The following is a 56178-nucleotide window of genomic DNA, read 5'->3' as shown; positions in this document are numbered from 1 at the left end:
GCCACCGGCTCACCGGAGCCCCCACCACGGCGCGTCGCGGCGCACTACTCTCGTGACCAGCAGACCGACCGACAGAAGTGAACGAGACCAGGAGGGTGCGGGATGACTCAGGGACGGCACACCGACGCCGCCTCCGCCGGCCCGCCGCTGTGGGAGCGCGAGTCCGAACTGGACGTGGCCGTGCGGGCCTTGGACGACCTGTGCGGCGACGTCGCGTCGTCGGGCAGCCTCGTCGTGTACAAGGGCGAGGCGGGCATCGGCAAGACCGCCCTGCTCGGCCGGGTGCACGAGGTCGCGGCGGGCCGCGCCACCGTGTGGTCCGCCCGCGGCGGCGAGACCGTCACCTCCGTCCCCTTCAACGTCGTACGCCAACTCCTCCAGCCCGCCCTGCTCGCCCTCTCCGACGAGGAGACCCGGGAGTACTTCGGCGACTGGTACGACATCGCGGGACCCGCCCTCGGCATATCCGAGCCCACCGGCAGGCAGGCCGACCCGCAGGGCGTGCGCGACGGGCTCGTCGCCGCCGTCTCCCGGCTGGCCCGCGTGCACTGGCCGTTGGTCATCCTCATCGACGACGCGCACTGGGCCGACCTGGAGACGCTGGAGTGGCTGGCCGCGTTCGCCGAGCGCCTCGACGACCTGCCGGTGCTCGTCGTCGTGGCGCAGCGCGACCCGGAGGACGACGAGGCCGCCGCCGTCTGCCTGGAGGCGGTGGCCGCCGCCGCCCGGCCCGGCACCGCCCGGCTGCGCGCCCTCACCCCCGACGCCACCGCGGGCCTCACCCGGGCCACGCTCGGCGGCCACGCCGACGACCCGTTCTGCCGCGAGGTCTGGGCGGTCACCGGCGGAAACCCGTACGAGACCGTCGAGTTGCTCGCCAAGGTGCAGGACAGCGGCCTGAACCCGGAGGAGGACTCGGCCGCCGAACTGCGCGCGCTGAACAAGTCGGCGCGCGGCCGCGGCCTCGTCGCCCGCCTCGAAGGGCTCGGCATCGAGGCGACCAAGTTCGCCTGGGCCGCCGCCATCCTCGGCACCCGGATCGACCCCGGGCTCGCCGCCCTGCTCGCCGGCCTCAACCCGGAGCAGGCCGGCCGCTGCGCCGAGCGGCTGCGCGCCGCCCGCATCCTGACCGACGGCGGGTACGGCGGCGAGACCGCCCTGGAGTTCGTCCACCCGCTGATCGCCTCCGCCGTCTACGACGCGATCCCGCCGGCCACCCGCACCGCCATGCACGGCCAGGCCGCCTGGGCCGTCACCGCCTCCGGGCACGGGCCGGCCGCCGCCTCCCGGCACCTGCTGGAGGTGCACCCCGACGACGACCCGGAGCTCGTCGAGCAGATGCGGGCCGCCGCCCGCGAGCACCTGGCCGTCGGCGCACCCGACGCCGCCCGCCGCTGCCTGGAGCGCGCCCTCCAGGAACCGCCGCTGCCCGAGATCCGCCCGCAGCTGCTCTACGAGCTGGGCTGCGCCGCCCTGCTCACCTCGCCCGCCACCACCATCAAGCACCTGGACGCCGCGCTCGACACGACGCCCGGACTCCTCGGCGACCTGCGCGTCGACGCGGTGTGCCGGCTCTCGCAGGCGCTGGTCCACAACGACCAGCTGGAGGAGGCGCTGCGCCTCATCGACACCGAGGCCGACCTCCTCGACCCGGGCCCGGCCCGGCTGCGCCTCCAGGCCGTCCACTTCATGTGGGAGGGCATCCACGCGGGCGAGGAGGACTCCCCGGGCCGCTCACGGAACCTGGCGATGATCGCGGACCAGCTCGGCGGCCGGGACAACCCGGAGCGGGTCCTGCTGATCCTGCGGGCGTTCGACGCGATGACCCGCGGGGAGAACGCGGAGGAGGTCGTCGAGCGCTGCGACCGCGCACTGGTCAACGGCCGTCTCGCCCCCGGCCTCGGCTGGCTCGACCCCGAATGGGGCTTCGAGGTACTCGCCATGCTCGGCAGCGCGTATCTCTTCGCCGACCGGCTCGACCGCGCCGAGAGCCTCTTCACCGGGGCCGTCCGCGAGTACGAGACGGCAGGCTGGAGCGGCGGCCACCTCGCGCTCGCCCACGCCTTCGTCGGCTACGTGCACCGCAGGCGCGGCCGGCTCACCGACGCCGAGGCGTTCCTGCGCGAGTCGCTGCGCCTCGCCGACCGCGTCGGACACGGGCTGCCGATGCACTGGGACGCGGCGTGCATGCTCATCGACACGCTGCTCGCCCGCGGCAGGGCCGACGAGGCGCAGGCGATCGCCGACCGCTACGCGTTCGGCCCGCCCTACCCCTCGACGATCGTGCTCCCCGACGCCCACTCGGTCCGCGGCCGCCTGCTCCTCGCGACCGGCCGCGTAGAGGAGGGGATCAACGAACTGGAGACCGCCGCCAAGGCCGCCACCGCCCGCGGCGGACACAACACGATCATGGCGCCGTGGGCCTGTGACCTGGCCCGCGCCCTCGCCCCCACCGACCCGCGCCGCGCCGCCGAACTCGTCTCGGAGGCCCGCGTCCAGGCCGAGCGCTTCGGCACGGACACGGCGATCGGCGAGGCCCTGCGCTGCGCGGCGGCGCTGGAGACCGGCCAGAAGCAGCTCACCCTGTACGCGAAGGCCGTCACCTACCTCGAAGCCTCGCCCTGCGCGTACGAGCACGCCCTCGCCCGCGTCGAGTACGGCATGGCGGCCCGTTCCCTGTCCGAGCTCAACCGCGGTCTCACGCTGGCCCGTGCGTGCGGCGCGGACGGTCTTGCGGCGCGGGCCCGCGAGGTCCTGGACACGGGGCGCGGCCTGCGTTAGCTTTCCGCCCGCGCCGGCTCCTCCTCGGCGAGTACGCGCTGTGCCACGGCGAACGCGGAGTTGGCGGCGGGCACGCCCACGTACACGGCGCACTGTTGCAGCACCGCGCCGATCTCGTCGGGGGTCAGGCCGTTGCGGCGGGCCGCGCGTACGTGCATGGCCAGTTCGTCGAGGTGCCCGTGGGCGACGAGCGCGGTGAGGGTCACCATGCTGCGCTCGCGCCGGGACAGCGTCGGGTCGGTCCAGATCTCGCCCCACGCGTAACGCGAGATGAAGTCCTGGAACCGGGCGGTGAAGGGCGTCTGCCGCCCCTGCGCGCGGTCCACGTGGGCGTCGCCGAGCACCTCACGCCGCACCTCCATGCCGCGCAGGGTGCCCTGTCCCAGGTGGGCCCGCAACAGCCCGACCACCGCCTCCGGCCGCTCCGCGACGGCCAGGTGCGAGGCCCCGGCCAGCTCGACGAGTTCGGCGCCCGGCACCGCGTCGGCGATCTCCCGCAGATGTGCGGGCGGCGTGGCGGGGTCCTCGCGTCCGGCGATCAGCAGGGTGGGGACGGAGATCTCGCCGAGCCGGTCGCGCAGGTCGAAGGCGGCGAGCGCGTCGCAGCACGCGGCGTACGCCCCCGGGTCGGCGTCCTGGTTGTCCCGCACCAGCCGCGGGACGGTGAAGCCGGGCGTGAACCAGCGGGTGGGAGCCGACTCGGCGACGCCGCCCGTCCCCTCCGCACGGACCAGCGCGGCCCGCTCCCGCCACGGTTCGGCGCCCCCGAAGTGCGCGGAGGAGCAGAGCACGGCGAGGCTGCTGAGCCGCTCCGGGTGGTGCACGGCGAGGTGCAGCCCCACCGCGCCGCCCAGCGACACGCCCGCGTAGGCGAACCGGTCGATGCCGAGCGAGTCGGCGAGGGCGAGGACCAGCGCGGCCAGCTCCGCCACGGTGGCCCCCGCGCCGATCAGCCCCGCCGCGGACCCGCCGTGTCCCGGCAGATCCCATCGCACGACGCGATGAGCGCTCGACAGCTCGGGAGCGACCTGGTCCCACAGGGCCAACGAGGTCCCGAGCGAGGGCCCGAGCAGCAGCGGGGGAGCGGAGGGAGACCCTTCGACGCGGTGATGAAGAAGGGCGGAGGGCGACGAGGGGGACGAGGAGGACGTCATGTGCGGGCTCCAGGGGCGGGGACGGGGGTGCGGTGTCGGGTGGATCAGGGGGAGAGGGGGCCCGGGCGGGGGGACCCGGGGGTTCAAAGAGCAGGCTCTCAGCGGCGGGCGAGGGCCCGGTCCGTCAGAGCCGCCGCCGCTCCCGTGTAGCGGGCCGGGTCCGTGAGGTCGGCCAGGTCCGTGGTCGTGAGCTCGGGGTCCTCGCGGAGCACGTCGGCCAGGGTGCGGCCCTCGGACAGCGCACGGCGCGTCGCCGAGGCGAGCAACTCCTTGGCCCGCCCGCGCCCGAGCACTCCGGCCAGCTCCGCCGACAGCCGCTCCGAGACGATCGCCCCGCCGGTCAGGCCCAGGTGCTCGCGCATCGCATCGGCACGCACCACCAGGCCGCCGGTCAGCTCGGCGGCGTCCCGCGCCGCGCCGCCGACCAGCCGCAGCAGCTCCCGCAGCGTGGACCACTCGGCGTGCCAGGCCCCGGCGGGCCGCTCGTCCTGCGCGGACATCGACCCGTACAGCGTCGCCGCGAGCCCGGGCGCCCGCCGGGCCGCCGCCGCGATCAGCGTGGCCCGTACCGGGTTGGCCTTGTGCGGCATGGCGGACGATCCGCCACCGGCGCCCTCCGCCACCTCGCCGATCTCGGTCCTGGAGAGCGTCAGCACATCCTCGGCGAGTTTGCCGAGCGCCCCCGCGGTGAACGCCGACGCGCCCGCCAGGTCAGCCACCGGTGTCCGCAGCACATGCCACGGCAACGCCGGTGCGCTGAGGCCGAGTTCACGGGCGTACGCCGTCACCAGCGCCGACGGGTCGGTTGCCCCGTACGCCTCGAAGGCGGCCAGCGTCCCGGCCGCGCCCCCCAGTTGGGCCGGCAGTGCCGCCCGGACGGTCCGCAGCCGGTCCCGCGCGTCGAGCACCAGGGAGCGCCAGCCGGCCGCCTTCAGGCCGAACGTCGTCGGCACGGCGTGCTGCGTGAGCGTGCGCCCCGGCATCACCGTGTCCCGGTGCGCGGCGGCGATCCGCGCCAACTCGCCCTCGACGCGGTCGAGTTCGGCCAGGGTCACGTCCAGCGTGCGCGCGGCCACCAGCATCAGCGCCGAGTCCAGTACGTCCTGACTGGTCGCGCCCCGGTGGACGTACGGCCCGTGCTCCGCGGGCACGGCCGCCGTCAGATCGGCGACCAGCGGGATCACCGGGTTGCCACCGGCGCGGGCCCGCCGCGCGAGGTCGCGTACGTCGAAGGAGGACGCGACCGCGGCCGCCGTCACGGCGTCGGCCGCGGCGGCGGGCGCGAGCCCGAGCGCGGCCTGCGCCCGTGTCAGGCCCGCCTCCGCGTCCAACAAGCCCTGCAGGAAGGCCTCTTCGGACGTGGTGTGCGCGCTGGGCGCGTCCTCGCTGCCGGGGTCGAACAGACTCACGTGAACTCCAGGAAGACCGTCTCGCCCTCGCCCTGAAGGCGGATGTCGAAACGGTACGTGCCGCCCGGCTCCTCCCGCGCGACCAGCGTGTCGCGCCGCGCGGGCTCCAGCCGCGAGAGGAGCGGGTCCGCGGCGAGGGCCGCGTCGTCGCCGGGCAGGTAGATCCGGGTGAAGAGGTGGACGAGCAGGCCGCGCGCGAACACGCAGAGGCTGAGGCAGGGCGCCCCGACGCCGCGCGCGCCGGGCCGCAGCGTGCGCACGTACCAGTGACCGTTGGCATCGGTCTGGACCCGGCCCCAGCCGGTGAACTCCACGCCGTTGCGGCCCAGGTAGCCGCCGCTCGCCGGATCGCGCCGGATCGAGCCGTCGACCCGCGACACCTTCCCCTCGGGGTCGGCGCCCCACACCTCCACGAACGCGTCCGGGACCGGGTTGCCCGCGCCGTCGTACACGTACCCCTGCACGGTGACGGTGTCCGGGTGCCCGACGGGCGCGATGTCACCGCCGCCGGGGAAGGGCAGCGCGTACCCGTAGAACGGTCCGACCGTGTGCGACGGGGTGGGCAGCACGCTCTCGGGGCTGTCCGTGTCGATCTTCGTCATGGCTGGTCAGCGCCCTTCTTCGATCCAGGTGGCGGACGGCCCGTCGAGCACGATGTCCCAGTGGTAGCCCATCGAGAACTCGGGCACGGACAGGCTGTGGTCGTACGTGGCGACCAGGCGCTGCCGGGCGGCGTCGTCGGTGACGGACTGGATGATCGGGTCGTACGGGAACAGCGGGTCGGCGGGGAAGTACATCTGCGTCACGAGCCGCTGGGTGAACGCCGAGCCGAACATCGAGAAGTGGATGTGCGCGGGGCGCCAGGCGTTGACGTGCTGGCCCCACGGGTAGGGGCCCGGCTGGATCGTGGTGAAGCGGTAGCGGCCCTCGGCGTCGGTCAACGTCCGCCCGACACCGGTGAAGTTGGGGTCGAGCGGGGCGTCGTGCTGTTCGCGCTGGTGGGCGTAGCGGCCCGCTGAGTTGGCCTGCCAGACCTCGATGAGCTGGCCGCGGACCGGGCGCCCGGCGCGGTCGAGGAGGCGGCCCGAGACGGTGATCCGTTCGCCGACGGGTTCGCCGACGTGCTGCTTGGTGAGGTCGTTGTCGAGCTCGGTGATGTCCCGCTCGCCGAAGGCGGGGGAGGCCAGCTCCACCAGCTCCGGGTCCTTCGACACGTCGATGTTGACCGGTGGCTGCCGGGGGTGGCGCAGGACGGACGAGCGGTAGGGCGCGTAATCGCGGCGCGGGTGGTGCTCGGCGGGCGCGCCGTCGGCGCGCCGCTTCTCGTACGCGGCGCGCGCGGCCGCCATCTCCGCGTCGATGTCGTGCTGGGTGAGAGTCATGGTCCTTCTACTGTTCCCTATCGTTCCAGGACGAGGGCGAGGCCCTGGCCCACGCCGATGCAGAGCGTGGCGACGCCGGTGCCGGAGCCCTTGCGGGCGAGTTGGTGCGCGACGGTGCCGGCGAGCCGGGCGCCGGACGCGCCGAGCGGGTGGCCGAGGGCGATGGCGCCGCCCCGCGGGTTGAGGACGGCCGGGGCGAACTCGGGCCATTCGGCGACGCAGCCGAGGACCTGGGCGGCGAACGCCTCGTTCAGCTCCAGAGTCGACAGATCGGCAAATCCCTTGCCCGCTTTGGCGAGGGCCCGGTTGACGGCCTCCACGGGCGCGAGCCCGAAGTAGTGCGGGTCGAGCGCGGAGACACCGGAGGCGGAGATCCGGGCGAGCGGCTCGCGCCCGGTGGCCTTCAGCCCCTCCTCGTCGACCAGGAGCAGCGCGGCGGCGCCGTCGTTGAGCGGCGAGGCGTTCCCCGCGGTCACCGTGCCGCCGTCGGTGCGGAACGACGGCTTGAGCTTCGCCATCGCCTCCAGGGACGCCGTGGGGCGCACGCTCTCGTCGGTGTCGACGACGAGCGGCTCGCCCTTGCGCCGCGGAAGGGTGACCGGCGCGATCTCCGCGTCGAACAGCCCGTCCTTCTGGGCGGCGGCGGCCTTGCGGTGACTGTCCAGGGCGTACGCGTCCTGCTGCTCGCGGGTGATGCCGTGCTTGTCGGCGATGAGTTCGGCGGACTCGCCGAGCGGCACCGTCCACTGCGGCTCCATCCTCGGGTTGACCATGCGCCAGCCCAGGGTGGTGGAGTACAGCTCGGTGTGCGCGGCGGGGAACGGCCTGTCGTTCTTGGGCAGCACATAGGGGGCGCGGGTCATGGACTCGACGCCACCGGCCACCGCCACGCAGGCGTCGCCGAGCGCGATGGCGCGGGCCGCCTGGACGACGGCTTCGAGGCCGGAGGCGCAGAGCCGGTTCACGGTCACGCCGGGCACGGAGGTCGGCAGGCCCGCGAGGAGACCGGCCATGCGGGCCACGTTGCGGTTCTCCTCGCCCGCGCCGTTGGCGTTGCCGAAGTAGATGTCGTCGACCCGCGCGGGGTCCAACTGCGGTGTGCGCGCCATGAGTTCGCGGATCGCGTGCGCGGCGAGGTCGTCCGGGCGGACGGCGGCGAGCGCGCCGCCGTAGCGGCCGACCGGGGTGCGCACGGCGTCGACGACGTAGACGTCCTTGACCCGGTTCATCGTCCTGCCTCCGGGATGCGGACCTTCGCGGCGGTCTTGGCGATCAGTTCCCCGACCTCGACGCCGGGCGCCAGCTCGACCAGTTCCAGGCCGTGTTCGCGCACGTCGAGCACCGCGAGGTCGGTGATGATCCGGTCGACGCAGCCCTTGCCGGTCAGCGGCAGGGTGCACTCCTCGACCAGTTTGGGCGAGCCGTCCTTCGCGGTGTGGGTCATGGTGACGAGGACGGTGCGGGCGCCGTGGACGAGGTCCATGGCACCGCCGATCCCCGTGATCATCTTGCCGGGCACCGCCCAGTTGGCGAGGTCGCCGCGGGCGGAGACCTGCATGGCGCCGAGGACGGCGACGTCGATGTGGCCGCCGCGGATCATCCCGAAGGAGAGCGCCGAGTCGAAGAACGCGGCGCCGGGCAGGACGGTCACCGTCTCCTTGCCCGCGTTGATCAGATCCGGGTCGACCGCCTCGTCCGCGGGGTACGGGCCGGTGCCCAGGATGCCGTTCTCGGACTCCAGGATCACCTCCACGTCACCGGGGAGGTAGTTGGGGATCAGCGTCGGCAGGCCGATGCCGAGGTTGACGTACTGGCCGTCGCGCAGTTCACGCGCCGCGCGCGCGGCCATCTCCTCGCGGGTCCAGGCCATCAGGAGCTCACCGTCCGCTTCTCGATCTGCTTGTGGGCGGCCTGCTCGGGGGTGAGGGCGATGACGCGCTGCACGAAGATCCCCGGCAGGTGCACCTGGTCCGGCTCGATCTCGCCGGGCTCGACCAGCTCCTCCACCTCGGCGACGGTGACCTTCCCGGCCGTCGCGGCGAGGGGGTTGAAGTTCCGGGAGGACTTGTTGAACACCAGGTTTCCGTGCCGGTCGCCCTTGGCGGCCCTGATCAGCGCGAAGTCGGTGCGGATGCCGCGCTCCAGGACGTACTCGACGCCGTCGAACTCGCGGACCTCCTTGGGCGGCGAGGCGAGCGCGACGCCGCCGGAGCCGTCGTAGCGCCACGGCAGTCCGCCGTCCGCGACCTGGGTGCCCACGCCGGCCGGGGTGTAGAACGCGGGGATCCCGGCACCGCCGGCCCGCAGCCGCTCGGCGAGCGTGCCCTGCGGGATCATCTCGACCTCGATCTCACCGGCCAGGTACTGCCGGGCGAACTCCTTGTTCGCCCCGATGTACGAGCCGGTGACCCGGGCGATGCGGCCCGCGGAGAGCAGGACCGCGAGGCCCGACTCCATGGCGCCGCAGTTGTTCGACACCACGGACAGCCCAGTGGTGCCCTGTGCGTACAGCGCCTCGATCAGTACGTTCGGCACGCCGCTGAGTCCGAAGCCGCCGACCGCGAGGGACGCGCCGTCCCCCACGTCGGCGACCGCCTGCGCGGCGGTGGCGACCACCTTGTCCATGTGTCCGGGACCCGTCTCTAGGAATTGCTCAGCGCACTGAGCATTTGTGGAGCGGGGCACACGTTGCCACCAGCCAACTAGCTCGTCAAGGGTCTAATATCGCTCAGTACACCCACGTACACAGACCGGAGGACCGTGATGGCCGCGGTGGACCTGACCACCCACCCCGGGCACCTCGCCCGGCGCCTCCAGCAGGCGCACCACCTGCTGTGGAACACGATGGTCTCCGAGGAGACCACGTCGCCGCAGTTCGCGGTCCTCAACACCCTCGTCGCCGAGCCGGGCCTCGACCAGCGCACGGTCGGCGAGCGCGTCGGCCTCGACCGGTCCACGATCGCCGAGGTGATCAGCCGCCTCACCCGGCGCGAGCTCGTCGACAAGACCCGTGACCCGGACGACGGCCGCCGCTGGCTGCTGCGGCTGACCCCGGAGGGCCTGCGCACGCACAAGAAGCTGACCGTGCGCACCGCGCGCATGAACCAGCTCTTCCTGGCCCCGCTGAGCGCCGACGAACAGAAGGTCTTCTTCGACCTGATCCAGCGGGTGGCCGACACGGCGGAGGGGCTGCGCAACCCCGCGGAACCGCCGGCGGCCCCGCGCCCCTGACCCGGGGCCTACTTCTTGGCGAACACCACCCACACCGGCCCCGGCGCGAACGGCAACGGCCGCCCGTCCGCCGTGAACGCGGTGCCGGCGCCGGCACCCGGCCGGTTCCACGCCGCCTCGTACGCCCGTCCGTCCCGCAGCACCACGGCCCGCCCCGAACCGACGGTGCGCGACAGCGGGGAGGTGTTGCCGAGCTTGTCGTGGAAGCGGGACGCCTGCACGTCGACGTACTGCACGACGACCGTCGCCGCCGCGAGCTGCGTCCCGCCCGCCGTCGCCGCCGCACGCCCGTCCATGCCCACCAGCCAACGCCGTTGCCCGGCGGACCAGTCGAAGGTGAACCGGGCCGAGGGGAAGCGCACCGTCCGCGCCGTCTCGGTCCGCCCGCCCGCGGGCACCCCCGCCGCGAACCGGAACCCGGCCGCTTCCCCCGCGCCCGTCCCCGGCCGCACCCCGCCCAGTCGCGCCGGCCGCAGGAACAGATTGTGCGGCGCGGGCTTCCGGCTGCCCCGGAAGTAGGCGCCGCCGCCCGCGTCCGCGGGCGTCGCGCGCAGCGGCGCCGCGTCGATCAGCGGCCGCAGCCTGCTCTGGGCGCCCGAGTACGCGAGCGTCGGCCGGTCGAACTGACGCAGCAGCTCCAGATCGGTCTCCCGGGCGCTGCGCACCGGCCCCACCACGTCCGGGAGCCGCGATCCGAAGACCGCCATCAGCCTGCTGAGCCCGCCCTCGACCTGCTCCGCGTAGACGATGTCCGCGTCCTCGATGCCGGTCTGCGGCCGGGCGGCACCCACATTGTCGATCTTCACCGCGAGCAGCGCGCCGGCGCGCGCGGAGTCCTTCCCGTCGGGCGGCACCCCCGCGGGCTTGCAGGCCGCGGCCGCCACCGCGAGCGCACCGGCGACGAACCCACGCCTGCCCATCCCGTTCGTGTCCACGGCCCCTGCATACCCGCCCGGCGGTCGTCTCAACTCCGGTGACCGCGCCGTCCAGGGCTCAGCGCAGGACGTCCGCGAGGTCGAACTTCATCGGCTCCTCCAGCTGTGCGTAGGTGCAGCTCCCGGCGGACCGGTCCGGGCGCCAGCGCCGGAACCGCGCGGTGTGCCGGAAGCGCGCCCCGTTCTCCATGTGGTCGTACGCCACCTCGGCGACCCGCTCCGGGCGCAGCGCCACCCACGACAGGTCCTTCTTCCCGGTCCAGCGGCTGGGCGCGCCCGGCATCCGGGACGCCTCGTGCGCCGCCCCGTCCGTCCACGCCGCCCACGGATGGTCCTCGGCCGAGTCCATGCGCAGCGGCTCCAGCTCGGCGATCAGCTCCGCCCGCCGCTTCATCGTGAACGCCGCGCAGACCCCGACGTGCTGGAGGGTGCCCGCGTCGTCGTACAGGCCGAGCAGCAGCGAGCCGACGACGGGGCCGCTCTTGTGCAGGCGGTACCCGGCGACCACGCAGTCCGCCGTCCGCTCGTGCTTGACCTTGATCATGGCGCGTTCGTCCTGCCGGTAGCGCAGATCGAGGGGTTTGGCCACGACGCCGTCCAGGCCCGCGCCCTCGTACTGCTCGAACCAGCGCCCCGCCAGCTCGGCGTCGGTCGTCGCGGGTGCCACGTGCACCGGTGCCGTGACGCCCGCGAGAGCCTCCTCAAGGCGCCGGCGGCGCTCGGTCAGCGGGGCGGCCAGCAGCGACTCGTCACCGAGGGCGAGTACGTCGAACGCCACGAACGACGCCGGCGTGCGCTCCGCCAGGGTCTGCACGCGCGAGGCGGCCGGATGGATCCGCTCGCTGAGCGCGTCGAAGTCGAGCCGCCCGTCCCGCGCGATGACGATTTCCCCGTCGAGCACACAGCGCCGCGGAAGCCGCTCGGCGAGCGCCGCCACCAGTTCGGGAAAGTACCTGGTCAGCGACTTGGTGGAGCGGCTGCCCAGCTCGACCTCCGCGCCGTCGCGAAAGACGATCGCCCGGAAACCGTCCCACTTCGCCTCGTAGTGCATCCCGGCGGGGAGCTTGGCGGCGGACTTGGCGAGCATCGGGCGGACCGGCGGCATCACGGGAAGATCCATGCTCCGATTCTGTCCCCGTAACTCACTCATCGCCCGGTATGCGCACTTCGTGCCTTCGGCCTAGCGTGAGCCCATGGGCAGCAAGGGCGCGGCAGTGGAACTGGAAGCGGGCGGCCGGACGGTGCGGCTGTCCAGCCCCGACAAGGTCTACTTCCCGGACGGCGGACCGTCGGGGTACACCAAGCTGGACGTCGCGCACTACTTCCTCTCCGTGGGCGAGGGCATCCTGCGCGCGCTGCGCGACCGCCCCACGACCCTGGAGCGGTACCCCGAGGGCATCACCGGCGAGTCCTTCTACCAGAAGAGGGCCCCCAAGAACCTGCCCGACTGGACCCCCACCGCCACCATCGAGTTCCCCTCGGGCCGCACCGCCGACGAGATGTGCCCCACCGAGGTCGGCGCCGTGCTCTGGGCCGCGCAGTACGGCACCCTCACCTTCCACCCGTGGCCGGTGCGGCGCGGCGACCTCGACCACCCCGACGAACTCCGGATCGACCTCGACCCGCAGCCCGGCACCGACTACGCCGACGCCGTCCGCGCCGCCCACGAACTGCGCGCCGTGCTCGACGAGTTCGGTGCGCTGCGCGGCTGGCCCAAGACCTCCGGCGGCCGGGGCCTGCACGTCTTCGTCCCCATCGAACCGCGCTGGACCTTCACGCAGGTGCGCCGCGCCGCCATCGCCTGCGGCCGCGAACTGGAGCGCCGCATGCCGCAGGCCGTCACCACCGCCTGGTGGAAGGAGGAGCGCGGCGAGCGCATCTTCGTCGACTACAACCAGACGGCCCGCGACCGCACCATCGCCTCCGCCTACTCGGTCCGCGCCCGCCCGGGCGCGCCCGTCTCCGCCCCGCTCACCTGGGACGAGCTCGACGACGCGGTACCCGGCGACTTCGACATCGTCACCATGCCGAAGCGGTACGCCGAACGCGGCGACGTCCACGCCGGCATGGACGACGAGCGCTACTCGCTCGACGCGCTCCTCGAACTCGCCGCCCAGGACGAGCGGGACCGCGGCCACGGCGACCTGCCCTACCCGCCCGAGTACCCGAAGATGCCGGGCGAGCCCAAGCGGGTGCAGCCGAGCCGGGCCAGGCACGAGACCTGACCCGGTCGCGGTCCGTGCGGCCGGCCCCGCGGCCGGTCCGGAGCGGTCAGTCGGTGAAGGCGGTCAGGACGCCGCCCAGCGACTCCCAGCCGCTGACGCTCGGGCCCCACACCTTCCCGTCCCACCACTTGTGGAACAGCGCCGAGTCGGTACCCCGGACGAACAGGTCCAGCCGGTTCCGCTCCCACGAGACCGCCGCCGGTGAACCGGTGCAGATGCCGCCGAGGGATTCCCAGCCCTTGACGCTCGGGCCCCAGGCGCTGCCGTCCCACCACTTGTGGTGCAGCGCCGAGTCCGTGCCGACCACGAACAGGTCGAGCCGGTCAGCCCCCCAGGAAACGGCGGCGGGCGTCCGCTCACAGATGCCGCCGAGCGATTCCCAGCCCTTCACGCTCGGCCCCCAGGAATTCCCGTCCCACCACTTGTGGTAAAGCGCGGAATCGGCGCCGACCACGAACAGATCAAGCCTGTTCTGCCCCCACGAAACGGCGACGGGTTCGCTCGTGCAGATACCGCCGAGGGATTCCCAGCCCTTGACGCTCGGGCCCCACGCGCTGCCGTCCCACCACTTGTGGTAAAGCGCGGAATCCGTCCCGACCACAAAGAGGTCGAGGCGGTTCGCGCCCCACGACACGGCCTTCGGCTTGGTCATGCAGATGCCGCCGAGCGATTCCCAGCCCTTGACGCTCGGCCCCCAGGAATTCCCGTCCCACCATTTGTGGTACGTGGCCGAATCCGTGCCGGTGACGAAGAGATCGAGCCGCTCGGGCCCCCAGGAGACGGCTTCGGGCGGGCTGGTACAGACGCCGCCGAGGGATTCCCAGCCCTTGACGCTCGGCCCCCAGGCGCTGCCGTTCCACCACTTGTGGAAGAGCGCCGAGTCCGTGCCGATCACGAAGGCGTCGAGCCGGTCGTTCGCCCACGCGAGGGTGGTCGGCGGGCTGGTGCAGATGCCGCCGAGCGACTCCCAGTTCTGCGCGCCCGGGCCCCACGCCGTGCCGTCCCACCACTTGTGGAACATGGCCGAGTCCGTGCCGATCCCGAACACGTCGAGCCGGTCCGACTCCCACGACGCCACGGGCCCGGACGCCGCCGAAGGCCCGTACATCGCGTGGACGGCGGCGATGTCGTCCGTGCTCAGACCGGAGCGCTGGCCGATGGCGGCGCCCTGCACGGTCGGCACGATGGTGTCCTGGCCGTTCTTGGAGAAGGCGTCCCGCGGATAGTGCATGATCGAGCCGTAGTCGTACGGGCCGACGTCGTCGCCGTCGCTGATGTGCTGGTCGAAGTTGTGCTCGAAGCCCTGCGTGATGTTGGCCCAGACGATCGTCACGAAGTGGTCCCGGTCCGCCCGGCTCTGCTCGTGCCAGAGCCCGACCGCGTGCCCGATCTCATGGACGCAGTTGCCCGTGGTGCAGCCGCCCGCGAGGGTGATGTTCTGCGCTCCGCCCTGCCGGCCCACGAACGACGAACAGCCGCCGCCGGAGACGAACCGCAGGTAGTCGGGGTACTGCCCGGCGTTGGCCGGGGTGCGCTGCACGAAGCGCATCCGGGTGCGGGAGTGCCAGTGCGCGATGGCGTCCGTGACCCGCTGCTGGCTGGGCAGGCCCGCGTCGACCTCGAACGGCACCACGGCGTTCGGCCATCGGACCCCCTGCCCCGTGACCACGACCGCGGACTGCGGAGGCTTTCCCTCCGACTCGACCCGGAACTCCGCGGTGCGGCGCTCCACCTCGGCGACCGTGCCGAGCACGATATCGCCCTCGAAGATCGCGATCCCGTCGATGTCCGCGTACTGGACCGGCCTGAGCTGGAAACTGACACCCTCGATGAGGCCGGTCCTCACCTCGCGCGAGGAACGGAATTCACCGTGGCCCTCACCAGCAACTCGTGACTCGGAAGCAGGCATGCTGTTTCTCCCCCCTGATTTTCAACTTCTGACTTTCGCCTTCCCGCCCTCCGGTAAAGGGCGCTATTTTGCGAAAGTACTCCGGAAAATACTGGGGCACCCGCCGACCAACAAGGGCTGGGCGAGCGTATGAGAAACGTAGATATCGCTGTTCGCCTCGCACCGGGGTCGAGGCCGCCCGAGGGCCCGGTGACCCTGCGCGTGCAGGTCGAGGAGGTCCGCGCGGCGGACGCGGCGGCCCGCGTCGTCTCCCGCGCCACCGAGCGCGGCATCGACCTCACGGCCGTACCGCGGGTGACCCTCGAAGTGCCGGCGCCCGATCCGCGGGCCCGTTACACCGTGCGCGTCCACGCCGACGTCGACGGCTCGGGCGTCGTGGAGCCCGAGGACTTCGTCTCCGTACGGAGCAACCCCGTGCTCACCCAGGGAGGACCGGACGCGGTGGCGGTCGAACTGAGGCCCGCCCGCTGAGCCACGAGGACTCGGCGGGCGGGCCACCACGACGTCGGACTGCCGACGTCTACAGCTCCTTGATCCGGATGTCCCGGTACGAGATGACGTCCGAGGTGCTGTGCACCTGGAGCCCGATGTAGCCGGAGGAGTAGCGCCGGCCGTCCGTGCCCGGGTCGTCCGACCGCGGCGGCTCGAAGACCTGGCCGCCGGTGTTGTCGAACTCGTTGATCAACACACCGTTGCGGTAGATCGAGAAGTGCTGGTCCACCACCTTGACCTCGTAATCGTTCCACGTGCCCTTCTGGGTGACGCCCGCGCCCGCGAGGCCGACCCGGTCGAAGCCGTAGAGCGAACCGGTCTTGTACATGTCGCCGTCAGGACGGTCGAGGACCTGCACCTCGTGCCCGTACTTGATGGCGACCCACTCCGGGTTCGGCTCCTCGGGGTTGCCATGCACCCACGGGAAGCGCACGAAGACACCGCCGTTGGCGTTGCCCGTGCCCGGGGCGTCGTCGCGCCACTGGAGCTTGAGCGAGTAGTTCGCGTACTTGCGCTGCGGGAACCAGAGCATGCCCATGCCCTCGACCGACGTGCTGCTGGTGATCGACCCGTCGGCGTTCAGGCCGAACCTGCCACCGCCGACCTGCTCCCACTTCGCGAACTGCTCCTGCGTGCCGTCCAGGATCTTCGTGTAGCCGTCGGTCTGGCCCGGCGTACCGATCGGGGACTGCTTCGCCGCCTTGTTCAGCTTGTTGTACTCGCGCTGGTCGACGACGCCTTCCTTCAGGAGCTTGTCGGTGACCGTCTTCACGTGCTTGACGAAGAGCGCGTGCGACGTCCACTCCTTCTCGTCCTCGATCAACTCGCCGATCCGGCACCGGTTGTCGGTCACCCGGTTCGGGATACCGGTGTCCGTCGTGCCCACGAACACCGTCGTACGCTCGTCGAACTCCGGGCAGTTGGGCGCCGGGACGCCGCCGCCCGAGGCGACCGCGAACACGAACAGCTGCGCCTGCGAGGCGTTCCCGGCCTTGTCGCTCGCCCGGTACGCCACCGAGTGCGCGCCCACCCGGTCCACCACCACGGGGGCGGTGTACGCGAGGTAGGGGCCACCGTCGAGCGAGTACTCGATTCTGTCGACACCGGAGCCGTCGTCCGTCGCCGTCACGGTGAGCTTCGCGTTGTTGAGGTACGCGCCGTCGGAGTTCTTGTCCCCGGCGACCGCCAGCGAGACCGTGGGCGCCGTCGTGTCCTGGGCGGGCGGTGCCACGACCGTGAAGTCGACGGACTTCTCCGCGGCGGCGTTGCCCGCCTTGTCGGCGGCCCGGTAGCGCACCTTGTGGGCGCCCGGGTCGTGGACCATCACCGGAGCGGTGTACGGCTGCCAGGCACCGTCGGCGCCGAGCGCGTACTCGATCGTGTTGACCCCGGAGCCGGTGTCCGAGGCGGAGACCGTCACCGTGGCCATACCGACGTATGCGCCGGTGGCGTCCTTGTCGCCGGTCACCGTCGCCGAGGTCTCCGGCGCCGTCGTGTCGTCGGTGGGCGGGGCGACCACCGTGAAGTCGAGGGACTTCTCGGCGGCGGCGTTGCCCGCCTTGTCGGTCGCCTTGTACTTCAGGGTGTGCGCGCCGACCTGGTCGACGACGACCGGGGCGATGTACGGGGTGTACGCGCCGCCGTCGAGGGCGTACTCGATCCTGTCGACGCCCGACCCCGCGTCGGTCGCGGCGACCGAGACGGAGGCGGAGCCGACGAAGGCCCCGTCGGCGTTGGTCTGCCCCTCGGCCTTCGCCGAGGTCTCCGGCGCGGCCGTGTCCTCACCGCCGCCGCCGTCCGTCACCACCAGGACGCCCTGCATGCTGAGGTGGCCGGGGATCGTGCAGTGGTAGCGGTAGCGACCGGGGGAGAGGGTGACCTCGGCGGTGTGCTTGCCGCCCATGTCGTCGTTGGGGTTGGCCAGGATGTTCAGCGGTACGTCGTTGTTGTACTCGGGGTCCGACACGTCGAACGTCAACGTGTGCGGCATCCCCATGGTGTTGCCGGTCGCCGTGCTGTTCTCGAAGACGATCGTCGCCTTGCCGGCGATGGCCGTCGTCGGCGCCGACGCGTACTTCGTGATGTCGTCGCCGGCCGTCCAGGTCAGCACCTGGTCGGCCGCCGCCCCGGGCGCCGGCGCCGCGGTCGCGGCGGGCAGCGCGCCGAGCCCGAGGAACATCAGCACGGCGGCGAGCAGCGCGGTCAGTACCCGGTGTCTGCGCAGGACGCGGAGGTGCGTGCGTGGTTGAGATCGCATGGGATCAGCCCTTCCCGACCAGCTGGTCGGCCGCCGGAGTCGCCTCGCCGCCGGTGTACGTGACCTTCCACAGCGCCGACTTGGAGTCGGAGGTGAAGAAGCCGCGCCCGTAGTCGAGGACGTACAGAGCACCGTCGGGACCGAACTTCCAGTCCATGAGGTTCTTGATGCCGTCGTTGCCGATCGGAATGATCTTCTTCAGCGACTCGGAGTGGACCGGGATCGATCCGTCGCCGTGCGTCCTGGGGTCTGTGAGGACCGCGTTGCGCGGCTGGTCCGAGTCGTAGAAGTCACCGACGAACCACTTGCCGTCCCAGTAGCTCGGCCACTTGTCGGCGTTGGGGATCGACGCGTCGTAGCGGTAGACGGGACCGTCCATCGCCGCCTGGCCGCCGCCCTTGAGCCACGGCAGCAGGTACGTCGCCTCCGACTGCTTGTAGGAGGGGACACCGTTGGCGTCGCGCGGGAAGTCCGGGGCGCCGCCCTGCGGCGAGTACCAGATGTTGTTGCCGGTCACCGGCGGCAGGTTGACGAGCCCGTCGTTGTTCGGCGACTCGTTCTTCGGGTGGTCGCAGTCGTACCAGCCCAGCGGCTTCGTCGGGTCCGGCAGGTTGCGGTCGCGGTAGGGCTGCTTGTTGCCCATGCAGTACGGCCAGCCGCGGTTGCTCGGCTTGGTGATGACCGCGAACTGGTCGTACTTGGCCGGGCCCCAGGTCGTCGACGGCTCACCGGCGTCCGGGCCGACCCAGCCCGCGTACAGGGTGTCGGTCTTCTTGTCGATCGAGATGCGCGCCGGGTTGCGCACGCCCATCACGTAGATCTCGCCCCGCGTCTTGCCGCCGCCCTCGGCGGTCTCCTTGCCGGTGAAGAGGTTGCCCTCCGGCAGGCTGTACGTGCCGTCGGCCTCCGGGTGGATGCGCAGGATCTTGCCGTTGAGGTTGTTGGTGTTGCCGGCGGTGCGGCGCGCGTCGGCGAACGAGACGCCCTTGTAGTTGGGCTGCGGGTTGTTGCCCGAGTAACCGTCGCTGAACTGCGAGGAGTTGTTGTCACCGGTCGCGATGTACAGGTTCCCCTTGGAGTCCCAGGCCATCCCGCCGCCCGCGTGGCAGCAACTGTGCACCTGGACGGGCCACTTGAGCAGTACCTTCTCGCTGCTCACGTCCAGCTTGTTCGTCGCCAGGTCGAGCGTGAAGCGCGAGACGCGCCGCTCGGCCAGCTGCTTGTCGCGGTCGAGTCCCGAGTGCGGGGTGTAGTGCAGGTACACGTACCCGTTCTGCTCGAACCTCGGGTCCAGCTCGATGCCGAGCAGCCCCTCCTCGACCTTGACCAGTTCGTCGCCGCCGCCCTTGTTGCCGAAGACGGTCAGCGCCCCTGCGAGCGTCACCTTCTTCGTCTTCGGGTCGTAGACGTGGACCTGACCGATGCCCTTGCCGACGTCGGGATCGTTCCAGTCGGTGATCACCGGCTGCGAGGAGTCGGCGCCGCCGCGGCCGATGTAGAACACGCGCCCGTCGGGCGCGGTGACGACCCCGTGCGGCTCGCCGATCTGGTCGTTCTGTCCCGCCTGGTTGGGCTGGGTGAGGCGCTCCGCCTTGTAGTTGGCGTCGATCGCGGCCTTGCAGTCGGCGCGGACGACCCGCGACGTCCACGACAGGGCCCCGCGCAGGTGGTCGCGGAAGTCCACCTCGTCGAAGGACGCGACGGTACCGCCCATGCCGGTGTAGAAGGACCGGCCGCCGTCGTAGTCGCGGCACCACGACACCGGGTGGTCCGCGCCGTTCGCGCTCCCGCCCGGCTTGTACGTGGTCTCGTTGACCCGGGCGACCGTGTGCACGTCGCCGGACGGGTTCTTCACCCAGTTCAGCCACTGGTCGGGCCGCTTCCACTGCACCGGAAGGTTCTTCGTCGCCGGGTTCTGCCGGTCGCCGACCTCGACGGTCGCGCGCTGCACGGCGGTGGGCGAGGAGGTCGCGGGCCGGGCCCCGATCAGGCCGGTGAACCAGTCCGAGTACGGCTCCGCGCGGGCCGCGTCATGGATGCCGACGAAGCCGCCGCCCGCCTCCATGTACGCCTCAAGGCCGGCCTCCTGGTCGGGTTCGAGGATGTCGCCCCCGCCGGTCAGGAACACGACGGAGTTGAAGCGCCCCAGCTTCGTGGCGTTGGTGAACACGGAGGCGTCGTCCGTCGCCGTGACCGAGAAGCGTTGCGCCGCGGGCCCGGACTGCCCGATCTTCTCGATCGCCTCGATGCCCGCGTTCACCGTGGGCGACTCGTCGCCGCCGGCCGCGGACCCGTAGAACACCAGGACCCGCACGTTGGCGCCGCCGGGCGGCGACTTCACGGACATCGTTGTCACGGACGGGTCGCGATCCGGGTACGCGCTGGCGGCGGGCCCGCTCAGCAGCCCGGCGGCCACCGTGCCCGCGACGACGCCGACCGCCAGCAGGCGGCCTCGTCTGCTTCTGCTCGCTCTGAACTCTCGTACGGGCAACGGCTTTCGATGCGGGAACCGCCGCATGTGTTCACCCACCCCTCATAGGACCCAGCAACAGCGCGGTGAAAACTAGACCTCTTTGCATGGTTCGCCAATAGGTATGACCGGGATTCCACAAACTTTGTCCTGAGTGTGGATAAACGAAGATCACCTGGCTACCGTGCTCAGCGCGACGTGAAAGCCCGTACGAAATGGGGGAGTTGGCCGTGACGACGGAACACGATGAACTGCGCGACGAACCGGGCCGGGCGAGCGAGCAGGACCGGCGCGCGCTGAGCAGGCGCATGCTGATCGGCGGTGCGGTGGCTGCGACGGCCGGGGTGACATCGTTGTCCATAGCCGCCTCCGCCCCGACGGCGGCCGGCGCCGACACCCCGCCCCGCACGGCCCCCGCGGGCGGCGAGGTCCGACACCTCACGATGTACGCGGAGAAGCTGGCGGACGGCTCGCTCGGCTACGGCTTCGAGAAGGGCAAGGCGTCGGTCCCCGGCCCCCTCATCGAACTCAACGAGGGCGACACGGCCCACATCGAGTTCCACAACCTGACCGATGCCGACGCGAGCCTGCACGTGCACGGCATGGACTACGAGATCTCCAGCGACGGTACGCGGATGAACCGCAGCCACGTCGAGCCCGGCGGGGTCCGCACCTACACCTGGCGCACCCACGCGCCCGGCCGCCGCAAGGACGGCACCTGGCGCGCGGGCAGCGCCGGCTACTGGCACTACCACGACCACGTCGTCGGCACGGACCACGGCACGGGCGGGATCAGGAAGGGCCTCTACGGCCCGGTGATCGTGCGCCGCAAGGGCGACCTCCTGCCCGACCCGGGCAAGACGTTCACGATCGTCTTCAACGACATGACGATCAACAACAAGGCCGCCCACGAAGCCCCCACCTTCGAGGCCACGGTGGGCGATCGGGTCGAGATCGTGATGATCACGCACGGCGAGTACTACCACACGTTCCACATGCACGGTCATCGCTGGGCGGACAACAGGACGGGCATGCTCACCGGCCCCGACGACCCGACCCAGGTCCTCGACAACAAGATCTGCGGCCCCGCGGACTCCTTCGGGTTCCAGATCATCGCCGGGGAGGGCGTCGGGGCCGGGGCGTGGATGTACCACTGCCATGTCCAGAGCCACTCGGACATGGGGATGGCGGGGCTCTTCCTGGTGAAGAAGGCGGACGGGACGATCCCGCCGTACGACGCGCCGCATCACGCCTAGAGCGACGGTTGCTCCGGCCGGGGCAGGGCCCAGGGGGCGCTGACGGTGCCGTCGGGCTCCCAGCCGTAGCGGCGCAGCCGTTCGGCCTCCTCGGCCCGCCCTGCCCGGCACAGCACGTCGGGCAGGTCGAGCCAGGCGCTGTCGCTGTCGGCCCGGGCCAGGTCGTGGATCCACTGCAGAGCACGCTCGTGGTCGCCGGCTTCCTGGAGCAGGTTCAGTACGGCGGCGCGAGGGCTCGGGAACGGGGAGCACTCCTCCTCCGCGGCGTCGGCGTGGGCCATGAGCCAGTCGAACGCCGCATCCTGCCCCTGGCCGTCCGTCAACAGTTCGGCGATGGCAGACAGTACCGATACATCGCCGCTCTCCGCGGCTTCTTGATACAGCGTCAGGGCGGCAGGGCCTTCGCCCCGCCGGTGCAGGAGGCGGGCCAGCAGCGCCCTGCCGGGCCGGTGTCCGGCATCCATGGCCCGCCGGTACCACCGCTCGGCCTCGGCCGCGTGCCCGTCCGCCTCGTACCGGCCGCCCAGGGTGGCCATCGCCTCGGCATCCCCCGCCTCGGCCGCGCGTACGGTCCACGCGGCCGCCTCCTCGTGGCGCCCGGCCATGACGCAGATGCGTGCGACGAGCGGCGCCGCCGCCGGCTCGGACTCGGTCCGGGCGAGCGCGATGAACTGGTCCAGCCAGCGCGGCTGATGGACGTACTGGCGCAGCAGCGCGGCGAGGATCCACTCGCTCCCGTCGGCGTCAACGGTCCTGTCATGGGACAGCAGCAGATCCCTGGCCTCCGACCAGCGGCCCTGCTGTTCCAGCAGGTGCGCGGCTCCGCAGACGTCATATGCGCTGCCCTCGGCGGCGGCCCTGGTCCGGTACCGCTCCAGCGCCTCCTCGGTGCGGCCGGTCCGGCGCAGCAGGGGTGCCACCATCTCGGCCGCGAATGAATCGCCCGCCGCGGAGGTGTGTTCGAAGAACCGCAACGCCTCCTCGTCGCGGCCGATCTGGCTCAGTGCCCAGGCCGCCACGGTCAGCACCTCGGTGTCACCGTCGGCCGCCGCCCGCTCGCACCACACCAGCGCCTCGTCGGCGCGTCCGGTATGGACCAGCGCCTCGACAAGGTGACCGGTGGCCTTGGCATCACCTTTCGCGGCCTTGGCCCCGCACCACGTGGCGAGCTCCGGCCACCACTCGTTCTCCCGCGCCATGCGGGTGACTTCCGACCAGGCTCCGGCCACCCGGGCCCGAAGCGCGGCGCGGCGCAGTGCCACGGCGAGGCGGTAGAACCCGCGCAGCTCGGCCTGCTCGGCCACGGGCAGCAGGGAGGCCGGTGCCCCATGCTCCCGAAGCAGCTCCCACAGGCCGGGCGGCGCGGCCACGCGCGTGCGAGAGCGCCGGCCGTGCTGCTCCAGATAGTCGGCCAGTTGGTACGCCTCCGCTGCCGCGTCCCGGCCCGGGCGCACCGGGCTCAGCGGCCCACGACCGCCGCGCACCGGCAGGCACACGTCGGCGAGCGCTCGCGCGACCGCACCGGGCGTCGCGTCCTGGACCTCCTGCTCCAGCACGTAGAGCGCCACAGCGTGCTCCAACAGGGCCCGTGGGAGCCGAGGTCCGTGACCCAGCCGGCAGGCGTCGATCGCCGCGTCGAGCACGGCCCGCTCCAGCGGACCGGCGGTCTCGTACCGTTCGACGAGAGCGGGGCCACCGCCCAGGTACTGGGCCACCTGTCCCTGCGGCGCCCGCTCCAGGGCCTCGGCCAGCCTTCGGTCCCGCCCGGCGTGCGCCCGCAGTGTGCGCAGCGCCGCACCGGTGAAGCGGTCCGGCACCCGGATCGCGACACCGTCGAGTAGCGCCTGCCGTTGCGCGTGCTGCTCCCGCGCACCTTCGCCCGGACCCCGCAGGGCCTCGCGCCAGCGGTCCTCCCACATCGTGCCCAGTACCAGTACGGGCGAGCGGCCCCCATCCCGCAACAGCTCCCGCAGAGCGGCGGCCACCTCTTCCCCGAGCGGTCCGTTCAAGTAGTTGTGCGTCTCGTTGAGCCAGAGCACGGTACGTGGGGCAACCTCGGTCAGGCCGTCCCGCAGGGCCTGCGCGGGGGTCGACGCGAGGGGGTGCCACAGCCGCCAGCCCGCGTCGCCCAGGAGCTGGACCGCCTCCCAGCAGGCGCGGGTTTTCCCGGTCGACGACGAACCGATCAGCACCGCCATCCGGCTCTCTCCGGCCAGTGCCGCGGCGACCAGCTCGTCGAGTCCGGCGTCGTGCTCCCGCCGTACATAGAGCGGCAACGCCGCGGTCCGCGAAGCTTCGAGGCCCTCGTGTGCGGCGCTGATGGCGCGATGAACCTCCAGCTCGTGCGGGTTCCAGTCGGTCACGGGGCGACCGGGCGGGGTCCGGCCGGCGGACTCCGCGCGGGGAGTGCACGAGGAGACACCGACGGCCCGGCGGAGTCCGGCGAGCACCTCTTCCACCGGCAGGCCGAGAGGGCGGGCCAGAGCCGCCACGGTGACCGCCGACGGAGCCGGGGACGTGGCGCGCAGCGCGTGGTGGACGGTGGTCCGCGAGACTCCGGCGCGGGCCGCCAACTGGGTCTTCGTCAGGCCGGATCGCGCGAGAGCGTCCCCCAACGCCGCGCGTACCCGCACCAGTTCCGCTTCGTCCACGCCGCTCCCCAGCCCTCCTGATCGCGCGGTGGCCGTGCGTCATTGTTCATCATCGTTCGGGCGAACCCCGTTGCACACATCCTCCACCAGACTCGTGCAGGTCAACGCAGGTCCACCCGAGGAGAATGCGCCGTGCCCCGTCTCGCCCTGACCCTGCTCGTCGCCGCCGTCGTCGTCCTCACCGGACTGCTGGCCGCAGCCGGGGCGGGAAAACTGGCCCGCTTGGACGGCGCCACCTACCCGACCGCCCTGGCGCGCGCCGCCGCAACCTTCGCGGCGGTCATCACCCTGGCGGCGGCCGTCACAGCCGCCCTCTCGGGGCTGCGGACCTGAGCGCGCGGCCCCCGCGGGCCTCTGTTGCCGAACCCGGCCCGGGTGTAGACCATCGGTGACACCTGTACGCGCCACCCAACGAGCTGTTCCGGGAGCCGAGTTGAGCAAGGACCGTACGTACGACTACGTCATCGTCGGGGCAGGGTCCGCCGGCTGTGTGCTGGCCGCGCGGCTGAGCGAGGATCCGTCGGTCCGGGTCGCGCTCGTCGAGTCCGGGCCGCGCGCCCGCAAACCGGAGATCCGGATACCGGCCGCGTTCCCGAAGCTGTTCAAGACGCCCTACGACTGGGACTACGCCACGACGAAACAAGGCGCCCTGGACGACCGGGAGTTGTACTGGCCGCGCGGTCACATGCTCGGCGGGTCGTCGTCCCTCAACGCCATGATGTGGGTGCGCGGGCACCGCGACGACTACGACGCCTGGGGCGAGGTCGCCGGGCCCGAGTGGGCGTACGAGCAGTTCGTACGGTACTTCCAGCGCGCCGAGCGGTGGAGCGGTGCCCGCCCCGAGAAGTCGGTGTACGGCACGCTCGGCCCGCTGCACATCTCACCACCGCGCCACCCGAACCCCACCACGTCCGCGTTCCTCGCCGCCTGCCGCGCCCAGGGCCTGCGCGACCTGGGCGAGTTGAACCAGCCCGACCACAGCGGCTTCGCCCTCACCCCGGTCAACCAGCGTCGGGGCCGTCGCTGGAGCGCCGCCGACGGCTACCTCGGCCCGGCCGCGCGCCGCCCCAACCTCGACATCTGCACCGGCGCCCGCGTCACCCGCCTCGACCTCGACGGCACCCGCGCCGCGGGCGTCGTCGCCGAAGGGGTGGGCGCCGGGACGCTGCGCGCCACCCGCGAGGTGCTCCTCGCCGCGGGCGCCATCGGCTCGCCGCAGTTGTTGCAGCAGGCAGGCATCGGCGACCCGGAGGCCCTCGCCGCCGCGGGCATCGCCACCCGCGTCGCCTCGCCCGACGTGGGCCGCCACCTCAAGGACCACCTCTCCTACGCCGTCACCGTCCGCTGCCCGCGCCCGCTCTCGCTCACCGGCGCCGACACCCCCGCCAACCTCGCCCGCTTCCTGCTCCGCGGCCGCGGACCGCTCACCTCGAACATCGGCGAGGCCGTCGCCTTCATCGCCACCAGGCCCGAACTCACGGCCCCCGACATCGAGTTGGTCTACGCGCCCGTCCCGTTCGTCAACCACGGCCTGGTCCCGCCGACCGAGCACGGACTCACCCTCGGCGTGGTCCTCCTCCAGCCGCGCAGCGAGGGCCGCATCACGCCGACGGGGACGGGCACCGCCCGCCCCCGCATCGACCCCGGATACCTGGCCGAGGAGGAGGACCTGCGCACGCTCGTCGCGGGCGTGCGCAGGGCCGAGGAGCTGCTCGCCGACGCCGCGCTGCGGCCCCTGCACTCGGAGCCCATGGCCGGATATCCGGGCGTCGTCGACGACGAGACGCTCGCCCGCTCGATCCGGGCCCGCGCCGAGACCCTCTACCACCCCGTCGGCACCTGCCGGATGGGCGCCGACACGGGCTCCGTCACCGACCCGCGGCTACGGGTCCGCGGCGTCCAGGCGCTGCGCGTCGTCGACGCCTCCGTCATGCCGCGCATCACCCGCGGTCACACGCACGCCCCGACGGTCGCCCTCGCGGAGAAGGCCGTGGAGCTGATCCGCGAGGACGCCCGCACGTGACGTACGGGGTGCGGCCTGCGCTCAGGAACCCACGCTCACCGTGAAGCGGCGCGGGTTGCCGTCGTTGGCCGCGCCCGACACGTCGGCCTGCCCGTCGGGGCGTACGTCGTCGTACGGGAAGGCGTACCCGATGGGGGAGTTGGCGTGCACGATGCGCGACCAGTGGTTGGTCGTGGCGTCCTGGTAGTAGTCGCCGGGGCTCGTCCCGTTCGGTTGCTCTGGGTGGGTGAGCATGATGCTGCGGTTGAATCCGGCGGCGAGTCGGGCCAGCAGGCCTTTCTTGTCGTCGGAGTCGGCCGGGTTGTTGGTGAACGGCCCGTGGTTGCAGGTGAAGATGTCCTTGGAGGTCGGCTTGGTGAAGGTGTGCCCGCCGTTGAAGGTGAGCGTGTCACCGCTGACCCGGCCGGTGAACACGCCGCGTCCGCCTTGGAGGTCGATCCTGAGGTCGGTCGAGCGGTACTTGTCCCAGACCCGGTCGATGTAGCCGTTCCACACGTCGCGGAACGGCATCTCGGCGGGCCGGTCGAAGTACGGCGCCATCAGGTTCTGCGGTGAGATGACGCGCAGCACCTTCCCGTCGCCGCCCTTGATGACGAGCTTGTCCCAGGGCTGCCCGTCCTTGGCGGCCTGCGCCGTGAGATCCGCCGCGATCCTCTCGACGGCGCCGTCCGGCAGCGGCGCGACGGTGTGGGTGGCGTCGCCCTCCAGGGTCAGCCCGATGGGCAGGGCCGTCACCAGGTCGACGTAGCTGATGTTGGCGTACAGCTGGTCGGAGTTGAAGGTGAACTCGCAGAACGACCAGGTCTTGCCGTAGTTCGCGTCGGTCGGGGTGGCGAAGGCGGGCTCGACGAGGCCGGGGCCGGGGTTCAGGAAGAAGTCCAGCGTGTTGTCGCGCACGAAGTAGATACGGGCGCCGTACATCTGAGGCAGCGTCACCACCTTCGGCGCGGAGCCCGCCGCGCCCAGCGGGATCGCGCAGTCCACGGGCAGCGGCGTCTGCGGGGCGCTCGGCGACTGCGGCCGGTAGACACTTCCGTCGGCGCGCAACAGGGCCCAGTTGCCGGTGGCCTGCTCGTGCCCGGTGACGTACGCGCGCACGGTGCCGGGCAACGACTTGTTCCGCAGGGCCAGTTCACAGGTGGCGGGTGCGGCGCCCGCCGTCCAGGCGGGAACGGTCAGTGAGGCGGCGGCTGTTGCGACGGTCGCCCCGGCGCCGGCGAGGAACATCCTGCGCGATATCACGATCGCACTCCTGAGAATGTGGGGGGATGGGTGGGGAGCCCCACTGTGGCGAGAGGGGGTAGGGGCGTCAAGACTTATGGCGGGGAGCGCTCCCGCAATTTGAATCCGTTCAAAGGTTGAAGGCGACCGGTAGATCGCCATTGGTCCGTACCTTGCCTGGTCAGCGCGGTGCGCCGCCGATTGTCAGTGGGCGGTGCAAGACTCGGAAGTCCAGGCAGAAAAACCCTCGACGAGGAGGGCACGACCATGATCACCACGAATTTCGTGAACGGCGCACCGAGCTGGCTGGATCTCGGCACCCCCGACCTGGACGCCGCCATCGCCTTCTACGGCGGCGTCCTCGGCTGGCAGTTCCAGGCCGGCGGGCCGGAGACCGGTGGGTACGGCATGTTCCGGCTCGACGGCAAATCGGTGGCGGGGGGCATGACGGTCACCGCCGACCAGGCCGCCCCGGCCTGGACGGTCTACTTCCACAGCACGGACCCGGACGCGGTGACGAAGGCCGCCGAGCAGGCCGGCGGCACGGTCCTCCTGCAACCGATGGACGTCCTGGACCAGGGCCGGATGGCGATTCTGGCCGACCCGGCGGGCGCCTCGTTCGGCCTCTGGCAGCCCCGGCAGCACAAGGGTTTCGACCACGTCACGCAGGACGGCGGGCTGAACTGGGTGGAGCTGTACACCCCCGACGTGCCCGCGGCGAAGGAGTTCTACGGGTCGGTCCTCGGCTGGGGCGCCTTCGACGTGGAGTTCCCGGGTGGCTCATACACGACGGTCAACCCGGCGGGCACGGACGAGCAGGGGATGTTCGGCGGTATCGTCCCGCTGGACGCCGACCCGGCCGAGGCGCAGGCGGGCCCGCACTGGACGCCGTACATCCACGTGGCGGACGTGGACGCCGTGGCGGAGAAGGCTCAGGCGCTCGGCGGCACGGTGCGCTCCGCGCCGGTCGGCGTGCCCGGGGTGGGCCGTATCGCGCAGCTGGCCGACCCGGCCGGGGCCGCGTTCGCGGTGATCAAGGGCGATCCGAACCAGGGGTAGCCGCCCAGACGAGCGGAGCCGTTCGGCGCGCCGCGTTGATCGTCCATTGATCAAACGTTTTTCGCCGGGCGGCATCCTCCTCACCATGCACGCGAACACGACCCTCACGCCCGCCGGGCCCACCTGGCAGGAGCAGGCCCTGTGCGCCCAGACCGGCGGAGACTTCTTCTTCCCCGAGCCGGGCAGCTCCGTCCGCGAGGCCAAGCTGATCTGCCGGATGTGCGAGATCCGCCCCGCCTGCCTCGAGTACGCCCTGACCCACGACGAGCGCTTCGGCGTCTGGGGCGGCCTCTCCGAGAAGGAGCGGCACCAGCTCAAGCGTACGTGACCTCGAACTCCCTTGTCCCGGACGGAAGTTGGACGTCCTCACCGAAGCCGGTGACGTCCAGCTCCCGCCCGTCGGCCACGGCGGAGCGCACCGGCCCGAAGCGGCACGGGTACACGAACCGCACCCCGCCCGGTGCGGACCCGATCCGCACCCGCACCCGGCGGGCTTCCGCGTCGTGCGTGAGCCGGTACCCGAAGGGCCGGCCGAAGAGCGTCGGCGCGTCCTCGACCACCACCGGCTGCGCGTCCGTCACCCAGTGCGGTCGCACCCCCGGCGCGATGTACAGATGCGGGTCCCGGTCCTCGTCCGCCTCGAAGAACAGGATGTCGCGCAGGAGCAGCAGATACTCGGCGGCGGCCCAGCCGTGCGGGATGTCGCCCATGTACCAGTGCCGCCCGGGCACGTCACGGAAGTCCGACGCGACCGGGAAGGCGTGCTGCTCGTTCCACGCGCCCAGCGCCACCGCCCGGCCCTGTGCACGCGGGAACGCCGCCTCCACCGCCCAGCCGAGCAGCGCGTCCGCCCGCTCCGGGTTCCCGGCCAGCAAGTAGGCGTGGGCCAGCTGCATGGTCAGATAGGGCCCGTACGCGTTCCACGCCGCCTCGTGCCGGTAGCCGCCGGTCACGAAGTGCGCGTACATCGTGTCGAGCGTGGAGCGCGCGGCCCGGTCGATGTCGTCGCCGAGCTTGCTGCCCATGTGCAGCCGCAGTGGGTGGAAGTACGCCGCCGCGCCGATCAGCGTCGAATCCAGCCGGCCCACGTCGCCGGGGCCCGTCGGCAGATACGTCTCCCAGGCCCCGCGCCGCCGCTGCTCGGCGAGGACCCAGCGCATCGACGCGGCGGTGGCGGCCTTCAAGTCGTCGAAGGCGCCCCACAGTTCGGGCACTTCCGGCGCGCTGATCCGCTCCGCGAGCCGCGCCGCCTCGTAGAGCCCGGCCAGGCCCCACAGATCGTCCCAGTAGTGCGGCTTGTCCCGCTCGCCGAGGTGCTCGGCGCTCCATCCGCTGTGCAGCAGCCCGAAGCCGTCCCGGTTGTCACGCAGCCAACGGGCGCCGTCCACCACGTACGGGGTGTACAGCTTGGCGCCGAACGCGGCGGGACGCCCCGCCGTCCGGTCGAAGCGGCCGATCGCCCACAGCGCCTGCCCGTTGCTGTCCCACTCCCGGTCGTCCTTCTCGTGCGGGCCGCCGTAGAACCCGTACTCGGCGCACGGCCCGACCCGGCCACCGCCCCGGTTGAACTTCAGCGGATAGTGCGTCCCCAACTGGCGTTCGGCCAGCGCGGAATCGCCGACCAGCGAGCACGCCGTCGCCTCCACCGACGAGTCCCGGATCCAGAACGAGTCGTACACCGTCGGACCCGGATGGATCTCCCCGAGGTCGGAGAGGATCAGCAGCTCGGACCGCGCCTGCCGGAACAGGTCCGTCAAGTGGGCCACCGGTCGCGGCAGTTCGGGCTGCACGCCCTGGCGGAGCAACTTCTCCGTCCAGAACTCCCGGTTGGCGGCCTCCAGCGCGTCGGCAGGCATCGCCCGCAGCTCCGCCAGGTCGTCGGGCCCGCTGTAGAGATCGACGGGCAGCCGCACATCGAGCTCCATCAACTCGTCCTGCGCCACCTGGTACGGCCACGTGAACACGGCGCTGCACAACCCGGCCACCTGGTCCTGCGCCTCGGCCGCCCCGCTCGGCTTCCCGCCCGTCACCAGGTCGTGGAAGGGACTGTGCCGCAGGTAGACATCGGGGTCCGCGTCGAACTCCGGGTTCCCGTACACCCCGAACTGGTCGGGAGCCGTGTCGAAGACGGGCCCCCAGCCGCTGTTCGTCTCGACCCGCCGCTCACCGGGCAGGTACCGCAGGAACGTCAGCCGCCGGTCGGTGATCTGCCGCCCGTTGCGGTCGTGCCGCTGGAAGCCGCTCGGCCCGGCCGGCATCACCGCCGCGCACAACAGGCCCTCCCGCGGCCGCCCCGTCGGCGAACCCACGGTCACCCGCGTCACGACGGCGCTGCGCTGCCGCGCCCCGACCGGCGTCGCGAAGGTCCGCTGGACGAACTCGACCCCGGCCGCGGTGCGGAACGTCGTCAGCACCACGGGCAGATGCGGCGCCTCCACGCGCTGTTCCACCGTCCCGCCGTCCGTCAGCTGCGGCAGGCTCAGCGTCCCGGTCGCCGGATCGAACAGGAAGAACGACAGGCAGTACTTGTCGTAGACCGGCTCGATCTCGCCGGCCTGCCCGACCAGGGACTCCTGCCGGTGGTCCTTCACCCCGACCATGCCCCAGTAGCGGTACAGCGCGTTCGAGGCGAACGCCGCCTCCTTGGAGTCGTACGTCCCGGCGTCGAAGTCGTCGCTCCACCGCCGCATCGCCTGCTGCGCCCACCACGGCACCGGGTACGGCACCTCGGCCCGCCGGGCCCAGCTGCGCCACATGACCTCGTAGAACATCCACTCGTGCGTCTGCGCCATGGAGTTCACCCCCTGCTCGCACCGTGGCACCGCAGAGGCGGTCCGGCTAGCTCTCCACCCAGGGTTCCACCCATGGGTCCAGGTGCCGGAGGCCGTGTCCCAGCAGTCTTGAGGACATGACAACGACCGAGTGGATCACCGACATCGCTCTCATCCTCGTAGTCTTCCGGCAGCTGCGGGAAGGCCGCCTGGACCTCAGGACCTTCCTGATCCCGCTGGGGATCGTGGCCTTCGTGGCCTACTCGTACCTCGACACCGTCCCCACCGCGGGCAACGACCTGGTGCTGATCGGGGCTCTGGTGGCCGTGGGCGCCGCGCTCGGCATCGCCGGCGGCGTCTACACCCGGATCCGGACCGCGGGCGAGCACCTCCTGATCAAGGCCGGTGCCGTCTCCGCGCTCCTGTGGGTACTCGGGATGGGCGCCCGGATGGGCTTCCAGCTCTGGGTCGAGCACGGCGGCGCCGACGACGTGGGCCGCTTCAGCGTCACCCACCACATCACCGGCGACCAGGCATGGGTCGCGGCGTTCGTCCTGATGGCGCTCACCGAGGTGGTCACACGGCTGGCCACGATCTTCATGCGGAGCCGGATGGTGCGCCCCGTGCGGCCGGCCGGAGCGGTCGCGGCCACCGCTCCCGTTCTCGACCAGAGCCTCTGACCGTGCGTTATGGTCTGGCGGTGCCCGCAACCGAGACCGATCCGATGCCCGGGCCGACCCCCCACGAGGGGGCCGGCCCCCGGCCGGTTCCCGGCCAGGACCCGCGGGCGCAGTGGGTCGGCACCCTCGCCGTCATCATCGCCGGGATCGTGACGATCCGGCCCATGGGGTTCAGCGGCCACGGACTGGCGGTGGCCTCTCTCTTCGCGGTCAACTGCGCGGCGCTGCTGGCCCGTCGGCTGCCCGAGGTGAAGGTTCCCCCGCGCGCCGCGCTGGTCTGGCTGACGCTCGGCATCGTCGTCGCGGCCGCGCTGATCGGCGTCAGCAGCAGCGGCACGGGTTATCTGTTCGCCTTCTTCATCGCCGGTCACATCGGCTACCGGCTGGAGACCAGGCAGGCCCTCGTCCTCGCCCTGTTCTGCAGTCTGCTGTGCGCCGCCGTCCTCTACCTGCACATCGGCCCCGGCTACCACGAGCTGCCCGGGGTCGTCGGCCTCGTCACGGGCGTCCCCGTCGTGATCGGCATCGTCAACCGCAGCCGGCACCGCGCCGTGCGGGCGGCGATCTCCGCGGCGGAGTCCGCCGAGCGGGCCGCACGGGCCGAGGCCCGCACCGCCGTGCTGACCGAGCGCGGCCGCATAGCCCGCGACGTGCACGACGTCCTGGCGCATTCGCTGGCCGGCATCAACATGCAGCTGGAGCTGGCCGACGCCCTGCTCGACACCGGCGACCTGGACAAGGTCCGGGAGGCCAACAGCAAGGCCCACAGCATGGTCAAGGAGAGTTTGAAACAGGCGCAGTGGACCGTGCACGCGCTGCGCGAGGACGCCCTGCCGCTCCTGGAGACCCTGACCGCGATGGTCGAATCGTCCGGCCACCGCGATGCCCTCACCGTCACAGGGACCGTCCGCGCGGCACCGGCCCGGGTGACCCAGAACTTGCTGCGGATCGCCCAGGAGGCGCTGACCAACGCGGCCCGGCACGCGCCCGGCGGGGAGGTCGGGGTGGAGTTGACGTTCGCCGCGGCGTCGACCACGCTGCGGATCCGCAACCGCCCCGCCGTCCGCCCCGCGACCGTGGGCGTCGGCAGCGGCATGGGACTGATCGGTATGCGTGAACGCGTCGCCCTGCTGGGCGGCACCCTCACCGCGGGGCCGGTCGTCGAGGGACCGGACCAGGGCGGCTGGCAGGTGGAGGCAGTGATCCCGGATGAGTGAACAGACCGAGAAGCAGGAGCGGTTGAGGGTCGTCGTCGCCGACGACCAGGCCGCTGTCCGAGAGCCGCTCGCCGCGGTGCTCGGGCTCAGCGAGGACATCGACGTCGTCGCGTCCGCCGCGGACGGGGCGCAGGTGCTGACGGCGGTGGCCGAGGCGGGGCCGGTGCATGTCGTGCTGATGGACCTGCGCATGCCGGTCATGGACGGCATCGAGGCGACCCGCAGGCTCAGCGAGGACCACCCCGAGGTGGCCGTGGTGGTGCTGACCACCTTCGCCGACGACGACTCGATCCTGGCGGCGCTGAGCGCCGGGGCCCGCGGCTACCTGACGAAGAACGCCGGGCGCCAGGACATCGTCCGCGCCATCCGGGCGGCCGCCGCCGGGCAGTCCGTGCTCGACCGTGAGGTCCAGGACCGGCTGCTCGCCACCGTGCGGACCAAGTCGCCTGCGCCGGGCGGGTCGCTGCCGCAGGACATCACGCCCCGCGAGTGCGAGGTGCTGACCCTCATCGGCCAGGGCCTGCCGAACCGGGCCATCGCCGAGAAGCTGTTCATCAGCGAGGCCACCGTCAAGACCCACATCAACAACCTGTTCGCCAAGGCGGGGATCCGGGACAGGGCCGACGCGGTGCGCCGCGCCATCTCGGCGGGGCTGGCCTAGGGCGTGTGTCGAAAGTCCCGCCGGTCCCGCGACGTCAGCGGGCCAGCAGGTCGTCCACCTCGGCCTGGTAGAGCAGCGCCGGGTCGAACCCCATCCCGGTGAAGTGGCCCGCGGCCTCCAGGGACAGCACGCCGTGCAGCCGGGTCCAGACGGACAGGGCCCGGTGGAGGGCCGCGGGCGGCGCGTCGTGCCCGGCCGCCCACTGCCGGTGGGCCTCGATGTGGGTGTCGAACGCCGCCGGGGGGCCGGCCTGCGGCAGCGCCGCGCAGGCGTCGAGCAGCGGGGCCATGATCTCGGAGGCGATGGCGGTGACGTCCTCGGGCGCGTGGTAGCCGGGGACGGGCGTGCCGTACACGAGGAAGTACCGGTGGGGGTCGGCCAGGGCCCAGCCGCGCAGGGCCTGGGCGAGGGCCGCGATGTCGGCGCCCGCGCCGGCGGACGCCACGGTGGCGCGGAAGGTGTCGGCGAGGCTCTGGTACGCGTCCCTGACGAGCTCGGTGATCAGCTCGTCGCGGCCGGCGAAGTAGCGGTAGAGCGCGGGCCCGCTCATGCCCATCTGCTTGGCGATCGCATTGAGGGAGAGCGCGGACGCCCCCGCCGCGGCGATCTGCTCCCACGCGTGTTCTTTGATCTCCGCGCGCACCTGGGCGCGGTACCGCTCGCGCGGGGTCTTCGTCTCCGCCATGGGCTGCCGCCTCTCACGATTTAGTTAGAGGCTATCACGAAGGTTATTGACGGTCCGCTAGGCGTGCTGCTACAACTCACTCTTGTTAGAGCCTCTAGCGAAAGCTTGCCTGGCTCACCCGACGCAGCCTCGACCAAGGGGAAAGCCATGTCCAGCATGCGCAGCGCAACCGTCCGTGCGGCTCTGTTCGCCGTCCCTCTCGCCCTGGCGGTTCTCGTGCCCGCCGCCGCGCCCGCCGGAGCCGCCGCGCCCCACTCCGGCCGGGGTCTCACGTGTGCGGGGAAGGGCGTCGACCCCGACGCCTCGGTCCGCTACCGGACCGAGACGGTGATCCACGCACCGCTGAGCACCGTCTGGAGGCTGCAGACCGATGTGGAGCGCTGGCCGTCCTGGCAGCCGCACGTCGAGAGCGCGGCGCGCCTGGACGGCGGTCCTCTGCGTGCGGGGTCGGCGTTCCGCTGGACGACCCCGGTGCCGCCGAACCCCGCGACCCCGGCCACCAGCCTGGACATCACCTCGACCGTCGAGCAGCTCCGGCGGGGCTCCTGCCTCCGCTGGACCGGCCCCGCCGTCGGCGAAGGGCTGCACATCGACGGCGTCCACGTCTGGAACTTCACCGAGGTCAAGGGTGGCGTCCTCGTCCGCACGGAGGAGACGCACACCGGCGACCAGGTCGAAGCCGACGTGCCCGCCGCGACCAAGATTCTCGGCGACGGCCTCGAAGCCTGGCTGGGCGATCTGAGGGCCGCCGCCGAATCCCGCGGCGGCCACCGGCCGCGCTGAACCACCGGCCGCACCCGGTCGGCGGCCCGTCGGTCAGGCGCTCGCGGCCCGCGCGGCCAGCCGGGCCTTGCGCGCGGCGAGCTTCTCGTCGAACTTGGCGGCCTCGCTGTCGAGCCCGTTCATGAACAGGCCGATCTCCTCCTGCGCCTTGAGCCCCTCGGGGCCGAGGCCGTCGATCTCCATGATCTTCAGGAATCGGAGCACGGGCTGGATCACGTCGTCGTGGTGGATGCGGATGTTGTAGACCTCGCCGATCGCCATCTGCGCGGCCGCCCGCTCGAAGCCGGGGATGCCGTGGCCGGGCATGCGGAAGCCGACGACGACATCGCGCACCGCGCGCATGGTCAGGTCGGGGGCGAGGTCGAACGCGGCCTTCAGCAGGTTCCGGTAGAAGACCATGTGCAGGTTCTCGTCGGTCGCGATACGCGCCAGCATGCGGTCGCAGACCGGGTCGCCGGACTGGTGCCCGGTGTTGCGGTGCGAGATGCGGGTGGCCAGCTCCTGGAAGGCCACGTAGGCGACCGAGTGCAGCATCGAGTGCCGGTTGTCCGACTCGAAGCCCTCGCTCATGTGGGCCATGCGGAACGTCTCGAGCTTGTCGGGGTCGACCGCGCGCGACGCCAGGAGGTAGTCGCGCATGACGATGCCGTGCCGGGCCTCCTCCGCCGTCCAGCGGTGCACCCAGGTACCCCAGGCGCCGTCGCGGCCGAAGAGCGACGCGATCTCGTGGTGGTAGCTGGGCAGGTTGTCCTCGGTCAGCAGATTCACGATCAGCGCGGTCCGGCCGATCTCCGTGACCTTCGACTGCTCCTTCTCCCAGGCCTCGCCGTCCTCGAAGAAGCCGGGGAAGTTACGGGCGTCGGACCAGGGCACGTACTCGTGCGGCATCCAGTCCTTGGTCACCCCGAGATGGCGGTTGAGCTCCTGCTCGACCACTTCTTCCAGGGCGTGCAGGAGGCGAGCGTCGGTCCAGGTGGTCGACGAGCCGAGGCGGGGGGAGATGACGGTCACGAGGGCTCCTGGGGGACGGAGGTACAGCGAGCGGTATTACCTACGGTGTCGTAGGTTACGTTGCCGTAGGTTAAGCGCTCGATAAAGAGTCGAGTCACGCTTGAAGGCCCCGCAGTCGGACTGAGAGGCACGTCACACACCCCTCCAGTCTCTCGAACTCGGAAATGTCCACCACCACCGGGGTGTAACCGAGCCCCTCGAACAGCGCGGCCGTCCTCGGGGCGCTCGCCGCCATGAGCAGCCGGTCGCCGCCGAGCAGCACCACATGGGCGCCCGCCTCCTCGGGCACGGAGAGGAAGCGCGGGAAGAGCGAGGCGTGGTCCACCAGCGGCTCGTACCCGATGACCGTGCCGTCGGGCAGGGCCGTCACCGCCGACTTCAGGTGCAGCACCCTGGTCACCGGAACCGGCACCACCCGTGCGCCGAGCGGCTCGAAGACCGACCGCAGTTGCCGCACCCCGGCCGCGTTGGTGCGACCACCGCGCCCCACGTAGAGGGTGTCGCCCACCTTCAGTACATCGCCGCCGTCGAGCGTGCCGGGTTCCCACACCCAGTTGACGGAGCAGCCGAGCCGGGCGACCGCCTCCTCGACCCCGGCGCTCTCGTCGCGCCGGGACGCGGCGCCCGGCCGTGTGACCAGGGCCACGTTGCGAAAGACAACCACCGCGTCCTCCACGAACACCGCGTCCGGGCAGTCGTCGGCCGGCTCCACCAGGAGCGTCTCCCAGCCGTTCGTCTCCAGCGCGGTGACGTAAGCCTGCCACTGCGCGAGCGCCTTCCCGGTGTCGACGGGGGTGCGCTCCACATGCGTGACCAGCCCGTCCGCGAGGAGCGGTCCGGGGCGTCGGACGAGGGCCTTCTGGCTGGGCACGGAGCTACTCCATGGCTGGTGCTGCTTGTGATCGTGGTCGTGATCGCGTCGAGGGGTGCGGCGGAGTTCATCATGCACAGCCCGCGGCTGCGGCGGAATCCCCTGTCACGCGGCCATCACCGCCCTCTCACCGGGCCCCTGCACGCCGGATCACGTCACCTCCCGGAGGGTGCCGTCCAGAAGCAGCCGCCGGGTCACCCCGATCGATGCGAGGAACGGCAGGTCGTGGCCGACCCCGATGAGCCCGCCCTCGTACGACTCCAGCGCCGACGTCAGGTGTCGAACGCTCGCCCTGATCCGGGTCGGTGGCGTCCGGCGCGAACCGTGCCACGTTCTCGGCGACGCTCGACCCCTCGTCCAGCACGTCGAGTCGCCGGGGCAGGGGGCGGAGCGGCACCCGCGGCGTCGCCTCGCCCCCGACCGCCGCGAGCTCCCCGGCGATCGTCCGCGGCAGGGTCGTCCTGCCCACGCCGTTGCGGCCGGTGAGGGCGATGCCCTCGGGCCCCGCAGCTCGAACTCGCCCCGGGCGCCTCTCAGAACGCGTCGCGCAGCAACTCCGCGAGGTCCCCGTCCACGTCCACGTGCAGATACTCCTCGCCGACCGGCACCAGCCTCGTCGTGTCCGCGAGGAAGCGCTCCAGCTCGCCCGTGCGGATGTGCACGATCGCGGTGCCCTCCATGGCGTGGAACTCCAGGACCGTCCGGTCGTAGCCGTACGGGCGGACGCGTACGTCGCCCACGCCCGCGGTCTCCGTCATCCCGGTGGTGAGCAGCTCGCGGGCGAACGTCCAGCACACCTCGACGCCTTCGAGGGTGGCCGGGGCGGGGAACGACATGCGCACGGCGAAGGGGTCGCGCGTGTCGTAGCCCAAGGTCGCGGGGATGCTCGCCATGCGTGGCGCGGCGGCGACGAGACGGGCCTCTACGGCTTGCTCGATGACGAGGGACAACGCCTGCTCCTTAGACGACTGCACGGACGACGACGAACGGTCGGACGAGCTCGATTGAATAGACGGCGGAATGGGGGAATCCGTGCACCTGAAGCCGGACGAAACCCGAGTGACCTCTGTCACCGGTTTCAATCGTCGCGCTCTGGACGCCACCCGGATGGTGGACTACCTTCGCGCGCCATGACGCGACAGAGGGCTGCGAGGACCGTGATACGTGTGCGGGCCGTGCGAAATGTGGGGGCCGTGCGAAGCCTGTGGAATGTGTGGGTACGGCGCGGTGAGGGTCCCGCGGAACGGGTGGAGAAGGCGGGCGGAACGGGCAGGAGGGGACGGACGGCGCGGGCCCTGGGGGTGGCGGTGATCGCGGCCGTCACGCTCGGCGGCGCGCCGGGTTCCGCCGTCGCCCACCCGCCGGCGGGGGAGCCGAAGCAGACCTGGGAGCCGAAGCAGACCTGGGAGCTGACGGAGACCCACACCGACGCCCGGTTCCGGGGCCTGGCCGCCGTCGACCGGAGCACCGCATGGCTCGCCGGGACGAAGGGCACGGTGCTGCGCACGACGGACGGGGGAGCCCGCTGGAAGACGGTGTCACCGCCCGGCGCGCAGGCGCTGGAGTTCCGCGACATCGAGGCGTTCGACGCCCGCCGCGCGGTGGTCCTGGCGATCGGCGAGGGCGAGGCGTCGCGGATCTTCCGGACCGACGACGGCGGCGCGAGCTGGACGGAGTCGTTCCGCAACGCCGACCCGAAGGCGTTCTACGACTGCGTCACCTTCTTCGACCGGCGGCACGGCCTCGCGATGAGCGATCCGGTCGACGGGAAGTACCGCATCCTGTCCACGCGTGACGGCGGCCGGTCCTGGCGGGTCCTGCCGAACGCCGGGATGCCGCCCGCGCAGACCGGCGAGGCGGGCTTCGCCGCGTCCGGACAGTGCCTGGTCGCCTCCGGCCCCAAGGACGTCTGGCTGGCCACCGGCGGCGGCGCGGTCTCCCGGGTGCTGCACTCCGCCGACCGCGGCCTGACCTGGACCGCGACCGAGACCCCGATCCCGGCGGGCGACGCCGCCCGGGGCGTCTTCGGCCTCGCCTTCCGCGACCGGACGCACGGCATCGCCGTCGGCGGCGACTACAACGCCGGCCTGCCGTCACCGCGGGCCGCCGCGGTCACCGGCGACGCGGGCCGCGGCTGGACCCCCTCGGCGCAGCCCCCGCCGGCCTACCGCTCCGGTGTCGCCTGGCTCCCGCACAGCCGTACCGCGGCCCTCGCCGTCGGCCCGACCGGCACCGACCGCACCACGGACGCGGGCCGCACCTGGCGCACCGTGGACCCGGGCTCGTACGACACCGTCGACTGCGCCCGCGACGGTGCCTGCTGGGCGGCGGGGGAGAAGGGCCGCGCGGCGCGCCTGAGCCGCTGATCCGGCGGGTTCCTACGGCTTGGCGTTCGGCAACTCCTCCCGGAACGCGGCGAGTTCGGGCGCCGTCTTCGTGGCGATGAACTCTGTCACCCGGTACGCGCACACCCCGCCGGTCACGAAGGGGTCGGTCGCCGTGATCTCCTCGATCTCCGCGCGATCGGCCCCGACGGCCAGGATGACGCCGCCGTCGCGCGGCTCCTTGCGCCCGGACGCGAGGAAGGTGCCCGCCGCGTACTGCGCGTCGAGCCACGCGACGTGTGTCTCCAGCAGGGCGTCGACGCGCTCGACAGGTCCTGTGTACGTCAATTCCAGTACAAACATGATCGGCAGCGTACCGGCGCTCTTGTGGGGCTCGTTGAAATGTGCATGATCTACGCGTATGGGTATGCCTGGACAGCCGGCGGAAGGCGCGGAGCGCGGGGCGGCCGCGATCGCCCTGCGCGGGGTGCGCAAGACCTTCGGCGCCGTGGTGGCCGTCGACTCCGTCGAACTCGACGTGGCCGAGGGCGAGTTCTTCTCCCTCCTCGGCCCGTCCGGGTCCGGGAAGACGACCGTGCTGCGGCTGATCGCCGGATTCGAGACGCCGACGAGCGGCACCGTCCTGCTCGACGGCGCCGACGTCACCCGGCGGGCTCCCTTCGAGCGCGACGTCACCACCGTCTTCCAGGACTACGCGCTGTTCCCGCACATGAGCGTCGAGCAGAACGTCGCCTACGGCCTGAAGGTGCGCGGCGCCGGCCGCAGGGAACAGGCCGAACGGGCCCGCGCCGCCCTCGACTCGGTGCGTCTCGAAGGGTTCGGCGGGCGCCGTCCGGGGCAGCTCTCCGGCGGTCAGCGGCAACGTGTCGCGCTGGCAAGGGCGTTGGTCGTACGCCCCCGGGTCCTCCTCCTCGACGAACCGCTCGGGGCCCTCGATCTCAAGCTGCGCGAACAGATGCAGGGCGAGCTGAAGGAGTTGCAGCGTGAGGTCGGGATCACCTTCGTGCTCGTCACCCACGACCAGGCGGAGGCCCTCGCGCTCAGCGACCGGGTCGCCGTCCTGAACGCAGGCAGCGTCGAACAGGTGGGTACACCGGGGGAGTTGTACGAGTCACCGGCCAACGCGTTCGTCGCCTCCTTCGTGGGCACCTCCAACACCCTCACCGGCGCCGCCGCCGAACTGATCGTCGGGAAGGCCGGGACGTTCGGCGTCAGGCCAGAGAAGATCCGCGTCCTGCCCGACGCCGAGCAGCACGACCGCGCCCACCACTGCGAGGTGCGCGGCATCGTCGCCGACGCCGTCTACCTCGGGGACAGCACCCGCGTCGTCGTCGACACCGACGCCGGCGCGCGCTTCGTCGTCGTACGGCAGAACCTCGACACGACAGCGGCCGACGCCCTCGCGCTGCCGGGCAGCCGCGTCCTGCTGCGCTGGCACCGACGGCACAACGTCCCGCTGGACCCGAAGACTTGAGCGACCCACGCGAATCGACCGACAGGGAGACCTCGTGCGCGCACCCCGAACCCTCATGGCCGCCGCCCTCGGCGCGCTGCTGCTCGCCACCGCCTGCGGCTCGTCCGACGACGGGGGAGGCGGCTCCGGCGGCGCGCCAGGCGGGCGGGGCTTCACCCCGCCGAAACTGTCCGCGCCCACCTCCCTCGGCAAGACCGAGGGCAGGGTCGACCTCATCGCCTGGGCCGGTTACGCCGAGGACGGGTCGAACGACCCGAAGGTCGACTGGGTCACCCCGTTCGAGAAACGGACGGGCTGTCAGGTCAGCACCAAGGTCGCCGGGACCTCCGACGAGATGGTCAACCTGATGAAGACCGGCCAGTACGACGCCGTCTCCGCCTCCGGCGACGCCTCTCTCCGCCTGATCGCCTCCGGCGACGCGGCCCCCGTCAACACCGCTCTCGTGCCCAACTACGCCGATATCTTCCCCGGGTTGAAGATGCAGCCCTGGAACTCCGTCAAGAACGTCGCCTACGGCATCCCGCACGGCCGCGGCGCCAACCTCCTCATGTACCGCACCGACAAGGTCTCCCCGCCCCCCGACTCCTGGAAGGCCGTCTTCGACGACGCGTCCGCGTACCGGGGCAAGGTCACCGCGTACGACTCGCCGATCTACCTCGCCGACGCCGCGCTGTACCTCATGAAGACCCGGCCGGGCCTCGGCATCAAGGACCCGTACGCGCTCGACCAGAAGCAGTTCGACGCCGCGGTGGACCTGTTGAAGAAGCAGAACGGGAACGTCGGCGAGTACTGGAGCGACTACCTGAAGGAGATCTCCGCCTTCAAGAGCGGCGACTCGGTGATCGGCACCAGCTGGCAGGTCATCGTGAACACCGCCCAGGCCGAGCAGGCCCCCGTCAAGGCCGTCCTTCCCAAGGAGGGCGCCACCGGCTGGTCCGACACCTGGATGGTCTCCGCGAAGGCGAAGCACCCCGCCTGCGCCTACAAATGGCTCGACTGGATCGTCTCGCCCACGGCCAACGCCCAGGTGGCCGAGTACTTCGGCGAGGCCCCGTCGAACGCCGAAGCCTGCGCGCGGACCGCCGACAAACAGCACTGCGCGACCTACCACGCCGACGACGCCGCCTACTGGAAGCGGGTCCACTTCTGGACCACGCCCATTCCGCAGTGCCTCGACGGTCGTACCGACGTCACCTGCGTGCCGTACGCGAAGTGGGTGCAGGCGTGGACCGAGATCAAGGGCTGAGGGGCTCGTGAAGAAGGCCGCCGGGGCGCTGCACCGCAGACCCCGGCTACGCCTCGCCCTGCTCCTCGCGGCGCCCCTGACCTGGCTCGTCGTCGCCTACCTCGGGTCCCTCGCGGTGCTGTTCCTGTCGGGTCTGTGGACCACGGACCCGTTCACGTCGGACATCGTGCGCACCTGGACCCTCGACAACTTCCGGACCCTGTTCACGACGGACGTGTACCGCCAAGTCGCCCTGCGCAGCATAGGAGTCGCCCTCGGCGTCACGGCGCTGTGCGTCGTGCTCGCTTTCCCGATCGCCTTCTACACGGCGCGCGTCGCCCGCCCCCGGTGGCGCCCGCTGCTCGTCGTCGCCATCCTCACCCCGCTGTGGGCGAGCTACCTCGTCAAGGCCTACGCGTGGCGCGTCATGCTCGCCCAAGGGGGCCTGCTGGACTGGCTGTTGCGGCCGTTCGGGATCGGCGGGCCCGGGTACGGACTCACCGCGACGGTCCTCGTCCTGACCTACCTGTGGCTGCCGTACATGATCCTGCCGATCCACGCGGGCCTCGAACGCGTCCCCGACAGCCTGCTCGACGCCTCCGCCGATCTCGGCGCCCGCACCTGGCGCACCTTCCGCACGGTCCTGCTGCCGCTCGTCCTGCCGTCCGTCGCCGCGGGCTCCGTCTTCACGTTCTCGCTCAGCCTCGGCGACTACATCGCCGTACAGATCGTGGGCGGCAAGACCCAGTTGATCGGCAACGTCGTCTACTCCAACATCACGCTGGACCTGCCGCTGGCCGCCGCCCTCGGCACCGTGCCCGTCGTCGTGATCGTCCTCTACCTGCTCGCCGTGCGCCGCACCGGCGCGCTCGGCAGCCTCTGAAGGGAGCCCGTGGTGCACCTGTCCCGCCCCGCGCGCATCGCGCTCCGCGTCGGCGCCCTCGTCGGCTTCACCGTCATCTACGTCCCGCTGCTCCTGGTCGTCGTCAATTCCCTGAGCCGAGACCGGAGTTCGAGCTGGCCGCCGAGCGGCCTCACCCTGCGCTGGTGGCGTGAGGCCTGGCACAGCGAGGGCGCCCGGGACGCCCTGTGGACCTCGGTGAAGGCGGGCCTCGGCGCCACGGTCATCGCCCTCGTCCTCGGCACGCTCGCCGCCCACGCGGTCGCCCGGCACCGCTTCTTCGGCCGGGAGGCGATCTCCTTCGTGGTCGTCCTGCCCATCGCGCTGCCCGGCATCATCACCGGCGTCGCCCTCAACACGGCCTTCCGCACGGTCCTGGAACCGCTCGGGATCGGCCTCGGCCTGTTCACGGTCGTCGTCGGGCACGCCACGTTCTGCGTCGTCATCGTCTTCAACAACGTCGCCGCCCGGCTGCGCCGCCTGCCGGGCTCCTACGAGGAGGCGGCCATGGACCTGGGCGCGGGCGCCTTCCGCACGTTCCGCACCGTCACCTTCCCGCTGACCCGCTCGGCGCTGGCGGCCGGCGGACTCCTCGCGTTCGCGCTGTCCTTCGACGAGATCGTGGTCACGACGTTCACGGCGGGCGCCGGTGTGAGCACGCTCCCGCTGTGGATCTTCTCCAACATGGCCAGACCGCAGCAGGCCCCCGTGGTCAACGTCGTCGCCGTCGTCCTCGTCCTGTTGTCGGTGATCCCGGTCTACGTGGCGCAGCGGCTGTCCTCCGACACGACGGCGGGCAGCCGGGGGTAGCGGCCCCGCGCCCGCTCCACTTCAGGGCCCGTGCGAACAGCGACACCGGATGAGATCCGGTTTCAGCCTCACACTCAAGACGATTCATCGGGCAACTACTCTGGCGGCCACCCCGCGAGCGCCGCCGAAGGCCCGCACGAAACCTGGAGTCGGTTTGCTGCACATCACGGACACTCTCGCGCCCGAGCCACCCCGCGAGCCGGGGGACGGCCGCGTGGAACTGCGGTCGGCGGCCCAGTTGCGCGAGATCCTGGGCGAGCCGCACCCGATCGTGATCGACAAGGTGCACGGCCGGCTCGACGACCGCGACCGGGAGTTGCTGGCCCGCTCGCCGTTCTGCCTGCTCTCCACGGCCGACGCCCGCGGCAACTGTGACGTATCGCCTCGCGGTGACGGCCCGGGCTTCGCGCACGTGATCGACGACGGCACCATCGCCCTGCCGGACCGGCCAGGCAACCGCCGTGGCGACAGCTTCCACAACATCCTGGAGAACCCGCACGCCGGCCTGCTCTTCCTGATACCCGGCGCCACCGACGTCCTGCGGATCAACGGTCGGGCCCGCATCCTCACCGACGCCCCCTTCTTCGACGCCATGGCCGTCAAGGGGCAGCGGCCCGCGCTCGCGCTGCTCCTGGACATCGACGACATCTACCTCCACTGCCCGCAGTCGCTGCGCCGCTCGGGCCTGTGGGCGCCGCTGACCTGGGAGAGCGCGGGCCGCGCTGAAGCGGTGTGAGAGCGGCTCAACCGGCCCCGATCATGCGGGACATGCCCACCGAGCCGTACGAGGACGTCTCGACGAAGCCGAACTTCTCGTAGAGGAACTTCGCCGGACCGTCCGCGACCAGCGAGACGTACGCGGTCGCGGGCGCCCGGCGGTCCAGCTCCTCGGTCAGCGCGGCCATGATCCGCTTCCCGAGGCCCCGGCCCTGGTGGTCGGGGTGCACGCAGATGTCGACGATGTGGAACGCCGTGCCCCCGTCCCCGATGATCCGGCCCATCCCGATCGGCTCGCCCGCGTGCCGCAGCACCACCCCGTACCAGGTGTTCGGCAGCGCGAGCGCGACGGCCTCGGGTGACTTGTCGGAGAGCCCCGCGTCCGTCCGTAGCCGCCGGAAGACGTCGACCGGCGGGACGCCTTCGCTGATGACATAAGGATCAGCGGCGTAAGAGTCAGCGGCGTAAGGGTCAGTAGTAGTCCTCATGCATTACATGCTAGGGGCTGGCGTCCAGGGCTTCTAGGGTTGGCGCATGCGGACGATCACGGGGATCCCCGAGGGCTGGCCGACGGACGAGACGGCTGCGCGCGCGACGCAGGACGCGTTGCGCGGCCGCGTGGTACGGGACGAGGCAGGACCGGCGCCGGGGACGGGCACGGTCACCGGGATCGACGTCGCGTACGACGACGCCCGCGACCTCGTCGCCGCGGCCGCGGTCGTGCTGGACGCCGCGACGCTCGACGTCGTCGAGGAGGCCACGGCCGTCGGGCGCGTCGCCTTCCCCTACGTGCCGGGCCTGTTGGCCTTCCGTGAGATCCCGGCGGTGCTCGGCGCGCTGGAGGCGCTGCGCACCGATCCGGGCCTCGTGGTGTGCGACGGCTACGGGCTCGCCCACCCGCGCCGCTTCGGACTCGCGAGCCACCTCGGCGTGGTCACCGGACTGCCCACGATGGGCGTCGCCAAGAACCCGTTCGCCTTCACGCACGGCGAGTTGGGACGCGCGCGGGGCAGCACCGTCGCGCTGACGGACGGCGACGAGGAGGTCGGCCGCGCCGTACGCACCCGCGACGGCGTGAAGCCGGTGTACGTCTCGGTGGGCCACCGGATCTCCCTGGCGGGCGCGTGCGCGCACACGCTCGCCCTGACCCCCGCCTACCGGCTGCCCGAGACGACCCGCAGGGCCGACCGGCTGTGCCGCGACGCGCTCCTCGACCTCACCCGGCAGTGAGCCCTCACCGCTCCGCCGCGACCCGGAAGCCGAGCCCGGCCGCGCGGAGCCGGCCGATCAGCGCGTCCCCCATCGCCACGGCGGTGGTCACCTGCCCCGCGGTGGCGGGGAGTTCGTCCTCGGCCAGGCACATCGCGGACTCCGCCAGCATCTTCGCGGTCTCCCCGTACCCCGGGTCCCCGCCGGAGACCTCCGTGAAGACCCGGCGCCCGCCGCCCTCGCCCACGAACCGCACCGAGAACCAGCTCTTGGCCCGGCGCGCCTCGCCGGGCCCGGCGCCGGGCAGCAGCCGGCCGGCCAGCCAGCGCCGGGCGGGCGGCACCTGCGCCGCCGCGAACAGCGCTCCGGCCGCGGCGACGCCGCCCACCGCGAACGGCAGCGTCTTCACAGCCGCGTAGTGCCGGTAGCGGAAGTCGGGGCCGTAGCGCTCCAGGGCCCGCGCGGAGCGCTGCACGACCTGCGGATCGATGGTCGGCAGCGGCAGGGCCCACGCCCCGATCTCCTTGGCGAACCGCGGCGTTCCCGTCGGCGCGTACGCGGTGCGCCCGACGAGCCGGGGCTGGTGACGCCGCCGGTCCTGCTGCGCGGCGAGCATCTGCCGGGCGCGCCCGAACTGGTTCAGCGCGGACGCGAACGTACCGCCCGACAGTGTGGCGTTCGTCCGGACGAACCCGTCGACCCGCAGCGGCACCCCCTCCGGCAGCCGCTGCACCGTGAAGTACGCGCCCAGGTCGTGCGGGACCGAGTCGAAGCCGCACGCGTGCACCAGGCGGGCGCCCGTCTCGCGCGCGCGGGCGTCGTGCCGTACGTACATGCGGTCCACGAACTCGGGCTCGCCGGTGAGGTCCACGTAGTCGGTGCCGGCCTCGGCACACGCGGCCACCAGCCCCTCGCCGTACTCCAGGTACGGGCCCACCGTCGTGGCCACCACGCGCGTGCGGGTGGCGAGTTCGCGCAGGGACGCCGCGTCGGCCACGTCCGCCCGCTCCAGCGGCAGCACCGCACAGGCCGGGTCGATGCCGGTGAGCTGTTCGCGCAGCCGCTCCAGCTTGTTCAGGTCGCGGCCCGCGATCGCCCAGCGCAGCCCCTCCGGGGCGTGCGCCGCCAGATACTCGGCGGTGAGCATCCCCACGAAGCCCGTCGCCCCGAACAGCACCACGTCGTACGCCCTGTCCGTGTTCCCAAGGCTTCCAGGGTTCTCAGTCCTGTGCATGACACCCCTCACCGCGTTCCGTGCCGTTGTCGGTGGCCGAGGCTAGCGTGCGCGCCGGCCGGGAGCCCTGGCGGGCCGCGAATTGGCTAAGCGCTTGCTCGTCGGGGGTTGTGCTGGCCGGGCCGGGTTCATAGCATCACTGGTGTTACATCAGTTGTGTCACAGACTGGGGGCGTGGCCGGATGGCAGTGGCAGGCAAGGGAGTCGGCGGCCCTCTCGCCGGGGTGCGCGTGGTCGAGCTCGCCGGTATCGGCCCGGGGCCGTTCGCCGCGATGCTCCTCGCCGACCTGGGCGCCGATGTCGTACGGGTCGACCGGCCCGGCGGCGCGGGGCTCGCGATCGACCCGGCGTACGACATCACCAACCGCAACAAGCGGTCCGTGATCGTCGACCTGAAGGCCGCGGACGGCGCCGAGCGCGTGCTGCGCCTCGTCGACCGCGCCGACGTGCTGATCGAGGGCTACCGGCCCGGCGTCGCCGAACGCCTCGGCGTGGGGCCCGACGCCTGCCACGCCCGCAATCCGAAGCTCGTCTACGGCCGGATGACCGGCTGGGGCCAGGAAGGCCCGCTCGCCCAGCGCGCCGGGCACGACATCGCCTACATCGCGCTCACCGGCACCCTCGGCATGATCGGGAAGCCCGACGAGCCGCCGACCGTCCCCGCCAACCTCGTCGGGGACTACGCCGGCGGCTCGCTCTACCTGGTCGTCGGTGTCCTCGCCGCCCTCCACCACGCCCGCGCCACCGGCGCGGGACAGGTCGTCGACGCCGCGATCGTCGACGGCACCTCGCACCTCGCCTCGATGATCCACGGCATGCTCGCGGCCGGCGGCTGGCAGGACCGGCGCGGCGCCAACCTCCTCGACGGCGGCTGCCCCTTCTACGGCACCTACGAGACCGCCGACGGCCAGTACATGGCCGTCGGCGCCCTTGAGCAGCAGTTCTACGACGAGTTCGCCGACCTCATGGGCCTGGCCGACATCGCGCCCGCGCGGTGGGACCTGGACCGCTGGGGCGAGCTGCGCGAGGCCGTCGCCGCCCGCTTCAAGCAGCGTACGAGGGACGAGTGGACGCGCGTCTTCGAGGGCTCCGACGCCTGCGTGGCCCCGGTCCTCTCGCTGCGCGAGGCCCCAGGCCACCCGCACCTCGCCGCCCGCGCCACCTTCGTCGACCACAGCGGCATCACCCAGCCCGCACCCGCGCCCCGCTTCTCCGCCACCCCCACCGCCGTCCGCTCGGGCCCCGCCCTGCCGGGCGCCGACACCGCGGCGGTCGCCCGCGACTGGGGCGTACCGGAACTGAACGGGCCCACCGACACCCCGAAGAAAGGCAGTTGATCGTCAGCATGGAGCGACGCCTGTTCAGCGCCGAGCACGAGGCGTTCCGCGAGACCGTCCGCACCTTCCTCGCCAAGGAGGTGACTCCGCACTACGAGCAGTGGGAGCAGGACGGCATCGTCGCGCGCGAGGCATGGCTCGCCGCCGGCCGCCAGGGGCTCCTCGGCCTCGCCGTGCCCGAGGAGTACGGGGGCGGCGGCACCACCGACTTCCGCTACAGCGCCGTCCTGGCCGAGGAGTTCACGCGCGCGGGCGCCGCCGGACTCGCCATCGGCCTGCACAACGACATCATCGGCCCCTACCTGACCTCCCTCGGGACCGAGGAGCAGAAGAGGCGCTGGCTGCCCGGGTTCTGCGACGGCTCGACGATCACCGCCATCGCGATGACCGAACCCGGCGCCGGATCCGACCTCCAGGGCATCCGCACCACCGCCGAGGACAAGGGCGACCACTGGCTGCTCAACGGCTCCAAGACGTTCATCTCCAACGGCATCCTCGCCGACCTCGTCATCGTCGTCGCCAAGACCACGCAGGAAGGCGGCGCCCACGGGCTGTCGCTCCTCGTCGTCGAGCGCGGCACCGACGGCTTCGAGCGGGGCCGCAATCTCGACAAGATCGGTCAGAAGGCGCAGGACACGGCCGAACTGTTCTTCGACGACGTCCGCGTCCCGAAGGAGAATCTGCTCGGCGAGACCAACGGTGCCTTCATCCACCTGATGACCAACCTCGCGCAGGAGCGCATGGGCATCGCCGTCGCCGCCATCGCCGCCGCCGAGCATCTGCTGGAGATCACCACGACGTACGTCAAGGAGCGTGAGGCGTTCGGCCGGCCCCTCGCCAAGCTCCAGCACATCCGGTTCGAGATCGCCGAGATGGCCACCGAGTGCGCCGTCACCCGCGCGTTCCTCGACCGCTGCATCGAGGACCACGCGGCCGGCACCCTCGACGCGGTGCACGCCTCCATGGCCAAGTGGTGGGCGACCGAGCTGCAGAAGCGCGTCGCCGACCGCTGCCTCCAACTGCACGGCGGATACGGGTACATGACGGAGTACCGCGTCGCGAAAGCCTTCACCGACGGGCGTATCCAGACCATCTACGGCGGCACGACCGAGATCATGAAGGAGATCATCGGGCGTTCGCTGCTGTCCTGACCCTCACCCTCGTTCCGATGTTCCGAAAGGCACTTCCGTGACCACTGACGCGTACGTGTACGACGCGATCCGCACCCCGCGCGGCCGGGGCAAGGCCGCCGGCTCCCTGCACGGCACCAAGCCGATCGACCTCGTCGTCGGTCTCATCCACGAGATCCAGGCCCGCTTCCCCGGTCTGGACCCCGCCGCGATCGACGACATCGTGCTCGGCGTCGTGGGCCCCGTCGGCGACCAGGGCTCCGACATCGCGCGCGTCGCCGCCATCGCGGCGGGTCTGCCCGACACGGTCGCCGGCGTCCAGGAGAACCGCTTCTGTGCCTCGGGCCTGGAAGCCGTCAACCTGGCGGCGATGAAGGTCCGCTCCGGCTGGGAGGACCTCGTCCTCGCCGGTGGTGTCGAGTCGATGTCGCGGGTGCCGATGGCCTCCGACGGCGGCGCCTGGTTCGCCGACCCCATGACCAACTTCGAGACCGGCTTCGTGCCGCAGGGCATCGGCGCCGACCTCATCGCCACCATCGAGGGGTTCTCGCGGCGCGACGTGGACGAGTACGCGGCGCTCTCCCAGGAGCGGGCCGCCGCCGCGGTGAAGGACGGGCGCTTCGACCGGTCGATCGTCCCGGTCAGGGACCGCAGCGGCCTGACCGTCCTCGACCACGACGAGTTCCTGCGCCCCGGCACGACCGCCGACTCCCTGGCCAAGCTCAAGCCGTCCTTCAAGGACATCGGCGACCTGGGCGGCTTCGACGCCGTCGCGCTCCAGAAGTACCACTGGGTCGAGAAGATCGACCACGTGCACCACGCGGGCAACTCCTCCGGCATCGTCGACGGCGCGTCGCTGGTCGCCATCGGCTCCCGGGAGGTCGGCGAGCGCTACGAGCTGACCCCGCGCGCCCGCGTCGTCTCCGTGGCCGTCTCCGGCTCCGAGCCGACCATCATGCTCACCGGCCCCGCGCCCGCGACCCGCAAGGCGCTCGCCAAGGCGGGCCTGACCATCGACGACATCGACCTCGTCGAGATCAACGAGGCGTTCGCCGCGGTGGTGCTCCGCTTCGTGAAGGACATGGGCCTGTCGCTCGACAAGGTCAACGTCAACGGCGGCGCGATCGCGCTCGGGCACCCGCTGGGCGCGACCGGGGCGATGATCCTCGGCACGCTCGTGGACGAGCTGGAGCGGCGGGACCTCCGGTACGGGCTGGCCACGTTGTGCGTCGGGGGTGGGATGGGGATCGCCACGATCGTGGAACGGGTGTAGCGCCGCCGGGGCGAGCCTTTCGCTGCCGGGTGCCGCCCGGTGGGGCTTCTCGCGCAGTTCCCCGCGCCCCTGGAGCATGCGGCTGCGCCGCAGCCCCATCAGGGCGCACGGAGTGCGCCTTTCAGGGGCGCGGGGAACTGCGCGACCAGCCACGACGAAGCCCGCACTCGGCGACGAGACACCGTCCCCTCCCCAGATCCCGCCCAAAACCCCCCGCACGAAACGTCACGGAGACCCCAAATGACCGCCAGCACAACCATCCGCTGGGAACAGGACGAGACCGGCATCGTCACCCTCGTCCTCGACGACCCGAACCAGTCCGCGAACACCATGAACCAGGCGTTCAAGGACTCCATCGCCGCCATCGCCGACCGCGCGGAGGCGGAGCGCGACTCCATCAGGGGCATCATCTACACCTCCGCCAAGAAGACCTTCTTCGCGGGCGGTGACCTGAAGGACATGGTGAAGGCGGGCCCCGAGGACGCCCAGGCCGTCTTCGAGACCGGCCTCGGCATCAAGAACTCGCTGCGCCGCATCGAGACCCTCGGCAAGCCCGTCGTCGCAGCCATCAACGGCGCTGCCCTCGGCGGCGGGTACGAGATCGCGCTGGCCAGCCACCACCGCGTCGCCCTCGACGCCCCCGGCTCCAAGATCGGCCTGCCCGAGGTCACCCTGGGCCTGCTCCCGGCCGGCGGCGGCGTCACCCGCACCGTCCGCCTCATGGGCATCGCCGACGCCCTCCTCAAGGTGCTGCTCCAGGGCACCCAGTACGCCCCGAAGCGAGCCCTGGAGAACGGCCTGATCCACGAACTGGCCACCACCCCCGAGGAGATGACCGAGAAGGCCCGCGCCTTCATCGACGCCAACCCCGAGTCGCAGCAGCCCTGGGACAAGCCGGGCTACCGCATCCCCGGCGGCACCCCGGCGAACCCGAAGTTCGCCGCGAACCTCCCGGCGTTCCCCGCCAACCTCAAGAAGCAGCTGAACGGCGCGCCCTACCCGGCCCCGCGCAACATCCTCGCGGCCGCCGTCGAGGGCTCCCAGGTCGACTTCGAGACGGCCCTGACCATCGAGGCCCGCTACTTCACCGAGCTGGTCACCGGCCAGACCGCGAAGAACATGATCCAGGCGTTCTTCTTCGACCTCCAGGCCGTGAACTCGGGAGCCAACCGCCCCCAGGGCATCGAGCCCCGCAAGGTCCGGAAGGTCGCCGTGCTGGGCGCCGGCATGATGGGCGCGGGCATCGCCTACTCCTGCGCCCGCGCGGGCATCGAGGTCGTCCTCAAGGACGTGTCGGCCGAGGCCGCCGCCAAGGGCAAGGCGTACTCCGAGAAGCTCTGCGCCAAGGCCGTCACCCGCGGCCGTACGACACAGGAGAAGGCGGACGCGCTGCTCGCCCGCATCACACCCGCCGCCGACCCGCAGGCGCTCGCCGGCTGCGACGCCGTCATCGAGGCCGTCTTCGAGGACCCGGCGCTCAAGCACAAGGTCTTCCAGGAGATCCAGCACGTCGTCGCCCCCGACGCGCTGCTCTGCTCCAACACCTCCACGCTGCCGATCAGCGTCCTCGCCGAGGGCGTCGAGCGCCGCGCCGACTTCATCGGCCTGCACTTCTTCTCGCCCGTCGACAAGATGCCGCTCGTCGAGATCATCAAGGGGGAGCGGACCGGCGACGAGGCGCTCGCCCGCGCCTTCGACCTCGTACGGCAGATCAACAAGACGCCGATCGTCGTCAACGACTCGCGCGGCTTCTTCACCTCGCGCGTCATCGGCCAGTTCATGAACGAGGGCATCGCCATGGTCGGTGAGGGCATCGAGCCCGCCTCCGTCGAGCAGGCGGCGGCCCAGGCGGGCTACCCGGCCAAGGTGCTCTCCCTGATGGACGAGCTGACCCTCACCCTGCCCCGCAAGATCCGCAAGGAGACGCAGGCGGCGATCGAGGCGGAGGGCGGCACCTGGACCCCGCACCCGGCCGAGGGTGTCATCGACCGGATGGTCGACGAATTCGGGCGCCCGGGACGCAGCGGCGGCGCCGGCTTCTACGAGTACGGCGAGGACGGCAAGCGCACCGGCCTCTGGCCCGGCCTGCGCGAGCACTTCACGAAGCCCGGCGCCGAGATCCCGTTCGAGGACATGCAGGAACGCATGCTCTTCTCGGAGGCACTCGACACGGTGCGGCTCGTGGAGGAAGGCGTCCTGACGTCCGTCGCCGACGCCAACATCGGCTCCATCTTCGGCATCGGCTTCCCCGGCTGGACCGGCGGCGTCCTCCAGTACATCAACGGCTACGAGGGCGGCCTCACCGGATTCGTCGCCCGCGCGCGCGAGCTGGCCGAGCGCTACGGCGACCGGTTCCTGCCGCCCGCGCTGCTCGTGGAGAAGGCGGAGAAGGGCGAGACCTTCACGGACTGACCCGCCGGTCGCGGGAGGCGTTCCCCCGGGCGCTCAGCCCTCGGCGCGGAACGCCTCCCGCAGCTCCTCCTTCAGCGACCGCTGGAACGCCGTCACCAGCGCCTGCACGACCATCGGCTGCATGTGGGCCGACAGCGACCTCATCGCCGCGACGTGCTGCGGATCCGACTCGCGCTCCCGGTAGGGCCCCCACACCTCGTCCCGGAAGAGCCGCGACAGCTCGTGCGCCGTCTGCCGCGTGTGCTCCAGCAGGACGGTGCGCGCCGCCAGGATCGTCTCGTGCGCGATCGGCACGCCGAGCAGCTGCACACCGAGCCGGAGCAGGCTCACGTCCACGCGGTACGCGTCGCTGTCCTCCTCGTACGCGATGACGCCCATCGCGGCCAGCCGGTCCAGGTCGGTGCCGGACAGGGCGCGGCCCGCCCGCCGCTCCAGCTCCGCGCGCTCCATGTCCTCGGCCGTGTCCGGGGCCCAGCTCGCCACAAGGGCGCGGTGGATGGCCAGGTCGTGGGCGCTGAGGTCCGTCGGCAGCTGTTCCAGGTAGCGCTCGATCGCGGCGAGCGTCATGCCCTGGTGCTGGAGCTCCTCGATCAGCGCCAGCCGTGACAGGTGATCCTGTCCGTAGTGACCGACCCGGCGGGGACCGATCACCGGCGGCGGCAGCAGTCCGCGCGTGCTGTAGAAGCGGATCGTGCGGACGGTGACGCCCGCGCGCGCGGCCAGCTCGTCGACGGTCAGCGTGGGGGAGGACGCCGCCTCGGCGTCATCGATGTCCGTCGTGGTGTCGGTCGTCATGTCCGCCTCGGGGTCGATCGGGTTCAACAGTATTGCTGAGACACCGATGTTGTGAAAGAGCCCGACGCGTCCCCATATCGCTTTGTGAGAAGAACCGCTATGTGATCTCCGCCACCGCGTGTGCGGTGATCTCTGGGGGAAGGTGCACAGTCGGTCCGCGCACTGTCAGGGGTGTCGCGGGCCGGAGCACATCCGGACCCCGGCCGACCCGCGTGTCGCCGGGCACCACAGAGTGGACACCCCCACGTGAGCAAGGACGCCGTCAACACGGCCGTGGACGCATCCCCCGCAGAGGCGGCCCAGCTGCCCGCCGACGCGGGCGACGCCGGTTACAGCAAGGACCTCAAGGCCCGTCACGTCAACATGATCGCGATCGGTGGCGCGATCGGCACCGGACTCTTCCTCGGTGCCGGCGGCCGCCTCCACTCGGCGGGCCCCGCCCTCGTCTTCGCGTACCTCCTCTGCGGAGTCTTCGCGTACCTGGTCGTGCGCGCCCTCGGCGAGATGGTCGTGTACCGGCCCTCCTCCGGGTCCTTCGTGTCGTACGCGCGCGAGTTCCTCGGCGAGAAGGGCGCCTACGTCGCCGGTTGGATGTACTTCCTGAACTGGTCGATGACCGGTATCGCCGACATCACGGCGATCGCCCTCTACACGCAGTACTGGAGCGCCTTCACCAGCGTCCCGCAGTGGGTGCTGGCGCTCATCGCCCTCGCGGTCGTGCTCGGCGTGAACCTCATCTCCGTGAAGTACTTCGGCGAGATGGAGTTCTGGTTCTCGATCATCAAGGTGGCCACCCTCGTGGCCTTCCTGCTCGTGGGCATCTTCCTGATAGCCACGCAGCACCCGGTCGACGGCCAGACACCCGGCCTCGGCATGATCACGGATCATGGCGGCTTCATGCCGAGCGGCGTGATGTCGGTGGTCCTCGTCATGCAGGGCGTCGTCTTCGCCTATGCCGCCCTGGAGCTGGTGGGCGTCGCCGCGGGCGAGACGGCGGAGCCGCACAAGGTCGTCCCGCGCGCGGTGAACTCGATCATGTGGCGCGTCGGCATCTTCTACTGCGGCTCGGTGCTCGTGCTCGCCCTGCTGCTCCCCTCGACGGCGTACTCGTCGAACGAGAGCCCGTTCGTCACCCTGTTCAGCAAACTGGGCATCGGCGGCATCGGCGACATCATGAACCTGGTCGTGCTCACCGCGGCCATGTCCAGCCTCAACTCCGGCCTGTACTCCACCGGCCGCATCCTGCGCTCCATGGCGATGTCCGGCTCCGCGCCGAAGTTCACCGCCAGGATGAACCGCAGCCAGGTGCCGTACGGCGGCATCCTGCTCACCGCGGGCGTCGGCGTCCTCGGCGTGGGCCTGAACTACCTCCTGCCGCACGACGCCTTCGAGATCGTCATCGAGGTCTCCTCGATCGGCATCATCGGCACCTGGGTCATGATCATGGTCGCGCACCTGGCGTTCGTCCGCCGGGCCAAGGAGGGCCTGGTCGAGCGCCCCGCGTTCCGCCTCCCGTGGTCCCCGGTCACCGAGATCGTCACGATCGCCTTCCTGCTCCTCGTGCTCGGCCTCATGTGGAACGACGCGGAGACCGGCCGCAAGACGCTCTCCCTGATCCCGGTCGTCGCACTGCTGCTGGTCGTCGGCTGGTTCGCCGCCCGTCGCCGCATCGCGCGCGAAGCGGCGCAGGAGCGGACGAAGTCGCCCAAGGGCGACTAGTCACCGCGTTGCGTCCGTGTGCCGACCGGGTAGGACACAGGCATGGCCCTGGTTCCGTGGGATGTCCACCTGAAGGCGGGTCGACCGGCCGTTCTCGCGGCCGCGTTGACGACGGCGTTCGTCGCCTCCGTCCGGCGGCGCCCCCGCCGGGCGGCGCAGGCGTCACCGGCGCCGCCCGTGCCCCCGAGCCTGCGGGCGCACGTCGTGCCGACCCCCCACACAGCGGCCGACGCGGAGCACACCGCCGCCGTCACGGACCTGTGCACCTGCGTCGCCGAACTCGCCTCCGACCTGGTCAAGCGCTACGGCGGTGAGCTCTAGGTGTAATGCCGCGGGAGGTTGTGGACGGGTGATGCAGGTCTCGGCTGAGGGATCTTGAACGGGTGAGGGCCTTCCGGGTTCGGTGTGGATTGCGACATCTACACCAACCAGCAGAAGGCCCTCATGCCCCACCGTAATGCAC

Annotated in this window: 49 protein-coding genes and 1 pseudogene; 26 read left to right on the top strand and 24 right to left on the bottom strand. The window is 71.8% G+C overall.

The window, feature by feature from the left end; genetic code table 11:
* Positions 1 to 102 precede the first annotated feature (102 nt).
* On the top strand, positions 103 to 2781 hold the full coding sequence (locus ACZ45E_RS22790; protein ID WP_468223218.1) for an ATP-binding protein: 2679 nt from the start codon (positions 103 to 105) through the stop codon (positions 2779 to 2781).
* Here ACZ45E_RS22790 and pcaDC read toward each other — a convergent pair.
* The 7 genes from pcaDC to ACZ45E_RS22755 form a co-directional block, all read right to left on the bottom strand.
* Positions 2778 to 3935 (bottom strand): bifunctional 3-oxoadipate enol-lactonase/4-carboxymuconolactone decarboxylase PcaDC, encoded by a 1158-nt coding sequence (gene pcaDC, locus ACZ45E_RS22785; RefSeq protein ID WP_468223215.1) that lies wholly within the window; start codon positions 3933 to 3935, stop codon positions 2778 to 2780. The genes ACZ45E_RS22790 and pcaDC overlap by 4 nt on opposite strands.
* A gap of 98 nt (positions 3936 to 4033) precedes the next feature.
* On the bottom strand, positions 4034 to 5338 hold the full coding sequence (gene pcaB / locus ACZ45E_RS22780) for a 3-carboxy-cis,cis-muconate cycloisomerase (RefSeq protein ID WP_468223651.1): 1305 nt from the start codon (positions 5336 to 5338) through the stop codon (positions 4034 to 4036).
* Positions 5339 to 5340: 2 nt separating this feature from the next.
* Entirely contained in the window at positions 5341 to 5946 is a 606-nt protein-coding gene (gene pcaG / locus ACZ45E_RS22775) for a protocatechuate 3,4-dioxygenase subunit alpha (protein WP_468223212.1), read from the bottom strand.
* A 6-nt stretch (positions 5947 to 5952) separates the two neighbouring features.
* Complete coding sequence (gene pcaH, locus ACZ45E_RS22770; RefSeq protein WP_468223211.1) at positions 5953 to 6726, bottom strand: protocatechuate 3,4-dioxygenase subunit beta; 774 nt, start codon at positions 6724 to 6726, stop codon at positions 5953 to 5955.
* 17 nt (positions 6727 to 6743) lie between these two features.
* Complete coding sequence (locus ACZ45E_RS22765; RefSeq protein ID WP_468223209.1) at positions 6744 to 7955, bottom strand: thiolase family protein; 1212 nt, start codon at positions 7953 to 7955, stop codon at positions 6744 to 6746.
* Entirely contained in the window at positions 7952 to 8596 is a 645-nt protein-coding gene (locus ACZ45E_RS22760) for a CoA transferase subunit B (protein WP_468223208.1), read from the bottom strand. The genes ACZ45E_RS22765 and ACZ45E_RS22760 overlap by 4 nt, the downstream gene beginning before the upstream one ends.
* Entirely contained in the window at positions 8596 to 9351 is a 756-nt protein-coding gene (locus tag ACZ45E_RS22755) for a CoA transferase subunit A (protein ID WP_468223207.1), read from the bottom strand. Before ACZ45E_RS22755 ends, ACZ45E_RS22760 begins: the two co-directional genes overlap by 1 nt.
* A 138-nt stretch (positions 9352 to 9489) precedes the next feature.
* Here ACZ45E_RS22755 and ACZ45E_RS22750 point away from each other — a divergent pair, with 138 nt between their 5' ends.
* Complete coding sequence (locus tag ACZ45E_RS22750) at positions 9490 to 9957, top strand: MarR family winged helix-turn-helix transcriptional regulator (protein WP_468223206.1); 468 nt, start codon at positions 9490 to 9492, stop codon at positions 9955 to 9957.
* An 8-nt stretch (positions 9958 to 9965) separates the two neighbouring features.
* Here ACZ45E_RS22750 and ACZ45E_RS22745 read toward each other — a convergent pair whose 3' ends face one another.
* A complete protein-coding gene (locus ACZ45E_RS22745) occupies positions 9966 to 10877 on the bottom strand; it encodes a DUF3048 domain-containing protein (protein WP_468223648.1) in 912 nt (303 codons plus the stop codon).
* A gap of 73 nt (positions 10878 to 10950) precedes the next feature.
* Positions 10951 to 12012 carry an ATP-dependent DNA ligase gene (locus tag ACZ45E_RS22740; protein ID WP_468223204.1) on the bottom strand — a complete coding sequence of 354 codons (1062 nt, stop codon included), beginning with the start codon at positions 12010 to 12012 and terminating at the stop codon, positions 10951 to 10953.
* A gap of 73 nt (positions 12013 to 12085) precedes the next feature.
* Here ACZ45E_RS22740 and ligD point away from each other — a divergent pair, with 73 nt between their 5' ends.
* Positions 12086 to 13117: a non-homologous end-joining DNA ligase gene (gene ligD / locus ACZ45E_RS22735; protein ID WP_468223201.1), complete on the top strand. Its 1032-nt coding sequence runs from the start codon at positions 12086 to 12088 to the stop codon at positions 13115 to 13117.
* Positions 13118 to 13163: 46 nt separating this feature from the next.
* Here the strand turns inward: ligD and legP are convergent, their stop codons facing one another.
* On the bottom strand, positions 13164 to 15026 hold the full coding sequence (legP, locus tag ACZ45E_RS22730; protein WP_468223199.1) for a Dot/Icm T4SS effector Zinc-dependent metalloprotease LegP: 1863 nt from the start codon (positions 15024 to 15026) through the stop codon (positions 13164 to 13166).
* Between the two features lie 129 nt (positions 15027 to 15155).
* Here legP and ACZ45E_RS22725 point away from each other — a divergent pair, with 129 nt between their 5' ends.
* A complete protein-coding gene (locus tag ACZ45E_RS22725) occupies positions 15156 to 15497 on the top strand; it encodes a hypothetical protein (RefSeq protein WP_468223197.1) in 342 nt (113 codons plus the stop codon).
* 49 nt (positions 15498 to 15546) lie between these two features.
* Here ACZ45E_RS22725 and ACZ45E_RS22720 read toward each other — a convergent pair whose 3' ends face one another.
* Both ACZ45E_RS22720 and ACZ45E_RS22715 read right to left on the bottom strand, forming a co-directional pair.
* Positions 15547 to 17775 (bottom strand): OmpL47-type beta-barrel domain-containing protein, encoded by a 2229-nt coding sequence (locus ACZ45E_RS22720; RefSeq protein ID WP_468223195.1) that lies wholly within the window; start codon positions 17773 to 17775, stop codon positions 15547 to 15549.
* Positions 17776 to 17779: 4 nt separating this feature from the next.
* Positions 17780 to 20293, bottom strand: coding sequence for a ThuA domain-containing protein (locus ACZ45E_RS22715; protein WP_468223192.1), 2514 nt, complete (start codon positions 20291 to 20293; stop codon positions 17780 to 17782).
* A 260-nt stretch (positions 20294 to 20553) separates the two neighbouring features.
* On the opposite strand from ACZ45E_RS22715, the gene ACZ45E_RS22710 reads away from it, so the two are divergent.
* Entirely contained in the window at positions 20554 to 21501 is a 948-nt protein-coding gene (locus ACZ45E_RS22710) for a multicopper oxidase domain-containing protein (protein ID WP_468223646.1), read from the top strand.
* Here the strand turns inward: ACZ45E_RS22710 and ACZ45E_RS22705 are convergent.
* On the bottom strand, positions 21498 to 24152 hold the full coding sequence (locus ACZ45E_RS22705; protein WP_468223190.1) for a helix-turn-helix domain-containing protein: 2655 nt from the start codon (positions 24150 to 24152) through the stop codon (positions 21498 to 21500). The genes ACZ45E_RS22710 and ACZ45E_RS22705 overlap by 4 nt on opposite strands.
* A 132-nt stretch (positions 24153 to 24284) precedes the next feature.
* Between ACZ45E_RS22705 and ACZ45E_RS22700 the strand changes: the two genes are divergently transcribed.
* Positions 24285 to 24485 carry a hypothetical protein gene (locus tag ACZ45E_RS22700; RefSeq protein WP_468223187.1) on the top strand — a complete coding sequence of 67 codons (201 nt, stop codon included), beginning with the start codon at positions 24285 to 24287 and terminating at the stop codon, positions 24483 to 24485.
* Between the two features lie 100 nt (positions 24486 to 24585).
* Positions 24586 to 26175, top strand: a complete 1590-nt coding sequence (locus ACZ45E_RS22695; RefSeq protein ID WP_468223184.1) for a GMC family oxidoreductase — start codon at positions 24586 to 24588, stop codon at positions 26173 to 26175.
* Between the two features lie 21 nt (positions 26176 to 26196).
* Here the strand turns inward: ACZ45E_RS22695 and ACZ45E_RS22690 are convergent, their stop codons facing one another.
* Positions 26197 to 27417 carry a glycoside hydrolase family 64 protein gene (locus ACZ45E_RS22690; RefSeq protein ID WP_468223181.1) on the bottom strand — a complete coding sequence of 407 codons (1221 nt, stop codon included), beginning with the start codon at positions 27415 to 27417 and terminating at the stop codon, positions 26197 to 26199.
* Between the two features lie 246 nt (positions 27418 to 27663).
* On the opposite strand from ACZ45E_RS22690, the gene ACZ45E_RS22685 reads away from it, so the two are divergent.
* Together ACZ45E_RS22685 and ACZ45E_RS22680 are read left to right on the top strand one after the other, a co-directional pair.
* Positions 27664 to 28455: a VOC family protein gene (locus ACZ45E_RS22685; RefSeq protein WP_468223180.1), complete on the top strand. Its 792-nt coding sequence runs from the start codon at positions 27664 to 27666 to the stop codon at positions 28453 to 28455.
* Positions 28456 to 28540: 85 nt separating this feature from the next.
* Positions 28541 to 28783 carry a WhiB family transcriptional regulator gene (locus ACZ45E_RS22680; protein ID WP_468223177.1) on the top strand — a complete coding sequence of 81 codons (243 nt, stop codon included), beginning with the start codon at positions 28541 to 28543 and terminating at the stop codon, positions 28781 to 28783.
* Here ACZ45E_RS22680 and ACZ45E_RS22675 read toward each other — a convergent pair.
* On the bottom strand, positions 28770 to 31247 hold the full coding sequence (locus ACZ45E_RS22675) for a prenyltransferase/squalene oxidase repeat-containing protein (protein ID WP_468223174.1): 2478 nt from the start codon (positions 31245 to 31247) through the stop codon (positions 28770 to 28772). The genes ACZ45E_RS22680 and ACZ45E_RS22675 overlap by 14 nt on opposite strands.
* A gap of 116 nt (positions 31248 to 31363) precedes the next feature.
* On the opposite strand from ACZ45E_RS22675, the gene ACZ45E_RS22670 reads away from it, so the two are divergent.
* Genes ACZ45E_RS22670 through ACZ45E_RS22660 form a run of 3 tightly spaced genes read left to right on the top strand, consistent with a single transcriptional unit; the run spans position 31364 to position 33784 of the window.
* Positions 31364 to 31906, top strand: a complete 543-nt coding sequence (locus ACZ45E_RS22670; protein WP_468223173.1) for a hypothetical protein — start codon at positions 31364 to 31366, stop codon at positions 31904 to 31906.
* A gap of 2 nt (positions 31907 to 31908) precedes the next feature.
* Complete coding sequence (locus tag ACZ45E_RS22665) at positions 31909 to 33123, top strand: sensor histidine kinase (protein ID WP_468223170.1); 1215 nt, start codon at positions 31909 to 31911, stop codon at positions 33121 to 33123.
* Positions 33116 to 33784, top strand: a complete 669-nt coding sequence (locus ACZ45E_RS22660; protein WP_468223167.1) for a response regulator — start codon at positions 33116 to 33118, stop codon at positions 33782 to 33784. Before ACZ45E_RS22665 ends, ACZ45E_RS22660 begins: the two co-directional genes overlap by 8 nt.
* Positions 33785 to 33818: 34 nt before the next feature.
* Here ACZ45E_RS22660 and ACZ45E_RS22655 read toward each other — a convergent pair whose 3' ends face one another.
* Positions 33819 to 34469 carry a TetR/AcrR family transcriptional regulator gene (locus ACZ45E_RS22655; RefSeq protein ID WP_468223165.1) on the bottom strand — a complete coding sequence of 217 codons (651 nt, stop codon included), beginning with the start codon at positions 34467 to 34469 and terminating at the stop codon, positions 33819 to 33821.
* Positions 34470 to 34616: 147 nt separating this feature from the next.
* Here ACZ45E_RS22655 and ACZ45E_RS22650 point away from each other — a divergent pair, with 147 nt between their 5' ends.
* A complete protein-coding gene (locus ACZ45E_RS22650) occupies positions 34617 to 35252 on the top strand; it encodes an SRPBCC family protein (RefSeq protein WP_468223162.1) in 636 nt (211 codons plus the stop codon).
* A gap of 33 nt (positions 35253 to 35285) precedes the next feature.
* Here ACZ45E_RS22650 and ACZ45E_RS22645 read toward each other — a convergent pair whose 3' ends face one another.
* The 4 genes and pseudogenes from ACZ45E_RS22645 to ssgD all read right to left on the bottom strand — a co-directional run bounded on the left by ACZ45E_RS22645 (position 35286) and on the right by ssgD (position 38084).
* Positions 35286 to 36263, bottom strand: coding sequence for an acyl-ACP desaturase (locus tag ACZ45E_RS22645; RefSeq protein WP_468223160.1), 978 nt, complete (start codon positions 36261 to 36263; stop codon positions 35286 to 35288).
* 94 nt (positions 36264 to 36357) lie between these two features.
* On the bottom strand, positions 36358 to 37134 hold the full coding sequence (ddaH, locus tag ACZ45E_RS22640; RefSeq protein WP_468223158.1) for a dimethylargininase: 777 nt from the start codon (positions 37132 to 37134) through the stop codon (positions 36358 to 36360).
* Between the two features lie 150 nt (positions 37135 to 37284).
* Positions 37285 to 37663: pseudogene (locus tag ACZ45E_RS22635) on the bottom strand (ABC transporter ATP-binding protein); the annotation flags it as partial.
* Positions 37664 to 37667: 4 nt separating this feature from the next.
* Positions 37668 to 38084 (bottom strand): spore wall synthesis regulator SsgD, encoded by a 417-nt coding sequence (gene ssgD, locus ACZ45E_RS22630; protein ID WP_468223155.1) that lies wholly within the window; start codon positions 38082 to 38084, stop codon positions 37668 to 37670.
* 345 nt (positions 38085 to 38429) lie between these two features.
* On the opposite strand from ssgD, the gene ACZ45E_RS22625 reads away from it, so the two are divergent.
* Positions 38430 to 39500 carry a WD40/YVTN/BNR-like repeat-containing protein gene (locus ACZ45E_RS22625; protein WP_468223643.1) on the top strand — a complete coding sequence of 357 codons (1071 nt, stop codon included), beginning with the start codon at positions 38430 to 38432 and terminating at the stop codon, positions 39498 to 39500.
* A 12-nt stretch (positions 39501 to 39512) separates the two neighbouring features.
* Here the strand turns inward: ACZ45E_RS22625 and ACZ45E_RS22620 are convergent, their stop codons facing one another.
* Positions 39513 to 39821: a YciI family protein gene (locus tag ACZ45E_RS22620; RefSeq protein ID WP_468223153.1), complete on the bottom strand. Its 309-nt coding sequence runs from the start codon at positions 39819 to 39821 to the stop codon at positions 39513 to 39515.
* A gap of 64 nt (positions 39822 to 39885) precedes the next feature.
* Here ACZ45E_RS22620 and ACZ45E_RS22615 point away from each other — a divergent pair, with 64 nt between their 5' ends.
* Genes ACZ45E_RS22615 through ACZ45E_RS22595 form a run of 5 tightly spaced genes read left to right on the top strand, consistent with a single transcriptional unit; the run spans position 39886 to position 44625 of the window.
* Positions 39886 to 40953, top strand: coding sequence for an ABC transporter ATP-binding protein (locus ACZ45E_RS22615; protein WP_468223150.1), 1068 nt, complete (start codon positions 39886 to 39888; stop codon positions 40951 to 40953).
* Between the two features lie 34 nt (positions 40954 to 40987).
* On the top strand, positions 40988 to 42199 hold the full coding sequence (locus ACZ45E_RS22610) for an ABC transporter substrate-binding protein (protein WP_468223148.1): 1212 nt from the start codon (positions 40988 to 40990) through the stop codon (positions 42197 to 42199).
* A gap of 7 nt (positions 42200 to 42206) precedes the next feature.
* Positions 42207 to 43061: an ABC transporter permease gene (locus ACZ45E_RS22605; RefSeq protein ID WP_468223146.1), complete on the top strand. Its 855-nt coding sequence runs from the start codon at positions 42207 to 42209 to the stop codon at positions 43059 to 43061.
* Positions 43062 to 43073: 12 nt separating this feature from the next.
* Positions 43074 to 43889, top strand: coding sequence for an ABC transporter permease (locus ACZ45E_RS22600; protein WP_468223143.1), 816 nt, complete (start codon positions 43074 to 43076; stop codon positions 43887 to 43889).
* Between the two features lie 49 nt (positions 43890 to 43938).
* A complete protein-coding gene (locus ACZ45E_RS22595) occupies positions 43939 to 44625 on the top strand; it encodes an MSMEG_1061 family FMN-dependent PPOX-type flavoprotein (RefSeq protein ID WP_468223142.1) in 687 nt (228 codons plus the stop codon).
* Positions 44626 to 44632: 7 nt separating this feature from the next.
* On the opposite strand, the gene ACZ45E_RS22590 is transcribed toward ACZ45E_RS22595, so the two are convergent.
* The gene (locus tag ACZ45E_RS22590; protein ID WP_468223139.1) at positions 44633 to 45094 is read right to left on the bottom strand and encodes a GNAT family N-acetyltransferase; all 462 of its coding nucleotides are present in this window, start codon (positions 45092 to 45094) and stop codon (positions 44633 to 44635) included.
* 46 nt (positions 45095 to 45140) lie between these two features.
* Between ACZ45E_RS22590 and ACZ45E_RS22585 the strand changes: the two genes are divergently transcribed.
* Positions 45141 to 45836, top strand: coding sequence for an endonuclease V (locus ACZ45E_RS22585; protein WP_468223137.1), 696 nt, complete (start codon positions 45141 to 45143; stop codon positions 45834 to 45836).
* A gap of 4 nt (positions 45837 to 45840) precedes the next feature.
* Here ACZ45E_RS22585 and ACZ45E_RS22580 read toward each other — a convergent pair whose 3' ends face one another.
* On the bottom strand, positions 45841 to 47049 hold the full coding sequence (locus tag ACZ45E_RS22580; RefSeq protein WP_468223134.1) for a saccharopine dehydrogenase family protein: 1209 nt from the start codon (positions 47047 to 47049) through the stop codon (positions 45841 to 45843).
* Between the two features lie 182 nt (positions 47050 to 47231).
* Here ACZ45E_RS22580 and ACZ45E_RS22575 point away from each other — a divergent pair, with 182 nt between their 5' ends.
* The 4 genes from ACZ45E_RS22575 to ACZ45E_RS22560 all read left to right on the top strand — a co-directional run bounded on the left by ACZ45E_RS22575 (position 47232) and on the right by ACZ45E_RS22560 (position 53201).
* Positions 47232 to 48386, top strand: coding sequence for a CaiB/BaiF CoA transferase family protein (locus ACZ45E_RS22575; protein WP_468223132.1), 1155 nt, complete (start codon positions 47232 to 47234; stop codon positions 48384 to 48386).
* Positions 48387 to 48394: 8 nt separating this feature from the next.
* On the top strand, positions 48395 to 49537 hold the full coding sequence (locus tag ACZ45E_RS22570; protein ID WP_468223130.1) for an acyl-CoA dehydrogenase family protein: 1143 nt from the start codon (positions 48395 to 48397) through the stop codon (positions 49535 to 49537).
* A 37-nt stretch (positions 49538 to 49574) separates the two neighbouring features.
* The gene (locus ACZ45E_RS22565; RefSeq protein ID WP_468223129.1) at positions 49575 to 50789 is read left to right on the top strand and encodes an acetyl-CoA C-acetyltransferase; all 1215 of its coding nucleotides are present in this window, start codon (positions 49575 to 49577) and stop codon (positions 50787 to 50789) included.
* A gap of 240 nt (positions 50790 to 51029) precedes the next feature.
* Positions 51030 to 53201 carry a 3-hydroxyacyl-CoA dehydrogenase NAD-binding domain-containing protein gene (locus tag ACZ45E_RS22560; RefSeq protein WP_468223127.1) on the top strand — a complete coding sequence of 724 codons (2172 nt, stop codon included), beginning with the start codon at positions 51030 to 51032 and terminating at the stop codon, positions 53199 to 53201.
* Positions 53202 to 53234: 33 nt separating this feature from the next.
* Here the strand turns inward: ACZ45E_RS22560 and ACZ45E_RS22555 are convergent, their stop codons facing one another.
* The gene (locus ACZ45E_RS22555) at positions 53235 to 53996 is read right to left on the bottom strand and encodes a MerR family transcriptional regulator (protein WP_468223126.1); all 762 of its coding nucleotides are present in this window, start codon (positions 53994 to 53996) and stop codon (positions 53235 to 53237) included.
* Between the two features lie 246 nt (positions 53997 to 54242).
* On the opposite strand from ACZ45E_RS22555, the gene ACZ45E_RS22550 reads away from it, so the two are divergent.
* Positions 54243 to 55715, top strand: coding sequence for an amino acid permease (locus ACZ45E_RS22550; RefSeq protein ID WP_468223124.1), 1473 nt, complete (start codon positions 54243 to 54245; stop codon positions 55713 to 55715).
* A 42-nt stretch (positions 55716 to 55757) separates the two neighbouring features.
* Entirely contained in the window at positions 55758 to 56036 is a 279-nt protein-coding gene (locus ACZ45E_RS22545; RefSeq protein WP_468223121.1) for a hypothetical protein, read from the top strand.
* The last annotated feature ends 142 nt before the right edge of the window (positions 56037 to 56178 follow it).

The sequence above is a fragment of the Streptomyces sp. NPDC030991 genome (genome assembly GCF_055571235.1).
Note: the sequence above shows the minus strand (reverse complement) of the source record. Positions and strands in the feature narration are given on the sequence as shown.

What these genes read in the sequence shown, in the direction of transcription:
- ACZ45E_RS22790 (WP_468223218.1), top strand. Translation starts at nt 103, where the DNA reads ATGACTCAGGGACGGCACACCGACGCCGCCTCCGCCGGCCCGCCGCTG.
- ACZ45E_RS22545 (WP_468223121.1), top strand. Translation starts at nt 55,758, where the DNA reads ATGGCCCTGGTTCCGTGGGATGTCCACCTGAAGGCGGGTCGACCGGCC.
- pcaG (WP_468223212.1), bottom strand. Translation starts at nt 5,946, where the DNA reads ATGACGAAGATCGACACGGACAGCCCCGAGAGCGTGCTGCCCACCCCG.
- ACZ45E_RS22745 (WP_468223648.1), bottom strand. Translation starts at nt 10,877, where the DNA reads ATGGGCAGGCGTGGGTTCGTCGCCGGTGCGCTCGCGGTGGCGGCCGCG.
- ACZ45E_RS22720 (WP_468223195.1), bottom strand. Translation starts at nt 17,775, where the DNA reads ATGCGATCTCAACCACGCACGCACCTCCGCGTCCTGCGCAGACACCGG.
- ACZ45E_RS22580 (WP_468223134.1), bottom strand. Translation starts at nt 47,049, where the DNA reads ATGCACAGGACTGAGAACCCTGGAAGCCTTGGGAACACGGACAGGGCG.
- ACZ45E_RS22765 (WP_468223209.1), bottom strand. Translation starts at nt 7,955, where the DNA reads ATGAACCGGGTCAAGGACGTCTACGTCGTCGACGCCGTGCGCACCCCG.
- pcaDC (WP_468223215.1), bottom strand. Translation starts at nt 3,935, where the DNA reads ATGACGTCCTCCTCGTCCCCCTCGTCGCCCTCCGCCCTTCTTCATCAC.
- legP (WP_468223199.1), bottom strand. Translation starts at nt 15,026, where the DNA reads ATGCCTGCTTCCGAGTCACGAGTTGCTGGTGAGGGCCACGGTGAATTC.
- ligD (WP_468223201.1), top strand. Translation starts at nt 12,086, where the DNA reads ATGGGCAGCAAGGGCGCGGCAGTGGAACTGGAAGCGGGCGGCCGGACG.
- ACZ45E_RS22670 (WP_468223173.1), top strand. Translation starts at nt 31,364, where the DNA reads ATGACAACGACCGAGTGGATCACCGACATCGCTCTCATCCTCGTAGTC.
- ACZ45E_RS22620 (WP_468223153.1), bottom strand. Translation starts at nt 39,821, where the DNA reads ATGTTTGTACTGGAATTGACGTACACAGGACCTGTCGAGCGCGTCGAC.
- ACZ45E_RS22615 (WP_468223150.1), top strand. Translation starts at nt 39,886, where the DNA reads ATGCCTGGACAGCCGGCGGAAGGCGCGGAGCGCGGGGCGGCCGCGATC.
- ACZ45E_RS22585 (WP_468223137.1), top strand. Translation starts at nt 45,141, where the DNA reads ATGCGGACGATCACGGGGATCCCCGAGGGCTGGCCGACGGACGAGACG.
- ACZ45E_RS22660 (WP_468223167.1), top strand. Translation starts at nt 33,116, where the DNA reads ATGAGTGAACAGACCGAGAAGCAGGAGCGGTTGAGGGTCGTCGTCGCC.
- ACZ45E_RS22680 (WP_468223177.1), top strand. Translation starts at nt 28,541, where the DNA reads ATGCACGCGAACACGACCCTCACGCCCGCCGGGCCCACCTGGCAGGAG.
- pcaH (WP_468223211.1), bottom strand. Translation starts at nt 6,726, where the DNA reads ATGACTCTCACCCAGCACGACATCGACGCGGAGATGGCGGCCGCGCGC.
- ACZ45E_RS22675 (WP_468223174.1), bottom strand. Translation starts at nt 31,247, where the DNA reads ATGGCGCAGACGCACGAGTGGATGTTCTACGAGGTCATGTGGCGCAGC.
- ACZ45E_RS22685 (WP_468223180.1), top strand. Translation starts at nt 27,664, where the DNA reads ATGATCACCACGAATTTCGTGAACGGCGCACCGAGCTGGCTGGATCTC.
- ACZ45E_RS22650 (WP_468223162.1), top strand. Translation starts at nt 34,617, where the DNA reads ATGTCCAGCATGCGCAGCGCAACCGTCCGTGCGGCTCTGTTCGCCGTC.
- ACZ45E_RS22710 (WP_468223646.1), top strand. Translation starts at nt 20,554, where the DNA reads ATGCTGATCGGCGGTGCGGTGGCTGCGACGGCCGGGGTGACATCGTTG.
- ACZ45E_RS22590 (WP_468223139.1), bottom strand. Translation starts at nt 45,094, where the DNA reads ATGAGGACTACTACTGACCCTTACGCCGCTGACTCTTACGCCGCTGAT.
- ACZ45E_RS22560 (WP_468223127.1), top strand. Translation starts at nt 51,030, where the DNA reads ATGACCGCCAGCACAACCATCCGCTGGGAACAGGACGAGACCGGCATC.
- ACZ45E_RS22750 (WP_468223206.1), top strand. Translation starts at nt 9,490, where the DNA reads ATGGCCGCGGTGGACCTGACCACCCACCCCGGGCACCTCGCCCGGCGC.
- ACZ45E_RS22755 (WP_468223207.1), bottom strand. Translation starts at nt 9,351, where the DNA reads ATGGACAAGGTGGTCGCCACCGCCGCGCAGGCGGTCGCCGACGTGGGG.
- ACZ45E_RS22715 (WP_468223192.1), bottom strand. Translation starts at nt 20,293, where the DNA reads ATGCGGCGGTTCCCGCATCGAAAGCCGTTGCCCGTACGAGAGTTCAGA.
- ACZ45E_RS22725 (WP_468223197.1), top strand. Translation starts at nt 15,156, where the DNA reads ATGAGAAACGTAGATATCGCTGTTCGCCTCGCACCGGGGTCGAGGCCG.
- ACZ45E_RS22740 (WP_468223204.1), bottom strand. Translation starts at nt 12,012, where the DNA reads ATGGATCTTCCCGTGATGCCGCCGGTCCGCCCGATGCTCGCCAAGTCC.
- ACZ45E_RS22575 (WP_468223132.1), top strand. Translation starts at nt 47,232, where the DNA reads ATGGCAGTGGCAGGCAAGGGAGTCGGCGGCCCTCTCGCCGGGGTGCGC.
- ACZ45E_RS22760 (WP_468223208.1), bottom strand. Translation starts at nt 8,596, where the DNA reads ATGGCCTGGACCCGCGAGGAGATGGCCGCGCGCGCGGCGCGTGAACTG.
- ACZ45E_RS22555 (WP_468223126.1), bottom strand. Translation starts at nt 53,996, where the DNA reads ATGACGACCGACACCACGACGGACATCGATGACGCCGAGGCGGCGTCC.
- ACZ45E_RS22655 (WP_468223165.1), bottom strand. Translation starts at nt 34,469, where the DNA reads ATGGCGGAGACGAAGACCCCGCGCGAGCGGTACCGCGCCCAGGTGCGC.
- ACZ45E_RS22570 (WP_468223130.1), top strand. Translation starts at nt 48,395, where the DNA reads ATGGAGCGACGCCTGTTCAGCGCCGAGCACGAGGCGTTCCGCGAGACC.
- ACZ45E_RS22595 (WP_468223142.1), top strand. Translation starts at nt 43,939, where the DNA reads ATGAGATCCGGTTTCAGCCTCACACTCAAGACGATTCATCGGGCAACT.